A 57102-nucleotide genomic window follows, 5' to 3' on the forward strand; every position below is an offset into this window, starting at 1 on the left:
GTGATCCGCGAGACCGTGCGCTACCTGCGCACCACCTTCCGCCGTGCGCACGTGTGGGTGGTCGACGACGACTCCGACGACCGCACCGCCCGCGTCGTCCGCTCGGTCTGGCGGCGCAACGGCGGCTACGACCCCAATCTGCACCTGGTGGCGCGCAAGCGTCCCGAGGCCCGCACGGGCAAGGGCGACGCCCTCAACGCCGCTTACCAGGCCCTCAACGAATGGCTCGAGCCCGACACCGACCGAGACCGCGTGGTCGTGGTGGTCGTCGACGCCGACGGCCGCCCCGCCGCCAACTGCCTCGAAGTCTGCGTCGCCGAACACCTCTTCGGCGACGAGAAGATCGGCGCCGTGCAGCTCGACGTGCGCATGAGCAACGTCCGCACCCGCCCGCCGGGGCGCACCTGGTTCGCGCGCGCGTTCGGGCTCAAGCTGGCGCAGTTGCAGGACCTGGAGTTCCGCACGGCGATCGCCGCGATCCAAACGTCCCGCGGCTTCACCGGCACGATCTCCATGGGCGGCAACGGCCAGTTCACCCGCCTCGCCGCCCTCGACTCCATCGGCGGCGACGAGCACCAGCCCTGGCGCGGCTCTCTGCTGGAGGACTTCGAGCTCGGCGTCCACCTGCTCACGGCAGGCTGGCGCACGGGCTTCACCCCAGATTCCCATGTGGCGCAGGAAGGCCTGTACAGCCTGCGGCGTTTCCTCGTGCAGCGAACGCGCTGGGGCCAGGGCACGATGCAGTGCTCGCGGTACCTGCGCCGCATCTGGGACTCGCCGCACGTGTCCACTTTGGGCGCCGCGGAGATGATGTACTACCTGGCGCAGCCGTGGATGCAGCTGCTCGGCTCGCTGCTCTACCCGGTGCCGTTCATCCTCCTGCTGGCCACCACGGCCGGCGACCCGTCGCAGGTCTGGACCTGGTTCACCGGCGGCGCCTGGATCCTCTTCGCCATCTACGGCTCGTTCGGCCTGCTGCCGTTCGTGGTGTGGGGCCCGATCTACCAGATGAAATGCTTGGGCAGCAAGAACATCTTCCGCGGCCTCGGCATGGGCCTGCTGTACGCGGCCTACATCTACACCTTCTACATCACGTCCTGGCGCGCCGTGATCCGCCTCGTGCGCGGCCGCAACGGCTGGTCCAAGACGCGGCGCAACACCGAGATCACCAGCGGCGTGAAGGTGGCGCTGGACAGCTGAGACACGAGAAGGGCCCCTCCGCGGAGGGGCCCTTCTTCGTTGTGAAGACTCAGAAAGCTGGCTTCAGCACCACGTCGTCGAGGTTCACGTACTCGACGCGGTGTCCGAATTGGACTTCCACGTACTTCATCTTGCCGCGCACCACCACGTGGTCCGACACGTCGAACGTCGTCGCCGAGTAGTACTCCGACGGAACGACGCCGCCGACGGAGTACCTCTGGCCCGCCGCGAACGTGTAAGGCATGGGCGCCAGCGCCTGCACGGCGACGTTCGCCGGGTAGGCCGACGCCTCCGGGAACGCCCGTCCGTAGACGGGGATCGTCGCCTTGCCGGGCTTCGGCGTGGCGACGAGACCGCTCGCCGGGACCACGGTATTGCTGGGCAGCCAGCCCTTCTGGCCCAGGTACCAGATCGCGGTCCAGCCGCCCTGGCGTCCGGCCACGGCGTACTGCTGGCCGGTGGCCACACGGCTGCCGACGTCGGAAACATCCATAGTGGACGGTCCGGTTCCGTGCAGCCCGGTGTCGGACAGCAGGGGAGACGCGGCGTCCGGCGCGGTGTGCAGCGCCACTGCCTCCGAGCCGCGCGCGGCGCACGGGGTGCCGGAGCCGATCTTGTCGCAGCCGGTGAACACGGGCTGGTTGGCGGCGAACTTCGGCGCGATCGTCACCATCGACGAGCCGGCCCGGGCGGTGGCCTTGATCGGCGCGCCCAGCAGGTCGAAGTAGTGCGACCAGTCCCAGTAGGGGCCCGGGTCCCAGTGCATGCCGGCGATCGTGGCGGGCGTGGTGCCCGGCACGTTGTCGTGGCCGATGATGTGCGCGCGGTCGAGCGGCACGCCGTAGCGCTTCGCCAGGTAGCCGACGAGCTTCGCCGACGACCGGTACATCGCTTCGGTGTACCAGGTGCCCTGCGCGGCGAAGCCCTCGTGCTCGACACCGATGGACTTCGCGTTGACGTACCAGTTGCCCGCGTGCCAGCCGACGTCCTTGGTCGGCACGTGCTGCGCGATCAGGCCGTCCTGCGAGCGCACGGTGTAGTGCCACGCGAGGTAGGTCGGGTCCTGCGCCAGCGTGAGGGCGTCGTCCCAGTAGCCCTCGGTGTCGTGGATGACGATCGTGTCGATCTTCTGGCTCTGCGGCCGGTTCGCGATGTCGTGGTTTCCGTAGTCGCCGCCGGGCAGCTCCTGGTACGGCGCCGGCACGGACTCGCAGGCCACGGACTTCGGGCACTCGGTGGCGGGCGGGGCGTCTGTCCTGAGGCCCAGCCGCTCGGCCTGCGCCTTGTCGGGTGTGACGCCGGGGGTCGCGGCGAGCGTGACGGCCTGGCCGTCGTCCGTCGTGCGCGTCTCGCCGGTGGCGATGGTGCCGTAGACCTCGTCGGCGAAGGTCTGGGCCGCCGTCACGTCCTCGGAGCCGCTGTACGCGGCGACGGCGCCGTACCAGTCCTTCGCGTTTTCGCTGCGTACGCCGAGCTTGCGCTGGTACTCGGCCAGCAGGGCCGCGCCGCCGCGGATGTTCTGCTTCGGGTCGGTGCGCAGCGTCGCCGCGTCCGTGTGCAGCAGGGCCGCGGCCTGGCCCACGGTCTGCAGGCCGGGCGGGACGGCCGCGGGCTGCTGCGTGGGCTTGGGGTGCAGCGCCGGCCGGGCGTCGTCGCCGCGCGGGTCTTCGCCGTTCTGGTCGAACTCACTGGTCACGACGCCGGCCGTGCGCAGGTCCGTGAGGTGCATCGGCCCGTAGCCGGCGGCGGTGCTGGGCGTACCGGCGTTGTAATCCCAGCGGGACTCCAGGTAGGAGACGCCGAGCAGCACGTCCAGCGGGACGCCGAACTCGCTTGCCGCGCTTGCGAAGTCCTGCTGTCGCTGTTGGTTCGCTGGTTGGGCTTGGGCGGGAGCCGACGTCGCCAACGCGACCGCCAGCAACCCCGCCCCGCCCGCGACGGCCAGCCGCCGCGTAACGGAGTGGAACATCGGTGGGACCCCCAGGTGTCGGTGCTTTTCCGGCGAAACTTAACCAGAAACGTCGGCGCCTGGTAAGCCTCCGCGACGGCGGTTTCGCCCAGCGGTCGTCAGCGGCCGATCACGAGCAGGAGGGAGCCGTCGAACGCGGGTTGCTCCTTGAGCGCGTCATACTTCGCGGCCCAGGTCCCGTCGGCGAGATCGCTGGTCAGCTTGCGGGTGAAGCGCTCCTCGGCCGCGGCGTCGACAAAGCTCCACGCCGAACACGCCTGCCGCGCCGCCGGCTTCAGCAGCATCTCCGGCCGCGCGTAGTACGCCTCGTTGAACCCGTCGACGCAGTCGCGCGGCACCGGCACGGGCACGACCTCGGTGTCGCCCAGGTACTTCGCGATCTCGCTGATCGCCGGGTACCGGCGCGCCTCTGTGTCGAGCACTTCGGGGGCGTACTCGTACAACCAGAAGTCCCGAACTCGGTCGGGATCGCACGTCAGGATCGCGACGGGACCCTTCGTGACGCGCCGGACCTCGCCCAGCCCCTTCGCGAGATCCGGCCACTGGTGCACGGTGAACGTCGCCATTGCCGCGTCGAAGCTGTTGTCCCCGAACGGAAGATCCTCCGCCGTCGCATCCACCGCGGGCCTGTCCGCGCGCCGCAGCGCCCGCATCGACGCGGACGGCTCCACGGCCGTCACTCGGCGGTCGGCCGGCTCGTACGACCCCGCGCCGGCTCCGACGTTCAGCACGGTCTTCGCGTCCCCGAGCGACGCCAAGACCGTGGCGGCGATGCGGGGGTCGGGGTTGCGGAACCCGGTGTAGACCTTGCCGATCTCGCCGTAGTCCGCGTCGCCTGCGCTGTCGTCGGCCAGTCTGCTGCTCACGGGAGCGAGCCTAGCGATCTTCGGCCGTGGTCAGGCGGTACTCGTCCAGCAGCGAACGTTCTCGGACGAGCGCCCGCACACGCCGGCCTGGGCGCCGGAGCCGACGACTACGGCCGCCGGCGACGCCGTTCCCGCGGCCTCGGCGACGGCCCGCCGCCAGAGCGACATGGTCACCGTTGGGGCGCACGAAGAACAGCCGCAAGACTCTCCATTGTGGATGGAAGAGCCCAGTAGTAGACCCACGTCCCCCGTCGCTCGCAGTCGATCAAACCGGCCTGGCGCAACAGTTTCAGGTGGTGCGAGATCGTCGGCTGCGCCAGGTCGAACGCGGGCGTCAGCTCGCACACGCACATCTCGCCGCCCTCGCGGGAGGCGATCATCGACAGCAGCCGCAGTCGCACCGGGTCGCCCAGTGCCTTGAACACGCGGGCGAGTTCGGCGGCTTCGGCCTCGGCCAGCGGCGCGGAGGTCAGTCCCGCGCAGCACGCCTCGCCCTGATCGAGCACCGGCAGCTCTTGCATCGACATGCTTCTATATTGACGTTTGCCGATCCAAGGCGCAAGGTTGTTTCCACAAACGTCGATACAAGCTGATCCAGCGAGGAGAAGCACGATGACCGACCTGCGTGAAACCGTGCGCCGGCGCTACGCCGCGGCCGCTCTCGAAGTCACCTCGGGCGGGGCCGCCTGTTGCGGCCCGGCACCGGTCGAGGTGGACTTCGGCTCCACCCTCTACGCCGCCGACGAACGCGCCGAGCTGCCCGCCGAAGCCGTCGCCGCCTCCCTGGGCTGCGGCAACCCGACCGCCGTGGCCGAGCTCCGACCCGGCGACCACGTCCTCGACCTCGGCTCCGGCGGCGGCATCGACGTCCTGCTGTCCGCCCGCCGCGTCGGCCCCACCGGCAAGGCCTACGGCCTGGACCTGACCGACGAGATGCTCACCCTCGCCACCGCCAACGCCGCCAAAGCCGGCGCCACGAACGTCGAGTTCCTGCGCGGCGCGATCGAGTCCATCCCGCTGCCCGCGAACACCATCGACGTCGTCATCTCCAACTGCGTGATCAATCTGTCCACCGACAAACCCGCCGTCTTCGCGGAAACCTTCCGCGTCCTCACGCCCGGCGGCCGCCTCGCCCTCACCGACGTCGTCGCCGACGACACCCTCAGCCCGGCCCAGCGCGCCGAACGCGGCGACTACGTCGGCTGCATCGCGGGCGCGCTGTCCTTCGCGGAGTACCGCGCCGGCCTGGAGGCCGCGGGCTTCACGGACATCCGGCTCACCCCGACCCACCCCGTCGCCGACGGCATGCACTCCGCGATCGTCCGCGCCACCAAACCCGCCTGACCGAGCGGATCCTGGCACTCTCGCGAGGGTGAACCTGACCGTCGTCGGCCAGGCCGTGGGCCTGTTCACCGTGACCAACGTCGACGACCTCCTCGTGCTGGCCCTGTTCTTCGCCCGCGGCGCGGGCCTTCCCGGCGCGACCCGAGCCGTCGCGATCGGCCAGTACCTCGGGTTCCTGGCGATCCTCGCCGTCGCCGTGGCGGCCGCGTTCGGGGTGACGTTCCTGCCGGCCGGCTTCGTCCCGTACCTCGGCCTGCTGCCGATCGCGCTGGGGATCCGCGCCGCCGTCCAGGCCTGGCGCCACCGCGGCGACGACGGGGAAACCACCCGGCCCGGCCGGCCGCGGACCCTCGAAGTAGCCGCCGTCACGTTCGCCAACGGCGGCGACAACATCGGCGTCTACGTCCCCGTCTTCGCCACCGCCGGACCGGGCGGCACGAGCGTCTACGCGGTCGTGTTCCTCGTGCTGGTCGCCGCCTGGCTCGCCGCCGGCCGCCACCTCGCCACGCGCCCCGCCGTCGCACGGGTGCTCGCGCGCTGGGGCCACGTCGTCCTGCCCGCCGTGCTGATCGGCATCGGCCTGCTCATCCTGATCGACGGCGCCTGATGACGGGGTTCGAAACGATCGCGGAACAAAACCCCCGGTCAGCCCGCTTCGCCGAGGATTCCCCCACGTCAGATGGACCCTCCTTGCAATGCTGGCACTCCCGTGGCTAGAGTGCTAATCGAACGGCCCGAACACGCCCGGCACCCGCGACGGCGGGGGTGGTAGGAGCCGTAAGTCATCCTGCCGACGCTTTCGACGACCGTGGAGGTCAACCCGGTGAGCGTGAACATCAAGCCGCTCGAGGACAAGATCGTTGTCCAGACGAGCGAGGCCGAGGAGACGACCGCTTCCGGCCTCGTCATCCCCGACACCGCCAAGGAAAAGCCCCAGGAGGGCAAGGTTCTGGCCGTGGGCCCGGGCCGGATCGACGACAAGGGCAACCGCGTGCCGCTCGACGTGGCCGTGGGCGACGTCGTGATCTACTCCAAGTACGGCGGCACCGAGGTCAAGTACAACGGCGAGGACTACCTGATCCTCTCCGCCCGCGACGTGCTGGCCGTCATCAACTGACGTCCGCTCGAAGCGCATGACGCCCCGGGCCCCGCACAAGCCGGGGGACGGGGCGTTCTTGCGTTCAAAAACCCCTGAAAGGTAAGCGGAACACGCTATGCCCAAGCAGATCAGTTTCGACGAGGACGCTCGTCGCGCGCTCGAGCGCGGGGTGAACAAGCTCGCCGACGCCGTCAAGGTGACCCTCGGCCCGCGTGGTCGCCACGTCGTTCTGGACAAGAAGTTCGGCGGCCCGACCATCACCCTCGACGGCGTGACCGTCGCCCGTGAGATCGAGCTCGACGACCCGTTCGAGAACCTCGGCGCGCAGCTGGCCAAGAACGTGGCCACGAAGACCAACGACGTCGCCGGTGACGGCACGACCACCGCCACGGTGCTCGCCCAGTCGCTGGTCAAGCACGGCCTTCGCAACGTTGCCGCCGGCGCCAACCCGACCGCGGTCGGCAAGGGCATCGAGGCCGCGGCCGAGAAGGTCATCGAGGTCCTCAAGTCCAAGGCCACCCCGGTCAAGGGCCGCGAGAACATCGCGCAGGTCGGCACCGTCACCTCCCGCGACGCCACGATCGGCCAGCTGCTCGGCGAGGCCGTCGAGCGCGTGGGCGAGGACGGCGTGATCACCATCGAGGAGTCGTCGACCCTGGCGACCGAGCTCGTGATCACCGAGGGCGTGCAGTTCGACAAGGGCTTCCTGTCGGCGCACTTCGCGACCAACCCCGAGGACCAGAAGGCGATCCTCGAGGACGCCTACATCCTGCTGTCCCGCGAGAAGATCTCGGCGCTGGCCGACCTGCTCCCGGTGTTGGAGAAGGTCGTCGAGGCCAAGAAGCCGCTGCTGATCATCGCCGAGGACGTCGACGGCGAGGCGCTGTCCACCCTCGTGGTGAACTCGCTGCGCAAGACGATCATCGCCGTCGCGGTCAAGGCGCCGTTCTTCGGCGACCGCCGCAAGGCGTTCCTGGACGACCTCGCGTTCATCACCGGCGGCGAGGTCGTGTCCGCCGAGATCGGCGTGAAGCTGTCCGAGATCGACCTCAGCTCGCTGGGTCGCGCGCGCCGGATCGTCGTCACCAAGGACGACACCACGATCGTCGACGGCGCGGGCTCCAAGGACGCCATCGCCGGCCGGATCGCGCAGATCCGCAACGAGATCGAGACCACCGACTCCGACTGGGACCGCGAGAAGCTCCAGGAGCGGCTCGCGAAGCTCGGCGGCGGCGTGGCCGTGATCAAGGTCGGCGCGGCCACCGAGACCGAGCTCAACGAGCGCAAGCACCGCATCGAGGACGCCGTTGCGTCCACGAAGGCGGCTGTCGAAGAGGGCATCCTCCCCGGCGGTGGCTCGGCTCTGGTCCACGCGGTCAAGGAGCTCGAGGGCGACCTCGGCCTGACCGGTGACGAGGCCACGGGCGTCCGCATCGTCCGCGACGCGCTCACCGCCCCGCTGTTCTGGATCGCGACCAACGCGGGCCACGAGGGCGCGGTCATCGTGAACAAGGTCCAGGAGCAGAGCTGGGGCGAGGGCTTCAACGCCGCCACCGGCGAGCTCACCGACCTGATCGCGGCGGGCATCGTCGACCCGGTCAAGGTGACCCGCTCCGCGGTCGCCAACGCCGCGTCCATCGCCCGGCTCGTGCTCACCACGGAAAGCGCCGTGGTCGAGAAGCCGGTCGACGAGGAACCCGACGCCGGCCACGGCCACGGTCACTCGCACTAGTTCCACCAGCACGTCGAACCGGGGCGGTACTCCCTTTCGAGGGGGTGCCGCCCCGGTTCTTTTGGTCCCGGGGGAGCCGCTGCTCGCGGGACCTCGACGGCGACCGCGTGACCTACGAGGTCCACACGAGCGTCGCGCTCTACCCGGATCGCTTGGTGCACCTGGGTTTCCCTCCCGGGGCACCGACTGGTTCGGCCGCCGTCTTTCCGCCACCGGTGCGTCCGGCGCACGAACGCCGCGGCCTGACCGATCGCGTGCGGAAGATCTTGGCCGCCGGTTTTCCCGGTGCCGTCGAGTAGTCTCAGTGTGACTACTGGAGGCGCCGATGACTTCGGGAACGCGAGAGCTTTCCGCCACGGCGTACGTGGTGCTCTGCATGGTCGCCCAGCTCGGCGTGACCACGCCGTACGCGGTGAAGCAGGCGTTGCGCCGCTCGATCGGGCGGTACTGGCCCATCCCGCACGCGCAGCTGTACGCGATTTCCGGCCAGCTGCAGGAGCAAGGGCTGCTCGAAGGTGATCAGGAGACGTCCGGCCGCCGTCGCAAGACCTACTGCGTCACCGAAGCCGGCCACCGGGCGCTGCGGGAGTGGCTGAGCCGCCCCGATGCCGAGCCGGCCGAGATCCGCGGCGTGGCCTGGCTCAAGCTCGCGTTCAGCGACCTCGCCGACCCCGAGAGCCTTTCGCGGCTCGCGGCCGAACAGGTCGAGCAGCACCGCGGCCGCATCGCCCGGCACGGCACCGCCGCCGCGTCCGACCACGCCACGCAGCTGGCCCTCGAGCTGGATCGCGCCGCCCTCCGGTTCTGGACCGGACTGGCGGCGCGGCCCCGGTGAGCGCCGGCCGGAACCGGCGCCCCGCGGCTCAGGCGGTGAACCCGCCGTCGACCGTGATCGCCGTGCCCGTCACGTAGCGGCCGTCCGGGCCCGCCAGATGGGCCACGGTCGCGGCGACGTCCGCCGCGTCCGCGTAGTGGCCGAGCGCGATGTGCGGCACCTGTGCCGCAGCGCTGGGACCGTCGACCGGGTTCATGTCGGTGTTCGTCGAGCCCGGGTGGACCACGGTGGCGGTGATGCCCCGCGGCCCGAGGTCGCGCGCCAGGCCGCGCGTGAAGCCGATCAGCGCCGCCTTGCTCGCCGAGTACAGGCTCATGCCGGGGAACGGCACGCGCTCGGCGAGGTCACTGCCGATGGAGACCACGCGGCCGCCGCGGGGGAGGTGCTTCAGCGCCGCCTGCGTGGCGACCAGCACGGCGCGCACGTTCACCGAGAGCGTGCGGTCGATGTCGTCGAGCGAGAGCTCGTCGAGCGGCGCCGCGATGGAGATACCCGCGTTGTTGACCAGGATGTCGAGCCCGCCGAGCTCCTCGGCGACGCGGTCGACGGCCGAGGCCACCGCCGCGGCGTCCGCGGAGTCGGCCTGCAGCGCGAGGCCGCGCCGGCCTTGTTCCTCGACCTCGGTGACGACCTTGGCCGCCTTGTCCGCGGAGCGTTCGTAAGTGATGGCGACGTCGGCGCCGTCAGCGGCGAGCCGCTTCGCGATCGCCGCGCCGATGCCTCGGCTGCCGCCTGTCACCAGGGCGACCTTGCCGTCCAGCGTTCCCATCGAGGTTCCTTTCTGTATCGATGACTACATAAAAGACGTTGTAGCATGGCGGCGTCAAGTATTTTGTATCGCTTGCTAAAGAAGGTGGTCCATGTCACCGCGTGGCCGGCCCCGCGCGTTCGACCGAGAACACGCGCTCACGCAGGCGATGTTCGTGTTCTGGGAGCGCGGTTACGAGGGCACGTCGCTCGCCGACCTCACCGGCGCGATGGGCATCAACCCGCCCAGCCTGTACGCGGCTTTCGGCAGCAAGGAGGCGCTGTTCCGCGAGGCCGTCGACCGCTACGGCACCACGTACGGCAGCCACACGCCCCGCACGCTGGCCGAAGAGCCGACGGCGCGCGAAGCCATCGAAGCGATGCTTCGGGACAACGCCCGCACGTACGTGGAGCCGGGCCACCCCACGGGCTGCATGGTCGTGCTGTCCGGCACGAACTGCTCGCCCGCGAACCGGGGCGTGTGCGACCTGCTGGCCGAATCGCGCGCGGACGTGCGCCAGCTGATCCGCGAGCGGCTGCAGCGGGGCATCGACGCCGGCGAGCTGACCGGGGACCCCGACGCGCTCGGCGCCTACTACGCCACGGTGCTGTTCGGGCTGTCGATGCAGGCCCGCGACGGCGTCGACCTCGCGGGGCTCACCGCCGCCATCGACCTGGCGATGCGCTCGTGGCCGGGCACCGACGCCGGATACGCGACAGGGGCGGCGTCCGAAGTGGACACCGCCCCTGTCGCGAGTTCGTGATCGCGCTCAGCCGCCGGACATGCTCAGCGCTCGTTTGTCCTGCTTGATCAGGTTCTCCCGCTCGGACTCCGACAGTCCGCCCCAGATCCCGTAGGGCTCGTGCACGGCCAGTGCGTGCCGCCGGCACATGTCCAGCACCGGGCAGGCCAGGCAGACCGCCTTCGCCCTGGCCTCACGGCGTGCCCTAGCCGGACCACGCTCGCCGTCCGGGTGAAAGAACGCCGCGCTGTCCATCCCCCGACACGACCCCTCCAGCTGCCAGTCCCACATATCTGCGTTGGGACCGGGGAGCCTGCGCGTGTCTGCCATCCTGACCGCCTCCGTCATCCGGTCGATGCCATTTGCTGCTCTGCTGTGGTGCCGATACTCCATTCGGTGCAACGGCGGTAACGTTAGAAGCGCGCCAATAGTTGTTCAAGGGCTTCGGGATGATTCAGCCGTTAGGCATCCCCCGGAATGGTGAGCAGGGGTTTTGGCTCCGGTTGCCGTGACTCTCGCGGGCCTGGATATTGGCCGGGTGGGATCCGGAGCGCGTGAAGGAGAACCCACCCTGCCGGTGGCCTCGGTCGCTCGCCGGCTCGGGGTCGCCCCGTCGACTCTCCGTACCTGGGACCGCCGCTACGGCCTTGGCCCCAGCCGCCACACCGACGGCAGGCACCGCCGCTACGGCAGCTCCGACATCGATCGCCTCGAGCTCATGCAGCGCGCCCTCCTCCGCGGTGCCTCGACAGCCGAAGCCGCTCGCTACGCGCTGCAGCAGATGCCGCGCGCGGAGATCGTCCCGCCCGCCGACGAACCCGCGACCCCGGCACACTCCGCGCCCGCCGACGGTGAGGTTCCGTCGCGCCTGGCCCGCCGCCTGAGCACGGCCGCGCTGGCCATGGACGTCGGCGCCGTGCAGCGCATGCTGGCCGAGGCCCTCGACGAGCTGGGCGTGCTCGCCGCATGGTCGGGTGTGGTCGAGCCGGTGCTCGCGGCGCTCGGCGCGCGCTGGCGCGGGGTCAGTGCCGGCGCCGAGGTCGAGTACCTGCTGGCCGAGTGCGTGTACGCGGCGCTCGTGCGCGCGACGCCCGTGCTCGACGCGCCGCTCAACCTGCGTCCGGTGCTGCTCGCGTGTGTGCCGGAGGAACGCGACACCATGCCGGTCTACGCGCTCGCGGCCGCGCTGGCCGGGCGGCGGATCGGCGCGCAGCTGTTCGGCGTGCCGCTGCCCGCGGAGGTCCTGGCGGTGGCCGTGCGCCGCAGCGCGCCCGCCGCGGTGGTGTTGTGGGCGCACCGGCGCGACGCGGCGGACCCGCGGCTGTTCGCGCGGGTGTCCCGCGGCCGCCAGCGCAGCCGGTTGTTCGCGTGCGGGCCCGGCTGGGACGTCGCCACGCTGCCCGACAAGGTCGAGCTGCTCGCCGACCTGCCCGCCGCCGCGGGCCGCGTCGAGCACGTTCTTGTCGGGGCGGGGCGCTAGAAAGGTCCCGTGCCCCGAACCTCCCTCGTCGAGCTCGCGTTCGGCGATCTCGTGCCGCCGCCGGTGCCCGTCACCGCGCCGCGCTCCGCCGCGCCCCGGCAGCGGCTGCTGGCCGCCGTCGTGCTCGGCGCCCAGGGTCGCTACGCCGCCGCGACCACGGCGCTGGCCGACCTGCGCCGGGGTGCCGACCCGGTGGTGGCCTCTCTGGCCGCGACCACGCTGGCGTCGCACCGCCGTCAGCTCGGGGGGCACGTCGCCGCGCGGGCGCTGGACGGGGAGGCCCTGGTGGCTCTGGACGGTGCCGGCGCGACCCGCGTGGACCCGGACGGCCTCGACGCGGCCGGTGCGCGAGCCGACGCCCTGCTCGGCCTGGCCGCCGACAACCTCGCCCTGGGCCGCCTCGCCGCAGCCCGGCGTCTGGCGGCCCGCGCGGCGGAGGCCGACGACCGCTGGCGCGCGACCGTCCGCGGCGGCTGGGTCGGCGCCGAGATCGAGCTGGCCGCCGGCCGCCCGCGTGAAGCGATCGCGCCCGCGCGGCGAGCTGCGGAAACGGCGCGGGTTCGCGGTTCGTCTCGGCACGTCGTCAAATCCGACATCGTGCTCGGAGTCGCACTCGCGACGGCCGGGGAACCGGAGCAACGCGCTACTGCACTCGACGTCGTCACAAATGCCGCCATGGCCGCCGAGAAATACGAACTCTATTCACTTATTTGGGTGGCGACACGCGTGGCGGCCGATCTGGACCCCGGACACGCCGAGAAGTATCGATTCAGAAGCCTTGAGGTGTTGCACGCAGTGTTACGGCACGCAGATCCTTGCGTGATGCGGATCGCAGAGGATTCACCGTGGGTGCCGGAGAGGCCGGGTTGAGCCCTCTGGAAACGCCGTTCCGGCATCCGGGCTAAGAAACTTCAAAAAAAGCCACCGGATCGTGTCAAGGTTCGGGCTAAAGCGTCCGATAGGGGAAGTGGAATGTCACCCGGCTGCAGGAAGGAAACCCCGTGACGACGGTCTTGATCTGCGACGACCGACGCAGTGTCCGCGAAGGGCTCACCCGTGTGATGTCCGCGGTCCCAGGGGTCAGTCGCATCGACTGCGTAGCGCACGGTGACGAGCTGTTGGCCCGGTACACCCGTCAGCCGGTCGACGTCGTGCTGGTCGGGACGCAGCGCGCGGTCCCGACGGGCGTCGAAGCCACTCGGCGGCTCGTCTCCGCGAACCCCCAGGCGAACGTCATCGTTTTCGGTGCCCCTGACGACGCCGGCAGCATCGCCGCCGCCATCGCCGGCGGTGCCCGCGGCTACCTCCGCTGGGACGCCTCGCGCCCCGAGCTGGTCGCCGCACTGGCCCACACGCTCGCCAGCACCTCGGTGCCGGCGCCGCGCCAGCCGTCGGACCCCGGCGTGCAGCTCACCGAGCGCGAGCTGCAGGTGCTGCGCGGCATGAGCCAGGGCAAGAGCAACGGCCAGATCGGCCGTGAGCTGTACCTGTCCGAGGACACGGTGAAGACGCACGCGCGGCGGCTGTTCCGCAAGCTCGGCGTCCGCGACCGCGCCCAGGCCGTGGCCCACGGTTTCCGCCGTGGCCTCGTGTCCTGAGTACTGCGTCCTGAAATCGAGTAACTGCTAGACCACGCTCCGCGTGACAGGTTGTCCGTTCTGACGCCACGGTGACGACGGGCCAGGGTTGCCGCCCTGGCCCGTACCTGTGTCCTCGGGTCTTGACCTGTGTCATCGGTGACAGATGTGTCACCTGTCACGTTCGTCGCCTTCGTCCCCACCGCTCGGGCAGGCTCCCAGCCGGCGCCACCCTGCCGGGCAGCAAGCCGTACCCCGCAGGTCAGCCACTCGTTGGTCTTCTGGTCGACAGGTGCGGTGCGGCCGGGTCCACGGACGCGGCTCGCCGGTGACCACCTCTGGCGGTTGTCGGAGAGGTCGCCGACGGTACGGTAACTGTCACCGGCGGGCGGGGCATGATGACCACGCGCCGGATTCTTTGCACGCCTACACGTAACACTGGGACTGTTGTCTGCGATGGCCAATGTGGGGGACGGATTGGATGAGCCGGTCGCCGCTGCCGTGGAGGGAGACCCCCAGGCAGTCGATCGGCTGCTGGCGGCCATCCGCCCCCTGGTAGTGCGGTATTGCCGCGCTCGAGTTGGCAGGCAGGAGCGTTCGTTCGCTTCGGCAGACGATGTTGCGCAGGAGGTGTGTCTCGCGGTGCTCACGGCATTGCCTTCGTACCGTGAACAGGGCCGCCCGTTCCTGGCTTTCGTCTACGGGATCGCCCAGCACAAGGTGGCCGACGCGCACCGCGCGGCGGCCCGCAACCGGGCTGAACCGGTGGCCGAGGTCCCCGACGAGGTCGAGGTCGGCGTCGGTCCGGAACAGCGCGCGTTGCAGGGCGAGCTGAACGAACGGATGGCACAGCTGCTGCAGGTGCTCCCCGACAAACAGCGCGAGATCGTCGTGCTGCGCGTCGTGGTGGGCTTGTCGGCGGAAGAGACCGCGGAGGCCGTCGGGTCGACCCCGGGTGCCGTTCGAGTCGCCCAGCACCGAGCGCTTGCTCGCCTGCGTAAGGTGCTCGCCGCCGAGGAGGTGATCTGAGTGACCGATCACGACGACGATCGTGACCTGTCGCCGTCCGCGTTCACGAGCGGCATGATGGCCTACGAGCCGGAGGCCGACGGTGACCTCACGGCCATCCAGGCCGACGACGCACTGCTCGACGCACTCGGCGGCACGGACCCGGCCATCGCCGACGGGCTCGGCGACCAGGAGCTCAACGCGCTGCTGCTCGCCTGGCGCCGCGACATCGACAGCGAGCCGCTGGCCGAGCTGGTCGACGTCGACACCGCCGTCACCACCGTGAAGACGGCTTCGCTGGCGCGCAAACGCGCCGACCGCAGCCGACGGCGCCGCATCCTGGTGCCGGTCGCCGCCGCGTGCGCCGCGGTGGCCATCGCGTTCGCCGGCACCGGCCTCGCCGCACGCGACGCCCAGCCCGGCGACACGCTGTGGGGCCTGACCAAGGTCCTTTACACCGACCACGCCCACTCGGTCGAAGCCGCCGCCGCGGCGAAGCTCGACCTCGAGAAGGCCAACCTCGCTCTGGCCGACAACCGCCTCGCCGACGCCCGCAAGGCCCTCGACGACGCGCAGGCCGCACTGAACCAGGTCACCGACGACGAGAACCGCGACCAGCTGCTCGAGCAGCACCGCCAGCTCGCCGCCCAGCTCGGTGCCCCCACCGTGCCCACCACGGGCCAGAACCCGCCGAACAACCCGTCCACGCCGCCGCCGGTCAACAATCCGGCCAACACGGCGTCGCAGCAGTCGAGCGGCCAGCCGACGTCCCTGCCCGGCACCGGCTCGGGCTCCACGAGCCAGCCGGACACGACCAGCGTCACGGCGCCGCCGCCCCCGCCTCCGCCGCCCCCGGACACCACCACCGACACGCCCACGCCGCCGACGACACCCACCGACGCCACGGGCAACGCGACGGGCAACGACCCCGGCAGCGGCGGCGGCAGCCCCCGCAACGAATCCAACGAATCCTCGGAAAGCGGGACCGTCGGCGGCCAGAACAGCTCGCCGGAGAACCCGTAAGACCTCGCATCGAAAACGCCCTGGCTCCGGCCGGGGCGTTTTTCGTCTCCGGATCAGCCGGGCCGGCCGGGTCAGCCCGGCCGGAGACGAGAACGGCCCTGGTGAGCAGGCTCACCAGGGCCGGTCAACGCAACAGCAAAAAACTCAGTACGCGCTCTCGTTCGCCGTCACACCGTCGGCGAAGCCGCGGCAGTAGTCCCAGCTCACGTAGTCGCCGGGGTTCGGGTCGAAGGCCGGCTCGTGGGGGCGCATGCGGCCGTCCGCGAGGAGCTGTTCGAGGCTGGCGCGCAGGAGGTGCCAGTCGTGGTAGTGGGGTTCGTCGCATTCGCCGCAGTCCACGACGATGCCGCGGACGCCGCGAGGCTCCAGGAGGGCTTGGTACACCGCCAGGTCGGAGAGGTCGGCCAGCAGCTCGGTGCGTTCGTCCGGGCTGATGGGCTCGTCCAGCTGGTCTTCGGGATCGAGGAACGCCCGGGCCGGATCGTCCGGGTCGTCCGCGAAGGGGTCGGGGGGCAACACGTCGTGCGGCACGGCCTGCACGGTACCCGCCGTGTGGCGCCCGTCCCCACCCACCCGGGTCAGGGGCGGAGCCCGGATATCATGAGGGGAAGGCTCAGCCAGCCCCTCGGCCAGATCGCTCACCCCCGCCAGGAAGGCCCTTCGCCCGCTATGACCAGCGAAAGCATCACCGCCCCCGTGCCCAGCAAGTTCGCGATGCTGGGTCTGACCTTCGACGACGTGCTGCTGCTGCCGGCCGAATCCGACGTGGTGCCCAGCGGGGTCGACACCAGTACTCGTCTCACGCGCAACATCACCCTCAACGTCCCGCTGGTTTCCGCCGCCATGGACACCGTCACCGAAGCCCGCATGGCGATCGCCATGGCGCGCCAGGGCGGCATCGGCGTGCTGCAGCGCAACCTGCCGATCGACGAGCAGGCGGCCGCCGTCGAGGTGGTGAAGCGGTCCGAGGCCGGCATGGTCACCGACCCGGTCACCTGTTCGCCCGACGACACGCTCGCCGAGGTCGACGCCCTCTGCGCCCGCTTCCGCATCTCCGGCGTCCCGGTCACCGACGCGTCCGGCTCGCTCGTGGGCATCATCACCAACCGCGACATGCGGTTCGAGGTCGACTACACCCGTCTGGTCAGCGAAGTCATGACGAAGGCGCCGCTGATCACCGCGCAGGTCGGCGTCACGGCCGACGCCGCGCTCGGCCTGCTGCGCCGGCACAAGATCGAGAAGCTGCCGATCGTGGACGGCGCCGGCAAGCTCCGCGGCCTGATCACGGTCAAGGACTTCGTGAAGACCGAGCAGTACCCCAACGCCACCAAGGACACCGACGGCCGCCTGATCGTCGGCGCGGCCGTGGGCGTCGGCGCCGACGGGCACAAGCGCGCGATGACGCTGGCCGAGGCCGGTGTCGACGTGCTGATGGTCGACACCGCCCACGGCCACTCCCGCGCCGTGGTCGAAACCGTCAAGCTGCTGAAGAAGGAGCTGGGCGACACCGTCGACATCGTCGGCGGCAACGTCGCCACGCGCGCGGGCGCGCAGGCGCTCGTCGACGCGGGCGTGGACGGCGTGAAGGTCGGCGTCGGCCCGGGCTCGATCTGCACCACGCGGATCGTCGCCGGCGTCGGTGTGCCGCAGATCTCCGCGATCTACGAGGCCGACCAGGCCTGCCGCCCGGCCGGCATCCCGGTGATCGGCGACGGCGGCATCCAGTACTCCGGCGACATCGCCAAGGCCATCGCGTCCGGCGCGTCCAGCGTGATGCTGGGCAGCCTGCTCGCCGGCACCGCCGAGTCACCCGGCGACCTGATCCTCGTCGGCGGCAAGCAGTTCAAGGTCTACCGCGGCATGGGTTCCCTGGGTGCGATGCAGTCGCGCGGCCAGGGCAAGTCGTACTCGAAGGACCGCTACGCGCAGGACGACGTGCTCAACGAGGACAAGCTCGTCCCCGAGGGCATCGAAGGCCGCATCCCGTTCCGCGGGCCGCTCGCCAACGTCGTGCACCAGCTCGTCGGCGGCCTGCGCGCCGGCATGGGCTACGCGGGCGCCGAGACGATCGCGCAGCTGCAGGAGGCGCAGCTCGTGCGCATCACGGCGGCCGGGCTGAAGGAGAGCCACCCGCACGACATCACGATGACCGTCGAGGCCCCGAACTACTCCGCACGGTAACTCCGCCCGAACGGATCTTCCCGACATCCCGCCCGTCCCAGCACACTTCGAGACGTTGATCTTTCTCGAAGGGGGCGGGCGGGATGTCGATTTCACGACGGGTTGTGTTGGCTGTCACTACGGCGGCGGTCCTGGGAGTCGGCGGGGGAGCGGCGGCACCGGCCAGTACCGGATCGTGTCGGGTGAGATCACGCGTGAGCACTCGATCGTGCTCGTGATCCTCTACCCGTTCGACGAGCGCGACGCCGACACCGACCTCGAGCAGATCCGCACCGACTACAAGAAGCTCTTCCATCAGGAATCGGTGCTGCGCACGGATTCCGTGGAGCGTGTCTCCTTCTGACGCGGTTTTCGGGGCCCTGAGTACTGAGCGGCATTTGTCCCCTCACGGCGACGGCCGCGGTGCGGCTGAGTGGTGCGGTGAAAGCGGATCGTCTCGCCGAGTTGTTCGTGGTCGTCGTCGGCTTCGCCGTGCCGGCGACCGTCGCGGCGGGCCTCGTGGTGGAGTACGGAGGACCGGCGCACGTCGAGGCCGCGCAGGTCGTGAGCTGCCGCGAAGTGCCCGGCGCCGGCGACCGCACGATCCGGTACGTGGTGCGGTTCACCACCCAGATCGGCGAAGACGTCGAGGTCTCCGGCGACGACCCGGGCCTCGACGCCGGCGTCGGCGCCTCCGTGGAGCTCACCCGGGCCGACCGCTCCGGCGCGGTGCGGGCGGTGCGCAGCGGCGGCGAGACGACGATCGTGCGCACCTCGTTGTTCGTCGGCCCCGTCTGGGGCGGCGTGATCGGGGTGCTCGTGCTGGCCTACGCGGTGTTCCTCATGGTGCGGGGCGGGAAGCGGGCGCTGCCGGTGTCGCTGGCGGTGGGCCTGCTTTCCGCGGTCGCGGGGGCCGTGGCGGGCGTGACGTTGTTCTGACCCGCCACAGCAGCACGGGCGTGGCCAGCATCAGCAGCCCCGCGAGGCCGATCGCCTCGCGCGTGCCGAGCCACGCGCCGAGCGCGCCCCACACCAGCGTCAGCGCGGCCCGTGTCGCCCCGCCGGTGATGCCCCAAGCGGACAGCACCCGGGTGGCGCGTGAGGTCTCCGTTTCCTGCAGCCGGTAGGTGGCCGAGACGGGGTTGAAGATGCCGATCGTGAGGATCAGCCCGAACTCGACGAGCATCACGAACCCCAGCCCCGCCGGCCCGCGCGGCGTGAAGGCGAGGGCGACCGGCCAGATCACGCGCAGCGTCCCCGTCACCAGCAGCACGCGCTCGGGGCCGAAGCGCGCGGTGATCCGGCGCGACAGCCTCGAGCCGAGCAGCCCGCCGAGGCACGGCACGCCGAACGCCAGCCCGTACTGCCACGCCGCGAACCCGAGTTCGCGCAGGAGCAGGATCGCGAGCAGCGGTGACGTCGCCATGATCAGGCCGTTCACCAGCGTCGTGTTGAGGAACAACGCGCGCAGCCGCGGGTGGCCGAGGATGTAGTGCCAGCCGTCGAGGACGTCCCTGGTCCGGACCGTCGCCGGGCGCGCGGTGGGTGGCGGCTCGGGCGTGCGGATGGCGCCGATCGCGAGCGCGGAGAGCAGGTAGCTGGCGCTGTCGAACACCACTGTCGTGAGTGGTCCGAACACGCCGATCAGTGCCCCGCCCGAAGGCGGGCCGACGGCGGTGGCGGTCCACTGCGTGGTCTCGAACCGGCCGTTGGCGACGAGCAGGTCCTCGCCCGTCGCCATGCCCTTGAGGTAGGCGCCGCTGGCCGCCGTGAACACGATGTTCGCGGTCGCCACGACCACCGACACGGCCACGAGCTGCCCGAACGTGAGCCCGCCCAGCGCGTAGCCGAGTGGCAAGGTCAACAGTGCGACGAAGCGCACAGCGTCCATCGCCACCAGCACCGGCCGTTTGCGCCGGAACTCCACCCACGGCCCGAGCGGCACGGCGATCAGCGCGCCGACGGCCAGGCCAGCCGCGGCCAGCACCGAGACCTCCGTGGTGCTGCTGTGGAGCACCGTCACGGCGATGAACGGGAACGCGTCGAGCGCGAGCCATGTGCCCGCGGTGCTCGTGGCGTAGGCCAGCCACAGCCGTCGGAAGTCCTGCCCCAGCGCCACTCTCGTCCCCCTGTCGTCGTCCGACGCATCCAACAGCGCGCGAAACGGCGGTGGCAAACAACCTCGTGACGCGGTGCACAACCTGCGGTTGTTCGCCCTCGAAACTGCCCCCGTGCGTTGGTCACCCACGCGGACTAGCGACAATGGACAGCGTTGTCGTCGGTGCGAGAAGGGACATCACGTGCGGGATCTGGTCGAGATCGGGATGGGTCGCACCGCGCGGCGGGCGTATGACCTCGATGACGTGGAGATCGTGCCCTCGCGGCGCACGCGGTCGTCGTCGGTGGTGTCGACCTCGTGGCAGATCGACGCTTACCGCTTCGACCTGCCGCTGGTCACGCACCCGACCGACGCCATCGTGTCGCCGGGCACGGCCGTCGCGATCGGCGAGCTGGGCGGCCTGGGCGTGCTCAACGCCGAGGGGCTGTGGGCGCGCCACGCCAACGTCGAGGACGCCATCTTCCGGCTGGTCCGCGCCGCGGAGGACACCGAGGACCCCGCGGCCGTCGTCCGCGAGCTGCAGGAGCTGCACGCCGCGCCGGTCCGGCTCGACCTGCTGAGCGAGGCCATCAAGACCGTCCGCGAGTCGGGCGTCACAGTGGCCGCGCGCGTGAGCCCGCAGCACGCCGCGGAGCTCACGCCCGATCTGCTGGCCGCCGGCGTCGAGATTCTCGTGGTGCAGGGCACGATCATCTCCGCCGAACATGTGCAGCGCGACGCGGAACCGCTCAACCTCAAGGAGTTCATCGGCCGCCTCGACGTGCCGGTGATCGCCGGCGGCGTGAGCGACTACCGCACGGCCATGCACCTCATGCGCACCGGTGCGGCGGGCGTGATCGTCGGCCACGGCTACACCCCGGGTGTCACCAGCACCGACCGCGTGCTCGGCATCGGCGTCCCCATGGCCACCGCCATCGTCGACGCCGCGGCCGCCCGCCGCGACTACCTCGACGAGACCGGCGGCCGTTACGTCCACGTCCTCGCCGACGGCGGCATGACCACCTCGGGTGACATCGCCAAGGCCATCGCCTGCGGCGCCGACGCCGTGATGCTCGGCGCGCCGCTGGCGACCGCCACCGACGCGCCCGGCCAGGGCCTCTACTGGACCGCCGCCGCGGCGCACCCGTCGCTGCCGCGCTCGCGCGTCGTCGCCGGCCCGGACTCCGACTACGCCGTGGACCTGAAGACGCTGCTCTTCGGCCCGTCCTCGGACGCCGAGGGCGTGGTGAACCTCTTCGGCGCCCTCCGTCGCGCGATGGCGAAGACGGGGTACTCGGACCTGAAGGAGTTCCAGCGGGTCGGGCTGACCGTCCGCCGCTGATCGTTCGCTTGGTGAGGCCCCCGCGTCCTGGACGTGGGGGCCTCTTTCACGAGTTTCAGGACGCGGCGCGGGACGCCCAGTGCCGGCCTCGGCGCGGGGTTCGCCAGTGCCGTCCGCGCTCGGGGCGCAGGGGTCCGCGCCCGGCCGGCTGGTGCGCGGCGAACCGGGCCGCCGTGAGTCCCATCAGGACGGGATACCGCACCTCCCCGTGCCGCAGCTCGGTGTCGCGCGGCCGGCCTTCCTCTCGGAAGCCGAGTTCTCCGTGCAGCGCAAGGGAAGCGAAGTTGGCGCCGTTCACGCTCACCACGCACTCGCGGTAGCCGCGCTGCTCGAACATGACCGTGAGCAGCACGGTGACTGCGTCGGCGGCGTACCCGCAACGGCGGTGCTGCGGGCCGATCCCGATGCCGTAGCTGAAGCGGCGCGTCGCCGGATCGGCCTGGATCCACATGGACCCGACCACTGCCCGGCTATGCCGCGCCTCGATGGCGAAGTGGAAGTCGTCGCCTGAATCGCCTGCGCGGCCGCGGTGCGCGGCCCAGTGCCGGTAGCCGCCGAGGCGCAGGTCGTGACCGCGCGCCGCGTCGCGGTCGAACCCGGCGAGCACGCGGTGGTCGGCGGGGCGGATCTCGCGCAGGCGCACCTTCACGCCGGCCTGGCTCGCCGCGCCGGCCCGTCTCCGGGCTCGGACCGAATTCACCGTCATCGGCGGGCATCGTATCGGTTGGCCGAGCTCAGCTTCCGCGGTTCGGCGATGTAACCGGCGAGTAACTTACCTCTGGTCAGAAGGACATCCCCGGGTTACGCTCGGACCTGTGACTGCCAGTAACACCACCACAGCGCAGGGCGGGCCCGACTACGACGTCGTCGTGGTGGGGTCCGGGTTCGGGGGCAGCGTGGCGGCGCTGCGGCTCACCGAGAAGGGCTACCGCGTCGCCGTGGTGGAGGCGGGGCGGCGGTTCGCGGACGACGAGTTCGCGAAGACGTCGTGGGACCTCAAGCGGTACCTGTGGGCGCCGCAGCTCGGCTGTTACGGGATCCAGCGCATCCACATGCTCAACGACGTGATGGTGCTGGCCGGCGCGGGCGTCGGCGGTGGGTCGCTGGTGTACGCGAACACATTGTACCGCCCGTTGAAGCCGTTCTACGCCGACCGCCAGTGGGCCCACATCACCGACTGGGAGGCGGAGCTCGCGCCGCACTACGACCAGGCGAGCCGGATGCTCGGGGTGGTCACGAACCCGACGCTGACACCGTCCGACGTGGTGATGCGCGACGTCGCGAAGGACATGGGCGTGGGCGATTCGTTCCACCCGACGCCGGTGGGGGTGTACTTCGGCAAGCCCGGCGAGACCGTGCGCGACCCGTTCTTCGGCGGCGCCGGGCCCGACCGCGTCGGCTGCACCGAGTGCGGCGCCTGCATGACGGGTTGCCGCGTCGGGGCGAAGAACACGCTGGTCAAGAACTACCTGTACCTAGCAGAGCAGGACGGGGCGAAGGTCATCCCGCTGACCACTGTCGCGTCGGTCGAGCCGGTGGGCGACGGGTACCGCGTGACGCTGCAGAAGACCGGCACGCGCTCGAAGCGCTTCCGCACCACCGTGACCGCGGGCCAGGTCGTGTTCGCCGCGGGCACGTGGGGGACGCAGAACCTGTTGCACCGCATGAAGGACACGGGCGCGCTGCCGAAGCTGTCGCGGCGGCTCGGCGAGCTGACGCGCACGAACTCCGAGGCGATCATCGGCGCCGCGCGCACCGCGGTGGACTCCGCGCGCGACTTCAGCCGCGGCGTCGCGATCACGTCGTCGATCCACCCCGACGAGAACACCCACATCGAGCCCGTGCGCTACGGCAAGGGCAGCAACGCGATGAGCCTGCTGCAGACCGTCTCCACGGACGGCGCTTCGCCGGTGCCGCGCTGGCGCCAGGCGCTGACGTTCCTGGTCAAGCACCCGCTGCAGTCCGCGAAGCTGCTCAACGGCTACCGCTGGAGCGAGCGCACGGTGATCCTGCTGGTGATGCAGAGCCTCGACAACTCCATCACCACGTACACGCGGCCCGGGCTCTTCGGGCGGCGCAAGTACACGTCGAAGCAGGGTCACGGCGAGCCCAACCCGAGCTTCATCCCGGCCGGGCACGAGGCCAACGTCCGCACGGCCGAGCGCATCGGCGGGATGCCGGGCGGCACGTGGGGCGAGATCTTCGACATCCCGCTCACGGCCCACTTCATCGGCGGCGTGCCGATCGGGGACAGCGCGGAATCCGGTGTGATCGACCCGTACCACCGGGTCTACGGCTACCCGGGACTGTCCGTTGTGGACGGTTCGGCGATCACGGCGAACCTGGGCGTGAACCCGTCGCTGACGATCACGGCGCAGGCGGAGCGAGCGTTTGCGTTCTGGCCCAACAAGGGTGAGGCGGATCAGCGTCCGGGGCAGGACGCGGCGTACGCGCGGCTGGACGCGGTGGCGCCGAAGAATCCCGCTGTTCCCTCCGACGCCCCTGCCGCACTCCGTCGATAGCTCCTACGATCACCGGGTGACGACAACGGCGTTGACCCGCGTGCAGGAACTGCAGGACGAGTGGGCCCTGGTCATCGGCTCCCTCGACGAGACCGCAGTGCGCGCGCCGAGCGCGTTGCCCGGCTGGACCCGCGCGCACCTGCTCACTCACGTCGCCCGCAACGCCGATGCCGTCGGCAACCTCCTGACGTGGGCGTCCACCGGCGTCGAGCGCCCCATGTACGGCCCCGGCACCGCCCGCGACGACGACATCGCCGCCGGCGCTGCCCGCGGCTCGGCCGAGATCCTCGCCGACGTCATCGCGTCGGGGGAGCGGCTCGTGGACCTGGCTTCGTCGCTGCCGGACCAGGCGTGGACCGCGCCCGTCCGCGGCCGCGGCGGCCAGCCCATGACCGGCGCCGACGCCCTGACGCTGCGCCTCGCCGAGACCACCATCCACCTCGTCGACCTCGACGCCGGCCACGACTTCACCAGCGCGTGTTCCCTGCTGGGCGGCTACGTCGACGACGTCGTGGCCAACATGATCCGCATGTACCTCGGCGACCTGCCCCCGATCCGCCTCACCGACGGCACTCACACGTGGACCATGGCCGACGGCTCGGCCGGCCTCGTCACGGGCACCCCCGGCGACCTCCTGGCGTGGCTCTCGGGCCGCGGCCCCGGCGACGCGTTGGCGGGCCCCGTGCCGGAGTTCAAGTCCCTGGTGTGACGCGGTTTTCCCGTTGTGCTTGGCTTTGCCTCGGTACTGGGGAAGGGACGGCTTCGTGCGCTGGTCTTCGGTTGCGGCTGTGCTGGCCGTGGTGGTGGTTTCGGGGTGCTCGGCGAGTCCGCCGCCCGCGCCCGTCCCTCCGCCGGCCTCGTCCTCCCCGGCGGACTCCGAGGCCTACCACTGGGTGGGAGAGTTCTGTAGCGGCCCTTCGGCGGCGCTGCTGTCGCTGAAGAACACCGGCTACGGCGCCATCCCGTACGACGCGATGGCCGACGCCACCGTCGCCGAGCGCCAGAAGGCCCAGCAGGACGCCGAGCTGAACCTCGCGCTCCTCGACGACGTCGTGAAATCCAACGCGGCCCACGTCGCCGGTGCCTCGCCGAGCCCCGCGCGTGACCGCCTGACCGCCGTTTACACCCAGCTGAAGGCCGACCTCACCCGCATCGAGCACCACGTCACGGGCCTCGTGCCGACGGCAGCCGCCACCTTCGGCCCCCAGCTCGCAGCCGACGCCGGCCAGGTCCACACCTCCTTCGAAGCCGCGCGCCACGTTTTCGCCGCCGAGCCGGCCACGGCCCGGTTCATGCGCGACTTCCGCGTCTGCTCGTAGAAAGGCCCTGCTCATGCGGTGGTTTCCGGTGGTGGCTGTCGTGGCGGCCTGCGGACTTTCCGGCTGCGCGGCGAGCCCGCCGCCCGCTCCCGCGCCGACCAAGTCTTCGGCCCCGATGTCGCTGACCGACACCCTGGCCTGGCACTGGGCGGGCGCGTTCTGCAGCACACCCAGGGAGGTCCTGACCGAGATCGGGAACCTGGGCGCCCACGCCGCGGACGACCAGACCGCCGGAACCAGCACTCCGGCGCACCGCAAGCAGTTCCAGCAGGAAGCCGTGCAGGACACCACCACCCTCGCCGGGCTCGTGCACGACAACGCGGTCCAGGTCGCGGAAACCCCACCGAGCGCCACGCGCGACCGGATCAACGCCGTCTACCAGCGCCTCGAAGCCGACCTTGGCCAGCTCCGCCGGCGCGCGGACCAGTTGCCGACCTCCGACGCGGCGACCTTCGGCGACGCCGTCGTGGCGATCACCGACGACGTGCACGCCGCCATGGAGCGGGCCAGGAAACTCGTCGCCGCCGACGCCGTCGTGGGGCACTACCTGCGGGGCTACTCACCCTGCTCGTAGCACTCACTCGGGCGACCCGATGAACCACTCCGCTGTCCGGAACGTCTGATCAAACATGACTGTCGGGAGAAGGACGTTGCTGCGGGCCGCCGGGCTCGCCACCCTCGGTGCGGTGGCCGCCGCGTGTGCGCCGAACTCCGCGCCGCCCGGGCAACCGCCGGTGAGGACAACGCCGACGACAACAGCACCGCCGCCGTCGACGAAGCCGTCCGGGCCGCCCGACTGGAACGCGTTGAGGAGCAAGCTCAGCGGCGACCTCGTGCTGCCTGCCGACAGCGGCTTCGGCACCGCCAAGCGCGGCTACAACCCGCTGTTCGACGGCCACACCCCGGCCGCCGTGGCGAAAGTGCAAAAGCCCGAAGACGTGCAGGCCTGCTTCGGCGCGGCGGCGGGAAGGCTGCCGATCGCCGCGCGCAGCGGGGGCCACAGCTACGCCGGCTACTCGGTGCCCGATGGTGGCCTGATCGTCGACGTCAGCAGCATGTCGAGCGTCCAGGTCCAGGGCGACCAGGTCGTGATCGGCGCCGGCGCGCGGCTGGGTGACGTCTACGCGGCGCTCGCCAAGGACGGCCGATGCCTGCCCGCCGGCTCGTGCCCGACGGTCGGCATCGCCGGGCTCACGCTCGGCGGCGGCATCGGTGTGGTGGCGCGCAAGTACGGCCTCACCTGCGACCACCTCGTTTCCGCCCAGGTCGTGACGCCCGACGGCAAACTGCGCACGGCCAGCGCCGACTCCGAGCCCGACCTGTTCTGGGCCCTGCGCGGCGGAGGAGGCGGCAACTTCGGCATCGTCACGTCGTTCACCTTCAGCACCGACCCCGCGCCCGGGATCACGGTGTTCTCGCTGCACTTCCCGGGCGGCTCGGCGGGCGACGTGCTCGACGCGTGGCAGCAGTGGCTGCCGACGACCCCGCCCGAACTCTGGTCGAACCTCGTCGTGTCGGGCGGCTCGCCGGTGGCGTGCCGCGTCGGCGGCGCGTTCGTCGGCGGCACGAGCGAGCTCACCACGTTGCTGGGCAAGCTCAACGCGTCGCCGTCCAGCCGCACGATGAAGAGCCTCAGCTACGGCGGCGCCATGAACTACTTCTCCGGCAGCTCAGCGCGCCAGACGTTCGTGGCCTCGTCGCGGATCATCAACGACCCCATCCAAGGCGCGAAGGTCAGCGACCTCGCCGCCGGACACAAGGGCATGGACCTGCTCATCGACGGCCTCGGCGGCGCGGTCGCCGACGTCGCCCCCGCCGACACCGCGTTCCCGCACCGCAAGGCGCTGGCCAGCATCCAGGTCTACGCGCCCGCCACCACGAGCAACCACACCAGCGTCGCCAAGTCCGTGTCCACTGTGGTCAGCGGCCTCGCCGACGCGGGCGCCGGCGGCGGCTACGTCAACTACCTCGACCCGGCCATGCCCGACTGGAAAACCGCCTACTACGGCGACAACGCCGCCCGGCTCGACCAGGTCGCCAAGACCTACGACCCGGACGGCGTGCTCAAGTTCGCGCAGTCCGCGTAAAGCTCGTGGATGCCGGCGCGAGACCGGCACCCACGAGTCCTACAGATCCACCCCGGTGAACACCGTCACGCGCTCCTCGGTGAGGTCGTTCATCGCCGCCAGCACGCCCTCGCGCCCGGAGCCCGAGCCCTTCACACCGCCGTACGGCATCTGGTCGGCGCGATACGACGGCACGTCACCGATGATCACGCCGCCCACCTCCAGCTCGGCCGACGCGTGGAACGCCAGCTGCACGTCGGACGTGAACACGCCGGTTTGCAGCCCGTACGCGGAGTCGTTGACCGCCGCGAAGGCCTCGTCCACACCGTCCACAACGGACACAGCCAGCACCGGGCCGAAGACCTCCTCCGACCACACGCGCGCGTCCGGTGGCACGTCCGTGAGCAGCGTCGGTGCGACCTGGGTGCCCTCGCGCGTGCCGCCCGTGAGCAGCTTCGCGCCCGCAGCCACGGCTTCCTCGACCCACGCGATGATCCGCTCGGCCGCGGCCTCGTCGACGACCGGGCCGACGTCGGTGTTGCGGTCGTAGGGATCACCCGTCTGCTGCGCCTCCACGGCCTCCACCAGCGCGGGCACGAACTCCTCGGCCACCGCCGCGTCGACGATCACGCGCTGCACCGAGATGCACGACTGCCCGGCCTGGTAGTTGCCGAATGTCGCGATGCGCTGCGCCGCGCCCTCGGGGTCGGGCCAGTCGCGCAGGACCACGGCCGCGGCGTTGCCGCCGAGCTCCAGCACCACGTGCTTGCGCGGCGCCGCGTCGGCGATCGACCAGCCGACGGGGCCGGAGCCGGTGAACGACACCACGGGCAGCCGAGGGTCGGCCACCAGCGCCTGGGTCTCCGCGTTTCCCAGCGGCAGCACGGAAAACGCGCCGGGCGGCAGGTCCGTCTCAGCCAGGATCTCGCCGAGGATCAGCGCCGACAGCGGTGTGCGCGGCGCCGGCTTCACGATGATCGGCGCGCCGACCGCCAACGCCGGCGCGACCTTGTGCGCCACCAGGTTCAGCGGGAAGTTGAACGGCGAGATCCCCAGCACGGGCCCACGCGGCACTCGCCGCGTGAGAGCCAGCCGCGCGTCGCCCGACGGGTCGGCGTCGAGCCGCTGCACGTCACCGCTGAACCGCCGCGCCTCCTCGGAAGCGATGCGGAACACCGAAACCGCGCGGCTCACCTCGGCTTCCGCCCACTTGAGCGGCTTGCCGTTCTCCGCGGTGATCACCTCGGCGATCTCCTCGGCCCGCATCCGCAACCCGCGCGACACATGCTCCAGCGCCGCCGCGCGCTCGTGCGCGGGGGAGCGGCGGAACTCCCGCGCGACGCCCGCGGCGGCCGCCACGGCGCGCTCCACCTGCTCCGCGCCGGGCACCGCCACGGTCGCCACTTCGCTGCCGTCGACCGGGTGCCGCACGACGAGGGTCCCGGCCCCCTGCTCCGCCCGGCCGGCGACCCACGCGGGCCGCGGCTCCGGGGTGATCATGTCCATGCATACCAAGGTATGGGGGCGCGGTGCGTGCCGTGTGAACCCCCACCCTTACGGGGCTCACACGGCGCGTCGGTCACGGCTTGACGAGAACCTTCAGCGCCTCGCGGTCGGCCATCGCCTGGTAGCCCGCGGGCACGTCGGCGAGCCCGATCGTCCGGTCGAACACGCGGCCCGGCTGGTAGCGGCCCTCGAGCACGTCTGGCAGCAGCTGCGGGATGTAGTGGCGCGCGGGGGCCACGCCGCCGGTGATCGTGATGTTGCGCGTGAACACCGGGCGCCCGATCGGGCCCTCCGGGTACTGCGGCACGCCCACGCGGCTCAGCGCACCGCCCGCGCGCACCACGCCGAGGCCCATCTCGAACGCCGCCTTGGTGCCCACGCACTCCAGCACGGTGTGCGTGCCGTGGCCACCAGTCAGCTCACGCACGCGCGCGATGCCCTCGTCGCCACGCTCGGCCACGACATCCGTCGCGCCGAACTCGCGGCCCAGGTCGGTGCGCGCCTGGTGGCGTCCCATGAGGACGATGTGCTCGGCGCCGAGGCGCTTCGCGGCCAGCACGGCGGACAGGCCCACCGCGCCGTCGCCGATCACGGTCACCGCCTTGCCCGGCGCGACGCCGGCGGTCACGGCCGCGTGGTGGCCGGTGGAGAACACGTCCGACAGCGTGAGCAGTGAAGCGAGCATGTCGTCGGAGGTTTCTTCAAGCGCCAGCGGGAGCTTCACGAGAGTGCCGTCGGCCTGCGGTACGCGCACGGCCTCGCCCTGACCGCCGTCCACGCCGTCGACGCCCCAGTTGCCGCCGTGCAAGCACGAGGTCTGCAGCCCCTCGCGGCAGAACTCGCACGTGTTGTCCGAGTACACGAACGGCGCCACGACCAGGTCGCCCTTGCGCACGCTCGTCACGTCGGCACCGGTTTCCTCCACGACGCCGAGGAACTCGTGGCCGATCGGCCGGCCGTTCTCCTGCGCGGGCATGCCGCCGTACGGCCACAGGTCGCTGCCGCAGATGCAGGAGCGCACGACGCGGACCACGGCGTCCGTCGCCTGGGCCACCTTCGGGTCGGCCACCGTCTGCACGCGGACGTCGCCGGCGCCGTAGATGAGTGTCGCTCGCATAAAGATCCTTTCCGGGTTTTCGCCGTCATCTGTTCCGAGTCATCCGGGCCGGGATTCATTCCTCATGACGCATGCCCCGGTCGTGTCATGACAAATGGCCGGGGTGCTCAGCCGCGTCTCCACTTACGTTCAGAGCATGACCAACCCGACCTCGGAACGCTGGCACAGCAACCCGTTCGTGGCCGTCTTCGACCGGATCGGCCCGCGCCGCGCACCTGTGCTCACAGGCGCGGTGTTCCTCGTCACGGCAGCGGCGCTCGTCGCTCAGCTCGCGGTGCCGGGGCTGCTGGAGCACGTGCGGCGCGACGGCGCGGCGATCGACACCGGACAGTGGTGGCGCCTGCTCACCGGCATGTTCTTCCAGGACGGCGGACTGCTCGGCGGCGTCTTCAATCTGGTGATCCTGGCGATCTTCGGCACGCTGGCGGAAAGCTACTTCGGCCGCGTGCGCATGTTCGTCCTGTACTTCGGGTGCGGGCTGTTCGGCCAGTTCATGAGCTACGTCTGGCTGCAGCCGGTGGGTGCGGGCAACTCGATGTGCGTCGCGGGGCTCATCGGCGCGCTGGCCGTGGCGCTGCTGCGGGCGCCGGCACGCCACGGCGTGCAGCTGCCGACGCAGGCGTTCGTGGTGCCGATCCTCGTGGCGCCGCTCGCGGTCGTCGACACGCTCGTGCACGACAACCACGGCCTGCCCGCGTTGCTGGGCATGGCGCTCGGATTCGCGCTCCTGCCCAAGGTGCGCGGCTAGCTCGGGGGCCCTGGGGGTACGACGGCCCGGTCGGGGGACCGGGCCGTCGTTGTGTCACTTGCTCCGGTAGAGATCCCGCAGCAGCAACACTTCCGCGCAGTGGTGGATGGTCTCGCGGTTGATGTGCAGCACGAGCGCGGCCATCGGGTACTCGGCGAACGGCCCCTCGGCCTCGCCCACCGGACGGGCGAGCGCTTCGGCGTCGAGCCCCCGCACGCCCTTGATCCAGCTGTCGTACGCGGAGTCGAGCTGGTCGAGCGCCTCGGCCGCGGTGCCGGCGTAGGGGAAGGTCTCGTAGCTCATCGCCGGCCCGCCGAAGTGCGACGCGGCGCGCATGCCGAGCACGCCGACGATGACGTGCGAGAGCCGCCACGCGATCGTGGTGACGGGCGGCGGTACCGGCTCCGGGTACGCGAAGTCGACGGTGAAGTCCCCTGCCCCGGGCCCGTCCGGCTTCTCCGCACGCGGGCGCACGGTCCAGCAGTTCGGCACAGGTTGCCAGAAGTACTCGTCGTCCCCGAGCCCGTCGAGCCGCGAACGCACGTGGTGCTGCCAGTGCCAGTCGAGTTGGTCGTGCAGTTCGGTGGTCCATTCGACAGTCATGGGGGAACGGTAAGACGCTTCGCGGACAGGTGCGGTCCTCATTCGGAGGCCAGTCACGGGGTGAGGGCGGCGTGACCCAGCCCACCTGGGACTATGGAGGCAAAAGCGCTCATTCGCCTGGAGGTCGTAGGTGGCCAATCCCACCGGTCCGGTACTCGTCGTCGACTTCGGGGCGCAGTACGCGCAGCTGATCGCCCGCCGCGTGCGCGAGGCGCAGGTGTACTCCGAGGTCGTGCCGTCGAGCTCGACCGCCGAGGACCTGCTGGCCAAGAACCCGTCGGCGATCATCCTGTCGGGCGGCCCGTCGAGCGTCTACGCCGAGGGCGCCCCGGGCATGGACCCGAAGCTGGTCGAGGCCGGCGTGCCGATCCTCGGCATCTGCTACGGCCACCAGCTGCTCGCGCGGGCGCTCGGTGGCATCGTCGAGCCCACCGGCGTCCGTGAGTTCGGCCGCACCGACGTGCGCGTGGTCGGCGAAGGCGGACGGCTGCACGCCGGTCTGCCCGGCCACCAGACGGCGTGGATGAGCCACAACGACAGCGTCACGAAGGCGCCCGAGGGCTCCGTCGTCACCGCCAACTCCGACGGCGCGGCCGTGGCCGGCTTCGAGGACGTCGACCGCGGCTTCGCCGGCGTGCAGTACCACCCGGAGGTGGCGCACTCGCCCCACGGGCAGGAGGTGCTGCGCCGGTTCCTGTCCGAGATCGCGGGCATCAAGCCGCAGTGGACCACGTCGTCCATTGTGGACGAACAGGTCACGCGCATCGCCGAGCAGATCGGCGACGGACGGGCGATCTGCGGCCTGTCCGGCGGCGTCGACTCGGCCGTCGCGGCGGCGCTCGTGCAGCGCGCGATCGGCGAGCGGCTCACGTGCGTGTTCGTGGACCACGGCCTGCTGCGCGCGGGCGAGCGCACGCAGGTGGAGCAGGACTTCGTGGCGGCGACGGGCGTGAAGCTCGTGACCATCGACGCGCGCGAGCGGTTCCTCAGCGCGCTCGCCGGCGTGACCGACCCGGAGCAGAAGCGCAAGATCATCGGGCGCGAGTTCATCCGCGTGTTCGAGCAGGCCGAGCGCGACCTCAAGGCGCAGGGCGACTACAAGTTCCTCGTGCAGGGCACGCTCTACCCCGACGTCGTCGAGTCCGGCGGCGGCGAGGGCACGGCGAACATCAAGAGCCACCACAACGTCGGCGGCCTGCCCGACGACCTGCAGTTCGAGCTCGTCGAGCCGCTGCGCCTGCTGTTCAAGGACGAAGTGCGCCGCGTGGGCCTCGAGCTGGGGCTGCCCGAGACGATCGTGCAGCGCCAGCCGTTCCCCGGCCCCGGCCTGGGCATCCGCATCATCGGCGAGGTCACGGCCGACCGGCTCGAGACGCTGCGGGCGGCCGACGCCATCGCGCGCGAGGAGCTCACGTCCGCGGGCCTGGACCAGGAGATCTGGCAGTGCCCGGTGGTGCTGCTGGCCGACGTCCGCAGCGTCGGCGTGCAGGGTGACGGCCGCACCTACGGCCACCCGATCGTGCTGCGCCCGGTGTCCTCCGAGGACGCGATGACCGCCGACTGGACGCGGCTGCCGTACGAGGTGCTGGAACGCATCTCGACGCGCATCACCAACGAGGTGCCGGAGGTCAACCGCGTTGTCCTCGACGTGACGAGCAAGCCGCCGGGCACCATCGAGTGGGAATGAGCTGAACGCCAAGGGGCCCCGTCGGGATTCGACGGGGCCCCTTCGCGTTCGGTGGTGTTTGAAGGTCAGTGGTGTTTGAAGGGTCAGTACCGCTTGCGCCGCAAGGAAGCCGCCAGCAGCAGCACTCCGATGAACACCGCGCCACCCGCGACAACCCAGCGGAAGTCGAAGGCGGGCAGCCAGCTCGCGCCGTCGGAGAGCACGTAGCCCGAGACCAGCAGGGTCGCGAGGCCGACGATCAGGGTGATCACGTCCACGCCGCGGCGGCGGGTCGGGATGTTCGAGTTGTCAGCCACGGAGCACCTCCACGCTGCCGGCACCGTTGGTCACGTTCAGGGTGATCTTCTGCCCGCCCGGCCCGTCGTCGCCGAAGTCGGTCCCGGTCAGCGCCCCCTGGCCGACGCCGCTCGTGGAGCGGTCGAGGCAGTCGACGTCGCCGGCGGAGTTCTTGCAGGTGTAGGTGACATCGGCGTTCGCCGGCACGGTCACCCGGGTGTCGCCGGCGCCGTTGCTGACCGAGGTGGTGATCGGGTCGCCGGCCGGCAGCTGTGTCAGGTCGAGGTCGATGTCGCCCGCCGCGTGCCGGTACACCGGCTGCAACTCGGCCACCGAGTGCGGGGTCGCGTCGAGGTCGCCGACGCCGCCGCGCAGGTCGATGCTGTTGAACGCACTGGTCGTCATGATCATGCCGACGATCGCGAGCGGCAGCGCCACAGCGATGAGCCCGCGTGAGCCGCGGACGAACGCGCCGGCCACCATGCCGACGCCGAGCACGCCCAGCACCAGGCCGATGATGTGGCGCACCGAGAACCAGTCGACGCCGTTGAGGTTCAGGACCACGCCCACGCCGGCCACGACCACGGCCGCCGCCATCGTCACCGAACCGATCTTCGACCGCGGCTGCCGCGGCTGCGGGGCCGGATCGTCGGACTCGTAGTGGTAGGGGTTCTCCGGCGGCGTCGGCCCCGCCGGGTCCGGCAGGTCCCAGCCCGCCGGATCGGCGGCCAGCGGGTCCCAGCCGGGAGCGGCGGCGCCCATGGGTTCCGTCGTGGTGTCCGTCATCGTGAAGGCTCCGGTTCCGGGCACGGCCTGGGCCGTCTCATACGCGGGGTACGCGACGACCGGCGCCGGGCGGTTGTCCTGTCCGCGGCTGCGGTGCAGGAGGTAGAGGCTCGCCGAGAGCAGCGCGAACCCGATGAGGCCACCGCCGTCGAACCAGCCGTTGCCGAACGTGAGACCGACCGCCGGGATCAACGCGATGGTGAGCACCACGGCGAACGCCTTCGACATCGTCGAGCGCCCGCGGCCGATCATCGCCTCGAAGCCCGACGTCTCGTCGCCCTCGCTCGGGAACAACAGCCAGCCGAGCAGGTAGAACACCAGCCCGAAGCCGCCGAACACCATCGCCGCGACCAGCGCCACCCGGATCACAACTGGGTCGATGCCGTACCGGTTCCCCAGCCCCGCCGCGACCCCCGCGACCTTGCGCCCCACGTGCGGCCGGCGCGGCCGGCTCACCCAGAAATCCTTCACCGTCTCCTCGAAGCCGTTGAAAGGATTCGACTTCGGGCTCGGCGCCTCATTCGCACCACTCATACGGCAAAGCATGCGCGACCCGCGGCGGCGCCACATCGGGGACGTTCCCTGAGGTTTCCCCTGAGTGCCGCCGGTGTCCGGGGCGTGATCAGGGGCTTCCCCGATGTCAGAACTGTTCGCGGCGTGTGACGATGGACGGCGTGCAGGACTTCCTCGACCTCGGCGCCGCCGGGCAGGTGAGCGACCCGGCCCGGGGGCCGGTGCCGCCTGCCGTCATGACGGCCACCGCGGCTTCCGGCGCCCCGGGGACTTCCGGGACGTCCGGGGCCTCCGAGGTCGCCGGGCAGCCCGGGCGGCCGAAGATGCACCGGCGCCGCAGCGGGCGGGCCGTGGCCGGTGTCGCGGGCGGGCTCGCGGACCACCTCGGCGTGCCCGTGCTGTGGGTGCGCCTGGCGTTCGCGCTGCTCGCGGCCCTCAACGGCGCCGGTTTGCTCGCGTACGGGCTTCTCTGGGTCTTCGTGCCGCAGCAGGCCGAGGACACCGCCGAGGTCGACAGCAAGAAGGCCACGAAGGAACGTCAGCAGGCGTTCGGCCTCATCGCGCTCGGCATCGGTCTCGCCATCGCGAGCGGAACGCTGTCCGGCACCATCCGCGGCTGGGTCGCCGTGCCGCTGGCCATCGCCATGCTCGGCGCGGCCGTGGTCTGGCGCGAGGCCGACGAATCGCAACGCCGGCGCTGGCGCACGGGGGCGCGCGACGGCGTCACGGGCGCGTTCGTGGGCGGCGGCGGCCGCAGCGCCGCGATCATCCGGATCCTCGCCGGCGTGGCACTCGTGGCCACCGGCATCGGGGTCGTCGTCTTCCGCAGCGGCAGCTTCGACCAGGTCAAGTTCGCCCTCATCGCCGTGCTCGCCACGCTGGTCGGCGTGGCCGTGCTGACGATCCCGTTCTGGCTGCGCCTGGTCCGCGACCTCGGCGACGAGCGCCGGGCGCGCATCCGCACCGACGAGCGCGCCGAGATCGCCGCGCACCTGCACGACTCCGTGCTGCAGACGCTCGCCCTGATCCAGCGCCAGTCCGACCAGCCGCACGAGGTCGCGCGGCTGGCGCGCGGCCAGGAGCGCGAGCTGCGCGGCTGGCTCTACGGCCCCGGTGGCTACGGCAAGCCGAGTGACAAGAAGTCGAAGGAGCAGGAAGAAGGCGCCGTCCCGCTGTCCGAGGCGCTCGGCGCCGCGTGCGGCGAGGTCGAGGACACCTTCGCGATCTCCGTCAGCCAGGTCGTGGTCGGCGACGTCGAGATCGACGGACCCCTCACGGCCCTCGTCCAGGCCGCCCGCGAAGCGCTGGTCAACGCGGCCAAGCACGCCGGCGTCGACGAGGTCAGTGTGTACGCCGAGGTCGAACCCACCGAGGTCACGGTCTTCATCCGCGACCGCGGCAAGGGCTTCGACCCCGAGGTGGTCCCCGCCGACCGCCACGGCCTCGCCGACTCGATCCGCGGCCGCATGGAACGTCACGGCGGCACCTGCAGGCTGCGCACCGCGCCGGGCGAGGGCACCGAAGTCCAGCTGGCCATGCCGCTCAAAGCGGCCAAGGGCGCGGCGTGACGTCGCTATGCTCAGGCTGGGCGACAACGAGCGAGGGAGCAGCACGGTGACGGAGACCCAGCGCGAGCCGGTCAAGGTGTTCCTCGTGGACGACCACGCGCTCTTCCGCGCCGGGGTCCGCACGGAGCTCGACTCGATCACCGACGAGGTGCAGGTGGTCGGCGAGGCCGGTTCGGTGGCCGACGCCGTCGCCGGCATCGCGCGCACCAAACCGCAGGTCGTGCTCCTCGACGTGCACATGCCCGACGGTGGTGGCGCCGAGGTGCTGCGCCGCGTGCGCCCGGAGCTGCCCGACGTCGTGTTCCTCGCGCTGTCGGTGTCCGACGCCGCCGAGGACGTGATCGCCGTGATCCGCGGCGGCGCGCGCGGCTACGTCACCAAGACCATCTCGTCGAAGGAGCTCGTGCGCGCGATCGTCCGAGTGGCCGACGGCGATGCCGTGTTCTCCCCGCGCCTGGCCGGTTTCGTGCTCGACGCGTTCGCCGACCGCCCCGGTTCGGCACCGATCAACGACCCCGAGCTCGACCTGCTCACCCCGCGCGAGCGCGACGTCCTGCGCCTGCTCGCGCGCGGCTACGCGTACAAGGAGATCGCGTCGGAGCTGTTCATCTCGGTCAAGACGGTGGAGACGCACGTGTCGAGCGTCCTGCGCAAGACCCAGCTGTCCAACCGCTACGAGCTCTCCCGCTGGGCCTCGGACCGCCGGCTCGTCTAGGCGGCGGGCTCCGCGGCCACCAGCGGCTTCGGGGCCACGGCCTTCTTCCGCTGCACCCGCGTGAGCGCGACGCCGCCCAGCACCACGACCATGCCCGCGATCACGCGGAAGCTCAGCTGCTCGTGCAGGAAGATCGCGCCCAGGGCCACCGACACGATCGGCAGCAGGTACCCGACCACCGACGCCGCGACGGCGCCTTCGCTGGCCAGCAGCTGGTAGTTGAGGGCAAACGCGATCCCGGTCCCGCCGATGCCGAGGATCACCACGGCGAACGCGGCCAGCGGCGTCAGGTGCACCGGCGACAGCCCGCCGAACGGCACCACCAGCACGAGGAACCCGGCGGCGATCATCATCTGCCCGCCCGACAGCGCGTAGGGCGAGTCGCCGGTGTCCGAGAGGTAGCGGCCCTCGTAGACGAACGCGAAGCCGTAGCTCGCCGCCGCCGCGAGGCAGGCCAGCGCGCCCCAGCTCAGCAGGCCGGACGCCTCCCACGGCGCGAAGATCAGCAGGATTCCCGCCAGGCCCACCACAAGTCCGGCCGCGCGCATCGCCGTCATCCGGTGGCGGACCCCGAGGAACGGCGCCACCACGAGCACCCACAGCGGCGTCGTCGAGTTCAGCACGCCGGTGATGCCGGAGTCCACAGTGGTCTCACCGATCGCGAAGAGCAGGAACGGCAACGCGTTGTGGAAGAACGCGGCCACGGTGAGGTGGCGCCACGTGCGCTTGTCCGTCGGCAGCCGGCGGCGACCGAGCCGGCACAGCGCCACGAGCACCACGGCGCCGAGCACCAAGCGCGCCAGCACCAGCTGCACCGGCGAGAACGCCGCGAGCCCCAGCTTGATCCAGAAGAAGCTCGAACCCCACATCAGTGCCAGCGCGGCAATCCTGAGCAAGGTCTTCGTCTCGCCCACCCCGGTTCCTCCTTCTCGGCCGAAGTTCAGCCTGACCCCGCCCAGACGTAAGGACAAGCGAAAATAACTGCAGGAACGCTTAAGCAGAGCTGTAGAATTCGGCCATGCTCGACGTGCGGCGAATGCAGGTACTGCGCGCGGTGATCACCAGCGGGTCGATCACCGCCGCGGCGCGGAACCTCGGGTACACCCCGTCGGCGATCAGCCAGCAGCTCTCGGTCCTCGAACGCGAGGCGGGCACCGAGCTGCTCGAACGCGTCGGCCGCGGCATCCGGGCCACGCCCGCGGGCGTGCTGCTGTCGGAGCACGCCGAGACGCTGAGCGCGGAGCTGGCGCGCGCCGAAGCGGCGTTGACGGAGCTCAAGGAGGGGCGCACCGGCAAGCTGGCCATCCGCTACTTCGCCACAGCCGGCGCTTCGGTGATCCCGCACGCCGTGGCCGCCGTCCGCCGCGAGCACCCCGGCGTGTGGCTCGACCTCAAGCTCGTCGACCCCGACGACCCGATGCCCGAGGTGGAGGAGGGCCGCGCCGACGTCGCGATCGTCGTCTTCCCCCGGCCCGCGCCGCCGGCGAAGGGGATCGAGCTCGTGCACCTGCTCGACGACCCGTACCGCGCGGTGCTGCCCCGCGCGCACCCGCTGGCGCGCAAGCGCGTGCTCGACCTGACCGACCTCGCCGACGAGCCGTGGGTGGGCGTGGACCCGATGCCCGGGATGTGCCGCGCGATCCTCGACGGCGCGTGCGCTTCGGCCGGGTTCGCGCCCAACATCGTGGTCGAGTCGGAGGACTACCTCACGGCGCAGGGCTTCATCGCGGCTGGGCTGGGCGTGGGGCTGGTGCCGGAGCTGGGTGTCGGGCCCGCGCACCCGGGCGTGGCCGTGCGGCGGATCCGCAACCCCGAGCCGTGCCGGATCATCCACGCCGCCATCGCCGCGCGGGCCGTCGGAAATCCGGCTGTGCGGACGCTGATCGACGCGATGCGTCAGGCGACGGCGAAGGTCGCCTGACGGCTCAAACGACTCTGACTGCTCAGACGAAGAACAGCTCGGAAACGCCGATCCCGATCAACACCGCGCACAGGATCGCGGCGACCATGAGGATCAACTTCCGGCGGGCGGCCGCCTTCTGCCGCACCTCCGCGGCCGACACCGCCTGCTGAGCCGCCGACGGCACGAACCGCGCGGACGGCGGCTGCAGGGGCTGCTGCTGCACCGGCTGCTGCTGGGGCGGGATCTGCTGCGTGGGCTGGGCGGCCATCGGCTGCTGCATGGGCTGCGGTGCGGCCGGCGCGTAGGGCACCTGCTGCACCGGCATCTGCATCAACGGCCCCGGCTGGCCCGGCTGCTGCGGGGGCAGCGGCCACGACGCGGGCATGGTCGGCATCGCGGGTGCCGTCGGCGGGATGAACGCGGTCTGCTCTCGGCCCTCGGTGATGGCGCTGAGCGCGGCCACCGTGTCGGCCATCGTCGGACGTGCCGTCGGGTCCATCCGCAGCATCTTGCGCAACGCGGCGGCGAGCACCCCGGAGTTCTGCGGCGGCCGCTCGGACGCCTCGCCGTCCTCACCGAACGGCGGCACGCCCTCCACGGCCGTGTACAGCGTGGCGCCGAGCGAGAACACGTCGGCGGCCGGCGAGGCCGGGGCACCGCGGGTCACCTCGGGCGCGCGGTAGGCAGGGTGCGCCCCGCCGCCGGTGATGCCGATGTCGGTGAGCTTCACGCCGCCGTCGTCGGCCAGCAGCACGGTGCCGGGTTCGAGCGTGCGGTGCACGATGCCGGCCGCGTGGATCGCCGCCATCGCGTCGCCCAGCATGATCCCGAGCGACGCCGCCTGCTCGGGCGTGAGCCGTCCGTGCTCGGCGAGGAACGACGCCATCCCGCGCGACGGGATGTACTCCATCACCAGCCAGACGTCAGGTCCGTCGGGCAGCACGTCGTACACGGTGATCGCGCTCGCGTGATCCACGCGCGCCGCGTCCTTGCCCTCCTGCATCACCGCGGCGCGCGCTTGCTCGGCGCGGTCCGGCGGCAGGCCGACGGGCAGGTACATGCGCTTCATCGCGACCGTGCGGAACAGCCGCGTGTCGAACGCTTGCCACACGATGCCCGCGCGGCCGCGGCCGATCGGCTGGTCGAGCCGGTACCGGCCGCCGACGATGGTGCCTTCTGAACTCAAATCTGTTCCTGGATCAAGGGTTGGCCGGCGGCGAACTCGGGATGTTGGACGACGACGGCGGGTTGTCCGAGGACGTCGGCTCGTCCGGAGTCGACGTCGGAGTCTTCGTCGGCCTCGAGGTGGTTTCCCGCGACGAAGTCGTCCGGGGCGTGCTTCGGCGAGACGACGACGTCTCGCGTGAAGAGGACTCCTCTGAAGAGGACGTCTCTTCCTCGCTCGTGGTTGCTTCCTCGCTCGAAGGCGCCGTGCCCGTGGTCGGAACCACGTTCGACGACGTCGCCGGGGGAGCGGGCTGCTGCGAAGCGTCGGGCGGGTTGTTCGAGCTCAGCAGCCACACGCCGAGCGCCACCAGGCCGACCACCACGATCGCGCCGATGATCGCCGGCTTCTTCCACGCGCCGGGCTTCTCGTCCTCGTCGTCGGTGGGGCTGGTCTGGGCCCGCGGGGGCGGCGGCTCGTCGTAGCCGTCGTCATACCCGTCGTCGTACTGGTCGTCGTACTGGTTGTAGGCGTCGTGGGTCGGCACGGACCGGGTGGCGGCCAGGCCGTTGCGCCCCGGGTCGCCGTACAGCGGCGGCTCGCCCTGGTATTGCTGGTCGTACCGGTCGTAGTCGTTCTCGGGATACGCGGCGGCCGCGGGGTACTCGGCCTCGTCGTCGTAGTACTGCTGCGCCGGGCCGGGCGCGTCGAGCAGCGTGCCAGAGTGCGCGGCGTCGTCCATGTCCTCTTCGGGGAACAGGTGCGTGGCGGCCGCGCCGGCCACGGCGGCAGCGCCCAGCGTGCCGGCCGAGGCCACCATCACGGTCTCGCCGGCCGGTCCGCCCAGCGGCGTTTCGCCCCGTGCGACGGAGGCCAGCAGCTCTTCGCACTCCTCGGCGGTGGGCCGGTGGTGGATGTCGGGGTGCAGCAGCACGGCGAGCACGCTCGCGAGCGGGCCCGACTGGCGCGGCGGGTTGATCTGCCCCGCGGCCACGGCGTGCAGCAGGCTCAGCGTGTTCTCCGACAGCCCGAACGGCGGCTGGCCCTCGCACGCGGCGTACAGCGTGGAGCCCAGCGAGAACACGTCGGACTCGGGGCCGGGGTCACCGCCGATCGCGACCTCGGGCGCGAGGTAGGCGGGCGTGCCGGCGATCATCCCGGTCTTGGTGACCGTGACGTCGTCCTTGGCGCGCGAGATGCCGAAGTCGGTGATCTTCACGGTGCCGTTGCCGGCCAGCAGGATGTTGCCCGGCTTGATGTCGCGGTGGACGATGCCGACGGCGTGCGCCTCGCGCAGCGCGGCGGCCACCTGCGCGCCGATCCGCGCGACCTCCAGCGGCGGCAGCGTGCCGCGCTCCTGCAGGACCTGGGCCAGGCTCGTGGAGTTGAGGTACTCCATGATCAGGCACGGCTGCCCGTTGTCGTCGGTGACGACGTCGAACACCGAGATCGCGTTGGGGTGGTGCAAGCGCGCGGCGATGCGGCCCTCGCGCATGGTGCGCTGCCGGGCGTCTTCGGCGTCGTGCTCATCGAGGCCCGGCTGCATCAGCAGCTGCTTGACGGCCACCGTGCGGCCCAGCACCTCGTCGTGTGCCTGCCAGACGGCACCCATCGCGCCCGAGCCGATCCGGCCGATGATGCGGTACCGGCCGGCGACCAGACGACCCTCGTCGCTCACGCGACCTCCCTTTGGGGCTCCGACTGCCCGGAGCGGGACGTGCCCACCCCGAAGATGCGACCTCGAACCGGCCGCAGCACCGCAGCGTAGGCACCTGTCGTGGGCCGTGTGCCGGTTTTCCCGAGACCGGCCCGTGACAAGGCTAGGCGTTCACTCTGTGCACACACACTCGGCACGGTCTGATCGTCTACCCGGAACAGGATCGTCGCAGGTCACGAGAATGCGACGGCGGAGAGCAGTCGCGCTTCGGAGATGACGTCGCGCTCCACGACGTCGAACAGCTGCGTGACGCGGAGCAGTGTTCCGTCGGCCTGGTGCAGCACCGCGACGGCGACCACCGAGCCGTCGTCCTGCACGCGGGCCTCCTGAACGTCGATCGAGCGGGCCGCGCTCCACGCGCGGACCAGGCTGCCGGCTTCGCCCTGGGCGAGCCCGGGGGCGAGCAGCGCCAGCGCGCTGTCGGGGTTCTTGTCGATCGAGGCGTAGAAGGCCTTCACGGCCTTCAGCTTGTCGGCGTCGGACGCGGTCTCCGCGCTCGTGGACTCGGTGTGCTCCGACGGAGGCGTGCTGCTCGGCGCGGACGTGCTGGGCGTGCCGGCCTGCTCCGTGGTCGAGCCGATGTCGTGCGTGGGCTGCGTGGTGCCGGCGCCAGACTCGGCCTGCGTGCCCTCGCGGTGCCCGGACGTGGTGCCGCCGGAGCCGTGCTCCTGCGAGCCGGGCACGGCCTGGCCGCCGAGCGCGGCGGCGCCGCTGAAACCGGTGGGGATGGTGTCCTCGGCGACCGGCGTGGTCGGCCGGGGCCCGCCGCTGAGCAGCGCCGCGGTGACCACGGCGCCCGCGACGAGCGCGCCGGCGCCGACGAGGCCCGCCTGCTTGGCGCGGCGGGCGAAGCGGCTCTCGGGCTCTTCGGCCGGCTCGGCGGATCTGGCGGTCTCCGCGCGGTGCGACCGCGGCGGCAGGTACTTCTGCGGCTCGCGGAAGACCTGCTCGAGGTAGTCGCGGTCCGCGTCGCCGACGCCGTCGAGCAGCTCGGGAGGGATCACGTCCTCGACGCGGACGGCAGTGACCTCGCGGGTCTCACGCCGTGTGCGCTGCCGATCAAGCACGAAAGTCCTCACTCTGGGGTTCGGGGGGACGACGGTACGGCCGTTCGGTCGTACGCCGCTGGTCCGGACGGCCGACTCGTGGTCGGATCCAGACCTGCTGTCGCCAGGTAACCCTGTGGCGACGGGCACCCGCCAGGCTCAGTCGCCGGAATGCCGTCGTCATACGACGAGCGGCAGCTTATGTCACCCACCCGGACCAAGTTCAACCGCTTACCGCACCGCACGTGCATCGGAACGGGCAGTTTGCACCTGCACGAAACGCGCGCCCATGCCGGACGATCATGCCTGGTCAGGCGCCGTCGTCGGCGATCTTCTCGTCGTCGCCGAAGGTGAGCGTGCGCTGCTCGATGGTCTTGGTGCCATCAGTGTGGGTCACTTCGAGCGTGTTGACCGTGGTGTTGTTGTCCGGGTCGATCTCGACCTTCTTGACCTCGAAGTACGCGACGTTCGCGTAGCGCTGGCGCAGGCCCTGCGAGCCCTCCTGCTTGAGGTCCCCGGTGGTGACGGCCGCGGCCTCCGAGGGGTCGGTGGTGACGTTGTTGAAGAACCTCTCCGTGTTGTCCCCCATCGCCTTGGGGTCCGGGGAGGTCTCGTAGAAGACGTTGGTCGGCGAGGTCTCGCGCTGCGCCGGGGTGACCGGCGGCTTCGCGGGCGGCCGCGCCGGCGTCGATGTCGGCCCGGTGGTGATGGGATCCGACGAGTCTCCGCTGGACGAGGAGTCCGTCGGCGACTCGTCTTCGCTGGTCTCGGAGCCCACGGCGTTCTGCGGGTGCGTGTCCGGGGCGTCGTCCCGGGTGCCGGAGCGCCCGCCGCCGGAGCTGCTGCTGTCCTGCGGGTCGCCGCCCGCGCCGCCCGTGCCGCCCTGCTGGCCGAGCGACGGGTCCGGGAGGATCAGCGGGTTGCCGCCGTTCTGCCGGCCCGGCCAGCCGCCGCCGAGCGCGTCGGTGGTCGTGGTGGGTCCGCCGACGAGGAAGGTCCCGGCGAACAGCAGCCCGACCACCACCGCGCCCGACGCGCCGGTCGCGAACCACGCTGCCTTCCGCCACGTCTTGGGCGGGGTTACCGACGCGGGCACGGAGCCGAGGTCGAACTTGCCGAGCCCGTCGAGCAGGGGAGCGGCGTACACGCGCACTTCGTCGTCTTCGTCGAGCGAGGCCTCGTCGAACGGACCGCGCACCCGCGGCTTGGCCGGGGCCCGCAGCGTGACGCGCTGGCGCCGCGGGGGCTCGGGCTTGGCCGGCTGCTCGGCGGCGGGCTCCGGCGGCGCGCTCAGCTCGATGTGTTCGCGGGCGAGCTCGGCCTCGTCGTGCTCCGGGGGCTGCGGCTGGGCCAGCGTGGCGGCGGTCGCCGCGACCCGCTCGCGCCGGCTGCGGCGCACCTGCGGCCGGCCGAGTCCGTCGTGCATCGGCATGTCGGCGAGCGAACGCGTGGTCCCCGGCGCCGCCCAGGCGCGGTCGATCTCGCTCATGGGCTGGGGATCAGGCACCACGGCCTGTCCGGTGGGCAGGCGCCGCTCGTCCTGCGCGAACTCCGGTGCGCCCTCGCCGGACTCCGGCAGCACTGCTTGCCCGGCGAACGCACGCGGTTCTGCCTCCGGACGGGGCTCGGCGAGGTCGTCGGTCCGCGGAAGCACGGTGTGTCCGGCGAGCCCCTGTTGTTCGGCCTGCGGGGACTCCGGCCCCGCCGCGTCGGCGAGGTCGCCGGACTGAGTTCCGCTCCAGAGCGACTCGGGTTCGGGCGGGCCGTCGATCGGGCCGGCCTCGTCGAGGCGGCCGGCGGTGAAGCCCCGGTCACCGTGGCCGGGCTGGGGCAACTCGGTGCGGCCTCGCGTCGGCGGTGCGTACGGCCCGCGCCCGTTCAGCGCGTGCTCGGGGAGCGCGTCGTAGGCGCGATAGTCCTCATGGACGCGGTGCTCGTCGCGCGGCTCGTCCGGCCTGCGCGTCGGCTGCGGGAGCGGGATCGGGCGGCGCGGGTGCGTCTGCCGGGCCTGCTGGGGCTGCGGCAGGAGCACGCCGGGCCCTGGCACGGGCAGAGTCCCGTGCGTCGGCGCGAACGTCGAGCGCGGATCGGCCGCTCGCCGGCGAGGTGGGGGCAACGGCAGGGCGCCGGCCGGGGCGTCGATGTGCTCGCCGCCGGGCCGGTGGCGGTGGTGACCTCCGCCGTGTGGCGGGACCACGGGCGTCCACGTGTCCGTGTCCTGAAGACTGCGAGCCCGGTGCCTGCCCGGCACCGTGACCTCCGCGGCCGTCACCGTGTCCGGGTGGCTCGAGCTTCTCGACCCACCCATCGCGTTTCCCGTCATGCCCGTCCGACCCCTCCCCGGTGTGGGCGTGACGGCGCCGGCACTCCGATCAACCCGATCGGAGCAGAGGCGCGAACGGAGTCACTTGCGACCACACTTGCGAACTCCCGCGCATCTGCACGCGCACGCGGCAGTGGGCGCGCGGAGCCGCAGCTACCGCGCGTCCTCCGGGCGTCGCCCGACCCAGACGCAAGGGTCCTCACGAACCCAAGAGTAGGAAACCGCCAGGCGAAAGTCTCTGGGCAACCTGCAACTTGCACAGGTTTCACTCTGTCGGGGACGACCGAACGGGCGTGGGGTCACGCTACGCAGTGCAATCGCCCCAGGTAGAGCAGATCACCCTCCGCTGCGGTACTTCTCTCGGGTCGTCTGGAGAGCCTTCGTCGCCACAGCACCGCTACCGATAGCAATCACAATGGCGATGACGTCGGCTACGCCTGACCCGGAAGTGAGCAGCCACGCGAACAGTGATGCCGCCGTGGTACCACCGGCGACCGCCCAGCGGCTGCGCACGTACTGCGCGACGGGCGCACCGCCGGCCCGCTTACCCGCTGCGTTGTTCAGCAGCGCCAGGTACCCGACATGGCCCAGTGCCGCCAGCACGCTCGCGATCGCGATGATGACGGCGATGACGTTAATCATGGGTCCAGTCTGCCCGTTTTTGCGGACCGGCGGATCGGGGAAGTCCCCGATGTGGCCGGAAGTTCATCGGCCGAGGCGGCCGCGGCCCAGGTTGAGCAGCGCCATCGCGAGCTGGCGGCCTTCCGGACCCAGCTCGCGGTAGCGCGCGAGCACGTCCATCTCGCGGTTGTAGACGATCCTCGTGCCGCCGGCGGCCATGCGGGCCGCGCCGATCGTCTGCGACACCTCCACGCGACGTTTGACCAGCCGCAGGATTTCGGCGTCGAGCCAGTCGATCTCCTTGCGCAGCGAGGAGATGTCCTCGCCGGCGGCGGTGTTCTCGGCGGGCTGTCCGTCGGCGTTCTGAGTCTGCGCGTTCATCGGGACCTCTCTGAAGTCCGGACTCCCAGTGGCCCCTGGGACGGCGAAAGCCCCGGGTCCGTGGACTCCGGGGCTGCGGGTGATGGCGGGTGGGGCACTACGCGATCACGGGAGCCGGAGTCCGGGTCCCGTAGAAAAATCGCTCACTACTGTGCCGCATGCGGTCAGTATGGCACAGGAGTTTCACCGCGCCGCCGGAAACTCCGCACCCGCGCGTGCACCACGAGGGTGACGAACAGCCAGAACAACGGCATCGCCGGCCAGAAGAACCCGACGCCCAGCACCGCCCACCGCACGATCAGCAGCACCGCCAGCGCCACGACGATCGCGGCGTGGATCCGCAGCGCCGGGTGCTCGCGCAACGCGGCGCGGGTGAGCGGCCAGCCGGATCCCGGCCGTCGCGCGACTTCGGGGCGGGGCAGGTCGGTGGTGAGCGCGCCGAGCTCGTCGACGTAGCGCGTCGCGTAGACCGTGCCGAGTCGTTCCTCCACCTCCTCGAGCGTGAGCCGGCCTTCGGAACCGGCGGACTGGATGGTCGTGGCGACGCGTTCTCGGTCGCTGTCGGATGCCCTCAACCGGGCGGGGATCTTGTCGTCCATACCGTTCGATGCTCCGCGCGCGAACGCCCCGGCGCGTCGGACGGGAGGCGACACCGCGGCGTACGTCGACAGGCGCAGTTGCCTCTGACGAACCTGTCGTACCCCAGGGGTAGCGTGGACAGGCGATGGACACCCTCTTCGATCTCCCCGCAGAAAAGCCCGCGCCTGCCCGGAAGGCCGCCGCCGAGCTGCTCGAGGACCTCAATCCCGCGCAGCGCGAAGCGGTCATGCACGCCGGCGGGCCGCTGCTCGTCGTCGCCGGCGCGGGGTCGGGCAAGACCCGCGTGCTCACGCGCCGCATCGCGTACCTGTTGGCGGAGCGGGGGGTGCACCCCGGCGAGATCATGGCGATCACGTTCACCAACAAAGCCGCGGCCGAGATGCGTGAGCGCGTCGCGTCGCTCGTCGGCCGCCGGGCCAACGCGATGTGGGTGTCCACGTTCCACTCGATGTGCGTGCGGATCCTGCGCCGCGAGGCGAAGACGCTGGACATGTCGTCGAGCTTCTCCATCTACGACTCGGACGACACCAAGCGCCTCATCACGCTCGTCGCGCGCGACCTCGACATCGACCCGAAGAAGTACGCCGCGCGCACGCTCGCGGTGCACATCTCGAACCTCAAGAACGAGCTGACGGACCCCGACGCGGCCGTGGCGAACGCCGCCAACGACCTGGAGCGCCGCGTCGCCGAGGTCTACGTCGAGTACCAGCGCCGGCTCGAGGCGGCCAACGCGTTCGACTTCGACGACCTGATCATGCGCACGGTCTCGCTGCTGCAGGCGTTCCCGGACGTCGCGGAGTACTACCGCCGCCGGTTCCGCCACATCCTCGTCGACGAGTACCAGGACACGAACCACGCGCAGTACACGCTGGTGCGTGTGCTGGCAGGCACCGAAGCGACGGACACCGGGATCGACCCAGCCGAGCTGGTCGTGGTGGGTGACGCGGACCAGTCGATCTACGCCTTCCGCGGCGCGACGATCCGCAACATCGAGGAGTTCGAGCGCGACTTCCCCAACGCGCACACCATCCTCCTGGAGCAGAACTACCGCTCCACACAGACGATCCTGTCGGCGGCCAACGCCGTGATCGAGCGCAACCCCAACCGGCGCGCGAAGCGGCTGTGGACGGATTCGGGCGACGGCGAGAAGATCGTCGGCTACGTGTCGGACAACGACCACGACGAGGCCGCGTTCGTCGCGGGCGAGATCGACGCGTTGGCGGAGAAGGGCGAGGCGGATTACTCCGACGTCGCCGTCTTCTACCGCACCAACAACCAGTCGCGGGTGTTCGAGGAAATCTTCATCCGGCTCGGCCTGCCGTACAAGGTCGTCGGCGGCGTGCGGTTCTACGAACGGCGCGAGGTGCGCGACATGCTCGCGTATCTGCGTGTGCTGTCGAACCCGGACGACACGGTTTCCTTGCGCCGCATCCTGAACGTGCCCAAGCGCGGCATCGGTGACCGTGCCGAGGCCGTGGTGGCCACGCACGCGGAGCGCGAGCGCATCACCTTCGCGGCCGCGTTGCGCGATGCCGTCGAGGGCAAGGTGGCGCTGCTGAACCCGCGCTCCGCCAAGGCGATCACCGGGTTCGTGTCGCTGCTCGACGACCTGGGTGACCTCGCGGCGTCGGGTTCCGAGGTGCACGACCTGCTGGAGGCCGTGCTGGAGCGCACGGGGTACCGCGCGGAGCTCGAGGAGTCGGACGACCCGCAGGACGCCTCCCGCGTGGAGAACCTCACGGAGCTCGTCACGGTGGCGCGCGAGTTCGCGGAGTTCACCGCCGAGGTCCAGCAGGACGAGAACGCCGAGCTGGTGCTCGACGACGGCGTGCCCGCGCCCGGTTCGCTTCCCGCGTTCCTGGAGCGCGTGTCCCTGGTCGCCGACGCCGACTCGATCCCGTCGCCCGACGGCGGCGACGAGGGCGACGGCGGCGCGGGGGTCGTCACGCTGATGACCGTGCACACCGCGAAGGGCCTCGAGTACCCGGTGGTGTTCTGCACGGGCTGGGAAGACGGCGTCTTCCCGCACATGCGCGCCCTTGGCGACCCGACGGAGCTCGCGGAGGAGCGCCGGCTCGCGTACGTGGCCATCACGCGTGCGCGGCAACGGTTGTACGTCTCGCGCGCGCTCGTGCGTTCGGCGTGGGGCCAGCCGCAGATGAACCCCGCTTCGCGCTTCCTCGACGAGCTGCCGCCCGACTTGGTCGACTGGCGCCGGCTGGAGCCGTCTTCGCCTGGCTTCGGCAACTTCGGGTCGTCCTCGGGCTCATCGTCCTCGGGCCCGCGCGCGGCCACGACGTGGGGCCGGCGGTCCACTTCGTCGACTACGACGACGTCGTCTTCGCCGTTCGGCAAGGGCTGGAAGGACACGGTTGCCCTCAAGCTCGACGTCGGCGACCGCGTCAGCCACGACAAGTACGGCCTCGGCACCGTCATCTCCTGCGACGGCGTCGGCCCCCGCGCCACGGCCACCATCGACTTCGGCGCGTCCGGCAAGGTCCGCCTCATGCTGATCGGCAGCGTGCCGATGGTGAAGCTCTGATTTTTGTCGGACCCCTCGGTTAGGCTCCCTCCAGTCGAACACAAGTTCGAATGAATGGGGTAGGCTGGTGCTCGTTCGCCGGCCGCCTCGGGAGGGAGCATGAGGGTGTGGACGCGATCTTGTTTGGGGTCCTGGCCGCGGGGGTACAGGACTATTTACGGGGAGTTCTGGGCCCCTCGGGGGTTTCCGGCGGTTCTGCCGGCTCAGGGTGCGGCTCGGCGGAGCTCGGTTCGGCCGACTATGCGGAACCCGGCTCCGGGTGTGCTTCGGGGGAAGCTCACCGCTTGGCCGCTGCGTGGCGCGCCCTGCTCCGCCACCACGACCTCGGCCCCGACGGCCACTGCCAAACGTGCGGCGCGGGCCGCCTGGGCCGCTGGCCCCTCCGCCGCCGCCCGGCAAGCCTCTGCACGGTCTGGCAGGTCGCTGTCGCGTACTTCATCCGCCGCTCACCCACCGGGGAGCGCTAGAGCTGTCTCCGGCGGTCGAGAGGATGCGTGGGCGCCGTAGCCGCTTCTTCGGGCAGTGCGTGGAACGGCTTGCGAAACGCACACGACCACGGAGAGCGCGGGGGGCGCTGACCGTGGCCGAGTGGAACAGTATTGAAACTGAAGAACAGAGTCGAAACCGAAAACAGAGTCGAAACCGAAGAACAGTAAGGAGCGCCAGCCGAAACTCAGACGACGATGCCGCGAGCGGCGAGCCACGGGCGCGGGTCGATCTTCTTCGTGCCGTTCTGCCAGACCTCGAAGTGCAGGTGCGGGCCGGTGCTCTCGCCGCGGTTGCCGATTTCGGCGATCTGCTCGCCGCACTTGACCTTCTGGCCTTCGTGGACGGAGAAGCTGTTCATGTGGCCGTAGACCTGGATGGTGCCGTCGTCGAGCTGGACGCGGACCCAGAGGCCGAAGCCGCTGGCGGGGCCGGCCTGGATGACGGTGCCGTCGGAGGCGGCGTAGATCGGGGTGCCGATCGAGTTCGCGATGTCGATGCCGAGGTGGCTGCTGCCCCAGCGGGCGCCGAAGCCCGAGGTGAACGTGCCGTGGGCCGGCAGGCAGGTCTTGGGGCGCTCGGCTTCTTCCTTGGCCTTCTGAGCGGCCGCGGCTTCGGCCTTCTCGCGGGCTTCGGTGACCTTCAGGCTGTCGGCCATGCGGGCGGCCTCGGCGGAGGCGTCCATCGAGTGGCCGGCGGGCAGCAGCTCGGGGGCTCCCCCTGAACCCGCGCTGCCGAGGGTGAACGAGGCGCTCGCGTCCTGGGCGTTGGCGAGCGGGGCGACGGCGGTGTCGGAGTCGGTCGTCACGGTCTTGAGGGTTTGGCCCGCGGCGGCGGCGGCGAACGCGCCGGCCGCGACAGCTGCGACCACGACCCGCCCACGCAGGGCGGAGGACGGCGGGGCGATGCGGTGCGAACCCCGCACGCGGATGACCGCACCGTCCAGTGCGTCCTTCAGCGCCGGGGAAGGGGCTTGGCCGCCGGGGGAGCGGTGTGAAGCCAAGACAGGGCCTTCCATCGTCGGGGAGCCGGGTCGTCGCGTGACTACGGGCGGGGGATCCCGTTGAGCCGACCTCGGGGGTGGTTGGCTCGGCGTTGCGCTTCGTGACCTGACTGTAATGGGGACCGTGGGACAGTAACGAAGGGGAACCGTTGTGAGCAAGGTGCCCTCGCCGTTTCGGCCGAACGGGCGGTCCCCATCACGCTGCTAGCTGTAGGGATTACCCAAAGTTAACCCGAAACTACTCCAATCGGTGTGATCTCCGTTACAAGACTTTCGGGCATTCGCACCCCCAAACGGCCCCCCTTGCACCCCACCGAACGGCCCCACCGTTGAAATAAACGTTTGCGGTCCCGTGTTGAAGGAAATCCACGCCCGCGCATGTGGCGCCGGTCACTCGTCTCCTCGGGTGATCACCCGGTTGACCGATCAACCCGCCGACGCGGGCCGACGCTGCGCCGCCACCGGTTGCGACCCCGCGAAGCCGTGCCCCGCCGCCGCCCGCTGCCGTTCGCGACCCGCTCAACGTCTGGGTTCTCCAGCGCTGTCCGCTTCTTGCCGGCCGCCGACCTGCGAATGGCGACGCGTGCGGGGCCTCGCTCCGGCTCGCCTCAGCGCTCGCGGCCTTCCGCCCGCGAGCTGCGCTTGTTTCGGGCTGCGACCGTGCCGACTTGCTCGCAGTGGCCGAGCGGAGGTCAAGTGCTTGCTTCCTGCAGGCTGCCGGCCGGTGCCCGCATGCCGGTTCTCCACTGACCGGGCCACTCGGCCGCCGCGCTGCCGCAGCGGCCAGGCCGCTGTTCGTCGGCCCGGCCACTCGACCGCCGCGTGCCGTTGCCGCTGGCGCACCTCCCGCTCGCGGCTGGCACCTGCTCCACCAGCGCCCATGCCGGCCCTCGTCTTGCAAACCGCCCCGCCGCGGTCGCACTGCGGGGGCCGCGCGGTGTCCGACTTGCTAGCGTCGCGTCCGATGACTTCGTCCGAAGGACCCCACGACGGGGACTCCTCCCCGGCCCGTTCCGGCTCCGACCCGGACAGCCCCAGGCCGCCCGCCGGCGCTCGACGGCCCAGCCTCGCCGAGCGCAAGGCCGCCGCCCGCGAGCGCGCCCGCGCCGAGACCCGCCGTGAGCGCCGCACGAGCGGCCGCCGGCCCGTCGACAGCCCCGGCGCCGCGGCCGACCGCGATGCCACCGGCGGCGTCTCGTCCCGCGCGAATGGCAACGCCCCCGCGAACGGCACGGCTCCCGCCGATGCCGGCGACCAGCCACCCGCCGCCCGCGGCGAGACGGCGACCTCGACCAGGAGCGCCCGCAGCGGCGAGTCGAGTGGCGACGAGCCGGCTGCCGCCCCCGGCGAGACAGGGACCTCGGCCAGTAGCGACCGAGGCGCGGGCCGAGGGCAGAGCCCGGTGCGCGGCGAGGTCCGTGCCGGCGAGCCGAGCATCGCGACCGGCGGCACCCACACCGGGCGGCAGCGAGAGCGCGGCAGCGCGCGCGATGAACTCGGCACGATCGATCGTGAGGCGAGTGCCGGGAGCGGAGCCGGGGCTGCGAGTCAAGGCAGCCATGGCAGTCGTGACAAGGAGAGCGCAGCAGTCAGTGGTGGCGTGACCCGCACCAACCCCGGCAGCGCCACGACCACCGAACCGGACCGGGCCCCCACCGCGCACTTCGACCTCGAATACACCGACCGCGCCCCCTCACCGCAGCTCAAAACCGCCGTCGCGCTCCTCAGCATCGGCGCCCTCGCCCTGACGGCCGGCGCGATCCTCCCCGTCTCACCCGACGCGAACCCGGGCTACCTCGCCTGGCCCCTCCTCGCCCTCCTCGCGCTGGTCCCCGCGGGCATCGTCGCCGCGGCGGCCTACAGCGGCAGGCACGGCCTGGCCGCCGGCCTCACCGCGGGCCTGGCCGCCCTCGCTCCCGGCCGCCTCCTCCTTGACCTGCAGTTCTTCGCCAACGGCTCCAAAACCGTCCGCCCCGAGCTGTACCTCCCCGACCGCCTGCTGGACCGCAGTGCGGTCGGCGCGGGGTTCTGGCTGCTTCTCGCCGGCCACGTCCTCACGATCGCCGCCGGGATCGCGGCCGGGCAGGTGGCGCGGCAGCTCAACGAGGTCGCGGGCGACGACGGCGGACGACGGCGGTGGCGGCTGGTCGTGCCGCTGCTCACCATCGCCGCGGGCGTCGGGCTGTTGATGGCGCCCGTCATCTCGGACAACCCGTTCTTCCCGGCGTACTCGGCGTTCGAAGGTCCCGGTCTGGCGCTCACCGGCTACGTCGTCATCGCGGGTGCGCTGCTGCTCGCCGTCGTGCTCGGATTCGGCGCGGCGTCCGACGGCGTGGCGCGCGGGACGCTGGGCGGCGCGGCCGCGGCGACGTTCGCCGTGGCGCTGCCGCCGTTGGTCGGCGGGCTGGCGGTGGGCGGGCTGCATCTCGCGTGGGGTCCGGTCGTCGCCGTCGTGGCGATGCTGGTGGTGCTCGTTCTCGCGCCCCTCGCGACGCCGCAACTCGCCCAGGTCGAACGCACCGATCTGGCCGGCGAAGCACGCGTTCCGAGCCTCACGCTGTGGCGCACCGCCACGGCACTGCTCGCCTTGCTGACGGCAGTCGTCGGAGTCGTGGGCGCGCTCGCCCCGCAACTCGACACGGCCACCGCGACCCAGAGCCCCGCCCGCTGGCTCCTGCTCACGGCCGCGATCCTCGTCGCCCTGCCGGCGCCGTTCCTGTTCGCGTTCAAAACCGCCCGCGGTATCCTCGCCGTCCTCTGGGCCGGCGTCGTCCTCGCCGGCACGGCCGTGCTCAGCACCGCGATCACCGCGTCGCAAGCGACCGGGCTGACGGGGCTCGACGGTCTCGGCGGCACCATCAGCTACCACCTCGGCGCCGGCGCCGTGTTCACCGCGATCGCGCTCGGCCTTGCCGGGCTCACTGCGCTAGCGGCCGCCATCACCGGCGTCGTCGAGCGCGACGACGAAGGCACCGAAGGTCCGCGCCCCCGGGTGCTGCTGCCCGTCGCCGCGGCCGCGATCCTGTCCGTCCTCGCCTTCGGCACGCCGGTGTTCACCGCGCCCGACTACCCGTCGCCCGGGCTCTGGTCCGATTTCGACACTCCGTCGTGGGGACTGCTCACCGCGCTGCTGGTCGTCCTCGGCGTGCTCGCGCTGAGCGTCCGCTCACGGCCCGGCGCCGCCGCGGCCGCGCTCACCGGGGCGGTGCTCGTGCTGGCTGTCCACGTGGCACAGCTGCCGCTCGTCGGGATCGCCGGACGGACGCCCGCGCTCGGGTTCTGGTTCGGCCTCGCCGCGATCGTCGTCACGGCAACAGCCGCCGCGACGGCCGCCGCCGGGGGCGAAAAAACGGCCCCGGTGGGCGGACTCACACCCCCTGACCGCGCACGGTGACCGACTTCACCAGGTGCGGAGTCCCCTGCTCCTGCGCTGGTCGCTAACCTCGACTGGTCCGACAGCGCGGTTCGGTAACGGACCACCACAGTGGCGTGTCGTCAGGAGACTGGAGTAGTGGACCTCTACGAGTACCAGGCGAGGGATCTCTTCGCCGCCCACGGAGTACCGGTTCTGCCGGGCTCGGTGGCAAACACCCCCGAAGAAGCCAAGGCCGCCGCGGAGCAGATCGGCACCCAGGTCGTCGTCAAGGCGCAGGTGAAGGTCGGCGGACGCGGCAAGGCCGGTGGCGTCAAGCTGGCCCAGACGCCGGACGAGGCCAAGGAGAAGGCGGAAGCCATCCTGGGCCTCGACATCAAGGGCCACATCACGCGCCGCGTGCTCGTGGCGGAAGCGTCGGACATCGCGTCCGAGTACTACTTCTCCTTCCTGCTGGACCGCGCGAACCGCACGTTCCTGGCGATGGCGTCCTCCGAGGGCGGCATGGAGATCGAGCAGCTCGCGGTGGAGCGCCCCGAGGCGCTCGCGAAGATCCCGGTCGACTCGATCGCCGGTGTCGACAAGGCGAAGGCGCTCGAGATCCTGAAGGCCGGCAACTTCCCGGCCGACATCATCGACGAGGCCGCCGACGTGGTCGTGAAGCTCTGGGAGACCTTCGTCTCCGAGGACGCCACCCTCGTCGAGGTCAACCCGCTGGTGCGCGACCCCCAGGACAAGATCATCGCCCTCGACGGCAAGGTCACCCTGGACGAGAACGCTTCCTTCCGCCAGGCCGGGCACGAGGCCCTGGTCGACAAGGACGCCGAGAACCCCCTCGAGGCGAAGGCCAAGGCCAAGAACCTCAACTACGTCAAGCTCGAGGGCCAGGTCGGCATCATCGGCAACGGCGCCGGGCTCGTCATGTCCACTTTGGACGTGGTGGCGTACGCGGGTGAGAAGCACGGCGGCGTGAAGCCGGCGAACTTCCTCGACATCGGCGGCGGCGCGTCGGCGGAGGTCATGGCGGCCGGTCTGGACGTCATCCTCAACGACACCGACGTGAAGAGCGTCTTCGTCAACGTCTTCGGCGGCATCACCGCGTGCGACGCGGTCGCCAACGGCATCGTCGAGGCCCTGAAGATCCTTGGCGACGAGGCCACCAAGCCGCTGGTCGTCCGCCTGGACGGCAACAACGTCGTCGAGGGTCGCCAGATCCTGGCCGACGCGAACCACCCGCTCGTCACCGTGGTGGACACAATGGACAACGCGGCCGACAAGGCTGCCGAGCTCGCCGCGGCAGGTGCGTGAGATGTCGATCTTCCTTAACGAGAACAGCAAGGTCATCGTGCAGGGGCTCACCGGCTCCGAGGGCATGAAGCACGCGACCAAGATGCTGAAGTCCGGCACGAACATCGTGGGTGGCGTCAACGCCCGCAAGGCCGGCCAGACCGTGAGCATCGAGGGCAAGGACCTCAAGGTCTTCGGCACCGTCGAAGAGGCGATCAAGGAGACCGGCGCCGACGTGTCGGTCATCTTCGTGCCGCCGAAGTTCGCCAAGGACGCGGTGCTCGAGGCCGTCGACGCCGAGATCCCGCTCGCCGTGGTGATCACCGAGGGCATCCCGGTGCACGACTCGGCCTACTTCTGGGCCCACGCCGTCGCCAAGGGCAACAAGACCCGCATCATCGGCCCGAACTGCCCGGGCGTGATCAGCCCCGGCAAGTCCAACGCCGGCATCATCCCCGCCGACATCTCGGGCCCGGGCCACATCGGCCTCGTCTCGAAGTCCGGCACGCTGACCTACCAGATGATGTACGAGCTGCGTGACATCGGCTTCTCCACCGCCGTCGGCATCGGCGGTGACCCCATCATCGGCACCACCCACATCGACGCCCTCGAGGCGTTCGAGAAGGACGCCGACACCAAGGTCATCGTGATGATCGGTGAAATCGGTGGCGACGCCGAGGAGCGGGCCGCGGCATTCATCAAGGAGAACGTGACCAAGCCGGTCGTCGGCTATGTCGCGGGCTTCACCGCCCCCGAGGGTAAGACGATGGGTCACGCGGGTGCCATCGTGTCCGGTTCCTCCGGCACGGCGGCCGCGAAGAAGGAGGCCCTCGAGGCTGCCGGCGTAAAGGTCGGCAAGACCCCGAGCGAGACCGCCATCCTCGCGCGCGAGCTGTACAACAGCCTCTGACCTGCCTGAACGCGGGTCACACGGGCCGGGCACCAGTATGGGTGCCCGGCCCGCGGCGTTTCCGGCCGCAACCGATCGGGCATCCCGTGCGTCCAACGGCCCGGACGGGGGACCCTCGGATGCGCTAGCGTTCGGCGACGCGGCCGTCACGTGATTCGTCCGGGTGCCACCTTCCCCCGGAGTTGCCGGCGAACGACAGGAGAGCTTCCGATGACCTTCCCCAGCGGCGGGCCTGGCTACCCCCAGCAGGGCGGTGGCCAGCAGCAGCCCCCTCAGGGACCGCCCCCGTCGGGCGGGTTCCCGCAACAGCAGCCGCAGCAGGGACCGCCGTCCTCGGCCGGGCCGGTGCTGCCGCAGAACCTCCCACTCGTCCTCGCGCTCGTGGTGACCGTGCTGGGCGTCGTCCAGTACTTCATCGGCTTCTCCGACGAGGCGGGTGACGTCGGCCAGGACACGATCTTCCTGCTCACCGGTGGCCTGCTCGCGGCGCTGCACGCGCTGCCGAAGGCGCCGCGCGTGCTTCCGTTCGCCGCGCTGTTCAGCGTGGTCGGCGCGCTCGGGACGCTCGACACGGTGGTGGCCGAGCAGAGCACGCCGGGCATCGTCACGGTGGTGCTGATCCTCGGCATCGTGCAGATGCTGGTCGCGGTGGCCGCGCTGCTGATGGAGTACGGCGTGCTCAAGCCGCCGGCGCCCAAGCCCGCGGTGCCGCACTACCAGCAGTACGGCCAGGCGGGGCCCTACCAGCCGCAGCAGCAGCCGGGCCAGTTCCCGCAGCAGCCGGGCGCGACGCCGCCGGGCCAGCAGGCGACCACGTACGCGCCGCAGCAGGGCCAGTTCTTCCAGCAGCCGCAGGGAGAGCAGGGCAAGCCCCCGGGCACGCCGCCGGGCGGCTTCGGCCAGCAGGGCTGACCCGGTGCCCGGCCCGACCGCCCCAACGTGGCGTTCGGTGCGTTGGGCGCACCCAATGCCGCGTTGAGGCGCTTGTCACCTCGTGAAAACACCCGCTGTGACTCTCCGTGTCACAGCGGGTGTTTTTTGTTGTCCGGGTGCCCCCGACCGGGTGGGTTAGCTTCGCCACGCCCGGGGCGGGCGG

54 protein-coding genes (1 of these 54 cut by a window edge) are annotated in these 57102 nt (G+C 71.3%); 32 read left to right on the forward strand and 22 right to left on the reverse strand.

Going from position 1 to position 57102, the window contains the following annotated elements:
- Positions 1–1200, forward strand: partial view of a glycosyltransferase family 2 protein gene (locus K1T34_RS22280; protein WP_220247346.1) — the 3' portion only. The gene continues 129 nt to the left of window position 1, outside the view; 1200 of the gene's 1329 nt are visible here — the last part of the coding sequence; its start codon lies beyond the left edge, outside the window; it ends in the stop codon at positions 1198–1200.
- Positions 1201–1249: 49 nt separating this feature from the next.
- On the opposite strand, the gene K1T34_RS22285 is transcribed toward K1T34_RS22280, so the two are convergent.
- From K1T34_RS22285 to K1T34_RS22295, 3 genes are all read right to left on the reverse strand, one after another.
- Complete coding sequence (locus K1T34_RS22285) at positions 1250–3169, reverse strand: N-acetylmuramoyl-L-alanine amidase (RefSeq protein ID WP_220246139.1); 1920 nt, start codon at positions 3167–3169, stop codon at positions 1250–1252.
- A 98-nt stretch (positions 3170–3267) separates the two neighbouring features.
- Entirely contained in the window at positions 3268–4035 is a 768-nt protein-coding gene (locus K1T34_RS22290; RefSeq protein ID WP_220246140.1) for a class I SAM-dependent methyltransferase, read from the reverse strand.
- Positions 4036–4205: 170 nt separating this feature from the next.
- The gene (locus K1T34_RS22295) at positions 4206–4562 is read right to left on the reverse strand and encodes a helix-turn-helix transcriptional regulator (protein ID WP_220246141.1); all 357 of its coding nucleotides are present in this window, start codon (positions 4560–4562) and stop codon (positions 4206–4208) included.
- 85 nt (positions 4563–4647) lie between these two features.
- On the opposite strand from K1T34_RS22295, the gene arsM reads away from it, so the two are divergent.
- From arsM to K1T34_RS22320, 5 genes are all read left to right on the forward strand, one after another.
- A complete protein-coding gene (gene arsM / locus K1T34_RS22300) occupies positions 4648–5379 on the forward strand; it encodes an arsenite methyltransferase (RefSeq protein WP_220246142.1) in 732 nt (243 codons plus the stop codon).
- Between the two features lie 28 nt (positions 5380–5407).
- The gene (locus tag K1T34_RS22305; protein ID WP_220246143.1) at positions 5408–5986 is read left to right on the forward strand and encodes a cadmium resistance transporter; all 579 of its coding nucleotides are present in this window, start codon (positions 5408–5410) and stop codon (positions 5984–5986) included.
- 216 nt (positions 5987–6202) lie between these two features.
- Positions 6203–6496, forward strand: coding sequence for a co-chaperone GroES (gene groES, locus K1T34_RS22310; protein ID WP_009072407.1), 294 nt, complete (start codon positions 6203–6205; stop codon positions 6494–6496).
- Positions 6497–6593: 97 nt separating this feature from the next.
- Positions 6594–8210 carry a chaperonin GroEL gene (gene groL, locus K1T34_RS22315; RefSeq protein ID WP_220246144.1) on the forward strand — a complete coding sequence of 539 codons (1617 nt, stop codon included), beginning with the start codon at positions 6594–6596 and terminating at the stop codon, positions 8208–8210.
- 325 nt (positions 8211–8535) lie between these two features.
- Entirely contained in the window at positions 8536–9045 is a 510-nt protein-coding gene (locus tag K1T34_RS22320; RefSeq protein WP_220246145.1) for a PadR family transcriptional regulator, read from the forward strand.
- A 28-nt stretch (positions 9046–9073) separates the two neighbouring features.
- On the opposite strand, the gene K1T34_RS22325 is transcribed toward K1T34_RS22320, so the two are convergent.
- A complete protein-coding gene (locus K1T34_RS22325) occupies positions 9074–9814 on the reverse strand; it encodes an SDR family NAD(P)-dependent oxidoreductase (RefSeq protein WP_220246146.1) in 741 nt (246 codons plus the stop codon).
- Positions 9815–9905: 91 nt separating this feature from the next.
- On the opposite strand from K1T34_RS22325, the gene K1T34_RS22330 reads away from it, so the two are divergent.
- The gene (locus tag K1T34_RS22330; protein ID WP_220246147.1) at positions 9906–10556 is read left to right on the forward strand and encodes a TetR/AcrR family transcriptional regulator; all 651 of its coding nucleotides are present in this window, start codon (positions 9906–9908) and stop codon (positions 10554–10556) included.
- A 6-nt stretch (positions 10557–10562) separates the two neighbouring features.
- Here the strand turns inward: K1T34_RS22330 and K1T34_RS22335 are convergent, their stop codons facing one another.
- Positions 10563–10883 carry a WhiB family transcriptional regulator gene (locus K1T34_RS22335; protein WP_220246148.1) on the reverse strand — a complete coding sequence of 107 codons (321 nt, stop codon included), beginning with the start codon at positions 10881–10883 and terminating at the stop codon, positions 10563–10565.
- 223 nt (positions 10884–11106) lie between these two features.
- On the opposite strand from K1T34_RS22335, the gene K1T34_RS22340 reads away from it, so the two are divergent.
- From K1T34_RS22340 to K1T34_RS22360, 5 genes are all read left to right on the forward strand, one after another.
- Positions 11107–12015 (forward strand): MerR family transcriptional regulator, encoded by a 909-nt coding sequence (locus K1T34_RS22340; protein ID WP_370643832.1) that lies wholly within the window; start codon positions 11107–11109, stop codon positions 12013–12015.
- Between the two features lie 9 nt (positions 12016–12024).
- Positions 12025–12885: a hypothetical protein gene (locus tag K1T34_RS22345; protein WP_220246150.1), complete on the forward strand. Its 861-nt coding sequence runs from the start codon at positions 12025–12027 to the stop codon at positions 12883–12885.
- Between the two features lie 131 nt (positions 12886–13016).
- The gene (locus tag K1T34_RS22350; protein ID WP_020662719.1) at positions 13017–13613 is read left to right on the forward strand and encodes a response regulator transcription factor; all 597 of its coding nucleotides are present in this window, start codon (positions 13017–13019) and stop codon (positions 13611–13613) included.
- Positions 13614–14048: 435 nt separating this feature from the next.
- Entirely contained in the window at positions 14049–14621 is a 573-nt protein-coding gene (locus K1T34_RS22355) for a sigma-70 family RNA polymerase sigma factor (protein WP_220247347.1), read from the forward strand.
- Positions 14622–15623 (forward strand): anti-sigma-D factor RsdA, encoded by a 1002-nt coding sequence (locus tag K1T34_RS22360; RefSeq protein WP_370643763.1) that lies wholly within the window; start codon positions 14622–14624, stop codon positions 15621–15623. It begins immediately after the preceding gene.
- Between the two features lie 144 nt (positions 15624–15767).
- On the opposite strand, the gene K1T34_RS22365 is transcribed toward K1T34_RS22360, so the two are convergent.
- Positions 15768–16163 (reverse strand): DUF5319 domain-containing protein, encoded by a 396-nt coding sequence (locus K1T34_RS22365; protein WP_220247349.1) that lies wholly within the window; start codon positions 16161–16163, stop codon positions 15768–15770.
- Positions 16164–16292: 129 nt separating this feature from the next.
- Here K1T34_RS22365 and guaB point away from each other — a divergent pair, with 129 nt between their 5' ends.
- The 3 genes from guaB (at position 16293) to K1T34_RS22380 (ending at position 18722) form a co-directional block, all read left to right on the forward strand.
- The gene (gene guaB / locus K1T34_RS22370) at positions 16293–17804 is read left to right on the forward strand and encodes an IMP dehydrogenase (RefSeq protein WP_220246151.1); all 1512 of its coding nucleotides are present in this window, start codon (positions 16293–16295) and stop codon (positions 17802–17804) included.
- A 55-nt stretch (positions 17805–17859) separates the two neighbouring features.
- Positions 17860–18147: a DUF3574 domain-containing protein gene (locus tag K1T34_RS22375; protein WP_255638642.1), complete on the forward strand. Its 288-nt coding sequence runs from the start codon at positions 17860–17862 to the stop codon at positions 18145–18147.
- A gap of 77 nt (positions 18148–18224) precedes the next feature.
- On the forward strand, positions 18225–18722 hold the full coding sequence (locus K1T34_RS22380) for a hypothetical protein (protein ID WP_220246152.1): 498 nt from the start codon (positions 18225–18227) through the stop codon (positions 18720–18722).
- On the opposite strand, the gene K1T34_RS22385 is transcribed toward K1T34_RS22380, so the two are convergent.
- On the reverse strand, positions 18625–19902 hold the full coding sequence (locus K1T34_RS22385) for an MFS transporter (protein ID WP_255638643.1): 1278 nt from the start codon (positions 19900–19902) through the stop codon (positions 18625–18627). The two genes, K1T34_RS22380 and K1T34_RS22385, sit on opposite strands and share 98 nt — an antisense overlap.
- 181 nt (positions 19903–20083) lie before the next feature.
- On the opposite strand from K1T34_RS22385, the gene K1T34_RS22390 reads away from it, so the two are divergent.
- The gene (locus K1T34_RS22390) at positions 20084–21223 is read left to right on the forward strand and encodes a GuaB3 family IMP dehydrogenase-related protein (RefSeq protein ID WP_220246153.1); all 1140 of its coding nucleotides are present in this window, start codon (positions 20084–20086) and stop codon (positions 21221–21223) included.
- Between the two features lie 55 nt (positions 21224–21278).
- Here the strand turns inward: K1T34_RS22390 and K1T34_RS22395 are convergent, their stop codons facing one another.
- Entirely contained in the window at positions 21279–21866 is a 588-nt protein-coding gene (locus K1T34_RS22395; protein ID WP_255638780.1) for a GNAT family N-acetyltransferase, read from the reverse strand.
- A 172-nt stretch (positions 21867–22038) separates the two neighbouring features.
- Here K1T34_RS22395 and K1T34_RS22400 point away from each other — a divergent pair, with 172 nt between their 5' ends.
- Genes K1T34_RS22400 through K1T34_RS22420 form a run of 5 tightly spaced genes read left to right on the forward strand, consistent with a single transcriptional unit; the run spans position 22039 to position 27151 of the window.
- Positions 22039–23745 carry a GMC family oxidoreductase gene (locus K1T34_RS22400; protein ID WP_220246155.1) on the forward strand — a complete coding sequence of 569 codons (1707 nt, stop codon included), beginning with the start codon at positions 22039–22041 and terminating at the stop codon, positions 23743–23745.
- A 16-nt stretch (positions 23746–23761) separates the two neighbouring features.
- Positions 23762–24454, forward strand: a complete 693-nt coding sequence (locus tag K1T34_RS22405) for a maleylpyruvate isomerase family mycothiol-dependent enzyme (RefSeq protein ID WP_220246156.1) — start codon at positions 23762–23764, stop codon at positions 24452–24454.
- A gap of 55 nt (positions 24455–24509) precedes the next feature.
- Positions 24510–25064 (forward strand): hypothetical protein, encoded by a 555-nt coding sequence (locus K1T34_RS22410; RefSeq protein WP_220246157.1) that lies wholly within the window; start codon positions 24510–24512, stop codon positions 25062–25064.
- A gap of 13 nt (positions 25065–25077) precedes the next feature.
- Positions 25078–25638, forward strand: a complete 561-nt coding sequence (locus K1T34_RS22415; RefSeq protein WP_220246158.1) for a hypothetical protein — start codon at positions 25078–25080, stop codon at positions 25636–25638.
- A gap of 55 nt (positions 25639–25693) precedes the next feature.
- Positions 25694–27151, forward strand: coding sequence for an FAD-dependent oxidoreductase (locus tag K1T34_RS22420; protein ID WP_220246159.1), 1458 nt, complete (start codon positions 25694–25696; stop codon positions 27149–27151).
- Positions 27152–27190: 39 nt separating this feature from the next.
- Here K1T34_RS22420 and K1T34_RS22425 read toward each other — a convergent pair whose 3' ends face one another.
- Both K1T34_RS22425 and K1T34_RS22430 read right to left on the reverse strand, forming a co-directional pair.
- Complete coding sequence (locus K1T34_RS22425) at positions 27191–28636, reverse strand: aldehyde dehydrogenase family protein (RefSeq protein ID WP_220246160.1); 1446 nt, start codon at positions 28634–28636, stop codon at positions 27191–27193.
- A 73-nt stretch (positions 28637–28709) separates the two neighbouring features.
- The gene (locus K1T34_RS22430; RefSeq protein WP_220246161.1) at positions 28710–29753 is read right to left on the reverse strand and encodes an alcohol dehydrogenase catalytic domain-containing protein; all 1044 of its coding nucleotides are present in this window, start codon (positions 29751–29753) and stop codon (positions 28710–28712) included.
- Between the two features lie 136 nt (positions 29754–29889).
- Between K1T34_RS22430 and K1T34_RS22435 the strand changes: the two genes are divergently transcribed.
- Positions 29890–30501, forward strand: coding sequence for a rhomboid family intramembrane serine protease (locus tag K1T34_RS22435; RefSeq protein ID WP_220246162.1), 612 nt, complete (start codon positions 29890–29892; stop codon positions 30499–30501).
- Between the two features lie 54 nt (positions 30502–30555).
- Here the strand turns inward: K1T34_RS22435 and K1T34_RS22440 are convergent, their stop codons facing one another.
- A complete protein-coding gene (locus tag K1T34_RS22440) occupies positions 30556–31104 on the reverse strand; it encodes a DinB family protein (protein ID WP_220246163.1) in 549 nt (182 codons plus the stop codon).
- 130 nt (positions 31105–31234) lie between these two features.
- Between K1T34_RS22440 and guaA the strand changes: the two genes are divergently transcribed.
- Positions 31235–32791, forward strand: coding sequence for a glutamine-hydrolyzing GMP synthase (guaA, locus tag K1T34_RS22445; RefSeq protein WP_220246164.1), 1557 nt, complete (start codon positions 31235–31237; stop codon positions 32789–32791).
- 83 nt (positions 32792–32874) lie between these two features.
- Here the strand turns inward: guaA and K1T34_RS22450 are convergent, their stop codons facing one another.
- Together K1T34_RS22450 and K1T34_RS22455 are read right to left on the reverse strand one after the other, a co-directional pair.
- Positions 32875–33087, reverse strand: coding sequence for a hypothetical protein (locus K1T34_RS22450; RefSeq protein ID WP_255638644.1), 213 nt, complete (start codon positions 33085–33087; stop codon positions 32875–32877).
- Positions 33080–34387, reverse strand: coding sequence for a PspC domain-containing protein (locus K1T34_RS22455; protein ID WP_220246166.1), 1308 nt, complete (start codon positions 34385–34387; stop codon positions 33080–33082). Before K1T34_RS22455 ends, K1T34_RS22450 begins: the two co-directional genes overlap by 8 nt.
- A gap of 125 nt (positions 34388–34512) precedes the next feature.
- Between K1T34_RS22455 and K1T34_RS22460 the strand changes: the two genes are divergently transcribed.
- Positions 34513–35934: a PspC domain-containing protein gene (locus tag K1T34_RS22460; protein WP_370643764.1), complete on the forward strand. Its 1422-nt coding sequence runs from the start codon at positions 34513–34515 to the stop codon at positions 35932–35934.
- Between the two features lie 7 nt (positions 35935–35941).
- Positions 35942–36649 (forward strand): response regulator transcription factor, encoded by a 708-nt coding sequence (locus K1T34_RS22465; protein ID WP_255638645.1) that lies wholly within the window; start codon positions 35942–35944, stop codon positions 36647–36649.
- Here K1T34_RS22465 and K1T34_RS22470 read toward each other — a convergent pair.
- Positions 36646–37563 carry a DMT family transporter gene (locus K1T34_RS22470; RefSeq protein ID WP_220246169.1) on the reverse strand — a complete coding sequence of 306 codons (918 nt, stop codon included), beginning with the start codon at positions 37561–37563 and terminating at the stop codon, positions 36646–36648. The genes K1T34_RS22465 and K1T34_RS22470 overlap by 4 nt on opposite strands.
- 104 nt (positions 37564–37667) lie before the next feature.
- Here K1T34_RS22470 and K1T34_RS22475 point away from each other — a divergent pair, with 104 nt between their 5' ends.
- The gene (locus tag K1T34_RS22475; RefSeq protein ID WP_220246170.1) at positions 37668–38570 is read left to right on the forward strand and encodes a LysR family transcriptional regulator; all 903 of its coding nucleotides are present in this window, start codon (positions 37668–37670) and stop codon (positions 38568–38570) included.
- A gap of 22 nt (positions 38571–38592) precedes the next feature.
- Here K1T34_RS22475 and K1T34_RS22480 read toward each other — a convergent pair whose 3' ends face one another.
- From K1T34_RS22480 to K1T34_RS22510, 7 genes are all read right to left on the reverse strand, one after another.
- Positions 38593–39738 (reverse strand): serine/threonine-protein kinase, encoded by a 1146-nt coding sequence (locus tag K1T34_RS22480; protein ID WP_220246171.1) that lies wholly within the window; start codon positions 39736–39738, stop codon positions 38593–38595.
- A gap of 13 nt (positions 39739–39751) precedes the next feature.
- A complete protein-coding gene (locus K1T34_RS22485) occupies positions 39752–41395 on the reverse strand; it encodes a serine/threonine-protein kinase (protein WP_220246172.1) in 1644 nt (547 codons plus the stop codon).
- A 212-nt stretch (positions 41396–41607) separates the two neighbouring features.
- The gene (locus tag K1T34_RS22490; protein WP_220246173.1) at positions 41608–42501 is read right to left on the reverse strand and encodes a hypothetical protein; all 894 of its coding nucleotides are present in this window, start codon (positions 42499–42501) and stop codon (positions 41608–41610) included.
- 289 nt (positions 42502–42790) lie between these two features.
- Complete coding sequence (locus K1T34_RS53430; RefSeq protein ID WP_255638646.1) at positions 42791–44803, reverse strand: hypothetical protein; 2013 nt, start codon at positions 44801–44803, stop codon at positions 42791–42793.
- 336 nt (positions 44804–45139) lie between these two features.
- Positions 45140–45445, reverse strand: a complete 306-nt coding sequence (locus K1T34_RS22500) for a hypothetical protein (protein WP_220246174.1) — start codon at positions 45443–45445, stop codon at positions 45140–45142.
- Between the two features lie 63 nt (positions 45446–45508).
- A complete protein-coding gene (locus K1T34_RS22505) occupies positions 45509–45805 on the reverse strand; it encodes a chorismate mutase (protein WP_220246175.1) in 297 nt (98 codons plus the stop codon).
- Between the two features lie 164 nt (positions 45806–45969).
- Positions 45970–46404: a DUF1707 domain-containing protein gene (locus K1T34_RS22510; protein ID WP_220246176.1), complete on the reverse strand. Its 435-nt coding sequence runs from the start codon at positions 46402–46404 to the stop codon at positions 45970–45972.
- Between the two features lie 125 nt (positions 46405–46529).
- Here K1T34_RS22510 and pcrA point away from each other — a divergent pair, with 125 nt between their 5' ends.
- Both pcrA and K1T34_RS22520 read left to right on the forward strand, forming a co-directional pair.
- Positions 46530–48947, forward strand: a complete 2418-nt coding sequence (gene pcrA / locus K1T34_RS22515) for a DNA helicase PcrA (protein WP_220246177.1) — start codon at positions 46530–46532, stop codon at positions 48945–48947.
- 284 nt (positions 48948–49231) lie between these two features.
- Positions 49232–49414, forward strand: a complete 183-nt coding sequence (locus tag K1T34_RS22520; protein WP_220246178.1) for a hypothetical protein — start codon at positions 49232–49234, stop codon at positions 49412–49414.
- A gap of 206 nt (positions 49415–49620) precedes the next feature.
- Here the strand turns inward: K1T34_RS22520 and K1T34_RS22525 are convergent, their stop codons facing one another.
- Positions 49621–50304: a M23 family metallopeptidase gene (locus tag K1T34_RS22525; RefSeq protein WP_220247353.1), complete on the reverse strand. Its 684-nt coding sequence runs from the start codon at positions 50302–50304 to the stop codon at positions 49621–49623.
- A gap of 1096 nt (positions 50305–51400) precedes the next feature.
- Between K1T34_RS22525 and K1T34_RS22530 the strand changes: the two genes are divergently transcribed.
- The 4 genes from K1T34_RS22530 to K1T34_RS22545 all read left to right on the forward strand — a co-directional run bounded on the left by K1T34_RS22530 (position 51401) and on the right by K1T34_RS22545 (position 56918).
- Positions 51401–53830: a hypothetical protein gene (locus K1T34_RS22530; protein ID WP_255638889.1), complete on the forward strand. Its 2430-nt coding sequence runs from the start codon at positions 51401–51403 to the stop codon at positions 53828–53830.
- 117 nt (positions 53831–53947) lie between these two features.
- Positions 53948–55117, forward strand: coding sequence for an ADP-forming succinate--CoA ligase subunit beta (gene sucC / locus K1T34_RS22535; protein WP_220246179.1), 1170 nt, complete (start codon positions 53948–53950; stop codon positions 55115–55117).
- Position 55118: 1 nt separating this feature from the next.
- Positions 55119–56006 carry a succinate--CoA ligase subunit alpha gene (sucD, locus tag K1T34_RS22540; protein WP_220246180.1) on the forward strand — a complete coding sequence of 296 codons (888 nt, stop codon included), beginning with the start codon at positions 55119–55121 and terminating at the stop codon, positions 56004–56006.
- 210 nt (positions 56007–56216) lie between these two features.
- Positions 56217–56918, forward strand: a complete 702-nt coding sequence (locus tag K1T34_RS22545) for a DUF5336 domain-containing protein (RefSeq protein ID WP_220246181.1) — start codon at positions 56217–56219, stop codon at positions 56916–56918.
- Positions 56919–57102: the final 184 nt, after the last annotated feature.

Source organism: Amycolatopsis sp. DSM 110486 (assembly GCF_019468465.1).
Classification (GTDB): Bacteria; Actinomycetota; Actinomycetes; order Mycobacteriales; family Pseudonocardiaceae; genus Amycolatopsis.

Bases quoted from the DNA above. Each gene is read 5' to 3' on its own strand.
- K1T34_RS22500 (WP_220246174.1), bottom strand. From the start codon at position 45,445: ATGATTAACGTCATCGCCGTCATCATCGCGATCGCGAGCGTGCTGGCG.
- groL (WP_220246144.1), top strand. From the start codon at position 6,594: ATGCCCAAGCAGATCAGTTTCGACGAGGACGCTCGTCGCGCGCTCGAG.
- K1T34_RS22455 (WP_220246166.1), bottom strand. From the start codon at position 34,387: ATGAGTGGTGCGAATGAGGCGCCGAGCCCGAAGTCGAATCCTTTCAAC.
- K1T34_RS22465 (WP_255638645.1), top strand. From the start codon at position 35,942: ATGCTCAGGCTGGGCGACAACGAGCGAGGGAGCAGCACGGTGACGGAG.
- K1T34_RS22510 (WP_220246176.1), bottom strand. From the start codon at position 46,404: ATGGACGACAAGATCCCCGCCCGGTTGAGGGCATCCGACAGCGACCGA.
- K1T34_RS22505 (WP_220246175.1), bottom strand. From the start codon at position 45,805: ATGAACGCGCAGACTCAGAACGCCGACGGACAGCCCGCCGAGAACACC.
- K1T34_RS22545 (WP_220246181.1), top strand. From the start codon at position 56,217: ATGACCTTCCCCAGCGGCGGGCCTGGCTACCCCCAGCAGGGCGGTGGC.
- K1T34_RS22335 (WP_220246148.1), bottom strand. From the start codon at position 10,883: ATGACGGAGGCGGTCAGGATGGCAGACACGCGCAGGCTCCCCGGTCCC.
- K1T34_RS22435 (WP_220246162.1), top strand. From the start codon at position 29,890: ATGACCAACCCGACCTCGGAACGCTGGCACAGCAACCCGTTCGTGGCC.
- K1T34_RS22285 (WP_220246139.1), bottom strand. From the start codon at position 3,169: ATGTTCCACTCCGTTACGCGGCGGCTGGCCGTCGCGGGCGGGGCGGGG.
- arsM (WP_220246142.1), top strand. From the start codon at position 4,648: ATGACCGACCTGCGTGAAACCGTGCGCCGGCGCTACGCCGCGGCCGCT.
- K1T34_RS22355 (WP_220247347.1), top strand. From the start codon at position 14,049: ATGGCCAATGTGGGGGACGGATTGGATGAGCCGGTCGCCGCTGCCGTG.
- K1T34_RS22420 (WP_220246159.1), top strand. From the start codon at position 25,694: ATGACTGTCGGGAGAAGGACGTTGCTGCGGGCCGCCGGGCTCGCCACC.
- K1T34_RS22475 (WP_220246170.1), top strand. From the start codon at position 37,668: ATGCTCGACGTGCGGCGAATGCAGGTACTGCGCGCGGTGATCACCAGC.
- K1T34_RS22425 (WP_220246160.1), bottom strand. From the start codon at position 28,636: ATGGACATGATCACCCCGGAGCCGCGGCCCGCGTGGGTCGCCGGCCGG.
- K1T34_RS22430 (WP_220246161.1), bottom strand. From the start codon at position 29,753: ATGCGAGCGACACTCATCTACGGCGCCGGCGACGTCCGCGTGCAGACG.
- K1T34_RS22330 (WP_220246147.1), top strand. From the start codon at position 9,906: ATGTCACCGCGTGGCCGGCCCCGCGCGTTCGACCGAGAACACGCGCTC.
- K1T34_RS53430 (WP_255638646.1), bottom strand. From the start codon at position 44,803: ATGACGGGAAACGCGATGGGTGGGTCGAGAAGCTCGAGCCACCCGGAC.
- K1T34_RS22415 (WP_220246158.1), top strand. From the start codon at position 25,078: ATGCGGTGGTTTCCGGTGGTGGCTGTCGTGGCGGCCTGCGGACTTTCC.
- K1T34_RS22440 (WP_220246163.1), bottom strand. From the start codon at position 31,104: ATGACTGTCGAATGGACCACCGAACTGCACGACCAACTCGACTGGCAC.
- guaB (WP_220246151.1), top strand. From the start codon at position 16,293: ATGACCAGCGAAAGCATCACCGCCCCCGTGCCCAGCAAGTTCGCGATG.
- K1T34_RS22295 (WP_220246141.1), bottom strand. From the start codon at position 4,562: ATGTCGATGCAAGAGCTGCCGGTGCTCGATCAGGGCGAGGCGTGCTGC.
- K1T34_RS22320 (WP_220246145.1), top strand. From the start codon at position 8,536: ATGACTTCGGGAACGCGAGAGCTTTCCGCCACGGCGTACGTGGTGCTC.
- pcrA (WP_220246177.1), top strand. From the start codon at position 46,530: ATGGACACCCTCTTCGATCTCCCCGCAGAAAAGCCCGCGCCTGCCCGG.
- K1T34_RS22530 (WP_255638889.1), top strand. From the start codon at position 51,401: ATGACTTCGTCCGAAGGACCCCACGACGGGGACTCCTCCCCGGCCCGT.
- K1T34_RS22325 (WP_220246146.1), bottom strand. From the start codon at position 9,814: ATGGGAACGCTGGACGGCAAGGTCGCCCTGGTGACAGGCGGCAGCCGA.
- sucD (WP_220246180.1), top strand. From the start codon at position 55,119: ATGTCGATCTTCCTTAACGAGAACAGCAAGGTCATCGTGCAGGGGCTC.